The organism is Catenuloplanes atrovinosus, assembly GCF_031458235.1.
GTDB lineage: Bacteria > Actinomycetota > Actinomycetes > Mycobacteriales > Micromonosporaceae > Catenuloplanes > Catenuloplanes atrovinosus.
Map to the genome: position 1 here is coordinate 1,385,001 of NZ_JAVDYB010000001.1, position 56,842 is coordinate 1,441,842.

The following is a 56,842-nucleotide window of genomic DNA, read 5'->3' on the forward strand; positions in this document are numbered from 1 at the left end:
ATTCTGGCGAATAGCACCCTGTTGAGTCCTGAAGGAACAACCGTGAGGTTGGGTCTTCGAGGAACGGAACGCCAGGCATGACCTTGCGCCAAATATCTCGGCCGGTAGGCTGGCTGATTTGGTGTGTGGTGGTTGTGGGTTGGTTGTTTGTTGAGAATTGCACAGTGGACGCGAGCATCTTGTTTACTCTGTAGGTCAAGTTGTCAAGGGCGAACGGTGGATGCCTTGGCACCAGGAGCCGATGAAGGACGTGGGAGGCCGCGATAGGCCTGGGGGAGCTGTCAACCGAGCTGTGATCCCAGGATGTCCGAATGGGGAAACCCGGCACCAGTCATGTGGTGTCACCTGCACCTGAATTCATAGGGTGTATGGAGGGAACGCGGGGAAGTGAAACATCTCAGTACCCGTAGGAAGAGAAAACAATACGTGATTCCGTGAGTAGTGGCGAGCGAAAACGGATTTAGCCTAAACCGAGTGTGCGTGATACCTGTCAGGGGTTGCACCTTCGGGGTTGTGGGATCTCCTTTAATGTGCTGACACGCATTGAGAGAGTTACAAAGCATATTGCTAGCAGAACAGTCTGGAATGTCTGGCCGTAGCGGGTGAAAGTCCCGTATGTGAAAGCTGTATGCCTCTCTTGGAGACACCCGAGTAGCAGCGGACTCCTGAAATCTGCTGTGAATCTGCCAGGACCACCTGGTAAGGCTGAATACTTCCTGGTGACCGATAGCGGACGAGTACCGTGAGGGAATGGTGAAAAGTACCCCGGGAGGGGAGTGAAATAGTACCTGAAACCGTTCGCCTACAATCCGTCGGAGCCTTGAGGGGTGACGGCGTGCCTTTTGAAGAATGAGCCTGCGAGTTAGTGGCATGTGGCGAGGTTAACCCGGGTGGGGTAGCCGTAGCGAAAGCGAGTCTGAAGAGGGCGTCTGAGTCGCATGTTCTAGACCCGAAGCGGGGTGATCTAGCCATGGGCAGGCTGAAGCGCGGGTAAGACCGTGTGGAGGGCCGAACCCACCAACGTTGAAAAGTTGGGGGATGACCTGTGGTTAGGGGTGAAAGGCCAATCAAACTCCGTGATAGCTGGTTCTCCCCGAAATGCATTTAGGTGCAGCGTTGCGTGTTTCTTGCCGGAGGTAGAGCACTGGATGGCCTAGGGGCCCTACAAGGTTACTGAAGTCAGCCAAACTCCGAATGCCGGTAAGTGAGAGCGTGGCAGTGAGACTGCGGGGGATAAGCTTCGTAGTCGAGAGGGAAACAGCCCAGATCGCCAGCTAAGGCCCCTAAGCGTGTGCTAAGTGGAAAAGGATGTGGGATCGCATTGACAACCAGGAGGTTGGCTTAGAAGCAGCCACCCTTTAAAGAGTGCGTAATAGCTCACTGGTCAAGTGGTTCCGCGCCGACAATGTAGCGGGGCTCAAGTACACCGCCGAAGCTGTGGCATTCACACCTATGGTGTGGATGGGTAGGGGAGCGTCGTTCAGCGGGTGAAGCTGCCGGGTGACCGAGTGGTGGACGCTGGACGAGTGAGAATGCAGGCATGAGTAGCGAATGAAGGGTGAGAATCCCTTCCGCCGGATGACCAAGGGTTCCAGGGCCAGGCTAATCCGCCCTGGGTGAGTCGGGACCTAAGGCGAGGCCGAGAGGCGTAGTCGATGGACAACGGGTTGATATTCCCGTACCCGCGAAAGAACGTCCCTGCCGAACCTCACTGTGCTAACCACGTGAGTTAGTGGCGACCTTCGGGTCAAAGCTAACGAGCCTGGGATCCTGGTGGGTAGTAGGCAAGCGATGGGGTGACGCAGGAAGGTAGCTGAGCCCGGTGAGTGGTTGTGCCGGGGTAAGCGTGTAGGCCGTGTCATAGGCAAATCCGTGACGCATGTAGGCTGAGACGTGATGCCGAGCCGATTCAGGTGAAGTCAGTGATCCTATGCTGCCGAGAAAAGCCTCTAGCGAGTTCTTAGCGGCCCGTACCCTAAACCGACACAGGTGGTCAGGTAGAGAATACCGAGGCGACGGGTGAACTGTGGTTAAGGAACTCGGCAAATTGCCCCCGTAACTTAGGGAGAAGGGGGGCCGGACGCGTGAAGCCCCTTTGCGGGTGGAGCGTGGTATGGCCGCAGAGAGCAGGGGGAAGCGACTGTTTACTAAAAACACAGGTCCATGCGAAGTCGTAAGACGATGTATATGGACTGACGCCTGCCCGGTGCTGGAACGTTAAGGGGACCGGTTAGCTCTTCGGGGCGAGGCTGAGAACTTAAGCGCCAGTAAACGGCGGTGGTAACTATAACCATCCTAAGGTAGCGAAATTCCTTGTCGGGTAAGTTCCGACCTGCACGAATGGCGTAACGACTTCCCCACTGTCTCAACCACAGGCCCGGCGAAATTGCAGTACGAGTAAAGATGCTCGTTACGCGCGGCAGGACGGAAAGACCCCGGGACCTTTACTATAGCTTGACATTGGTATTTGGGTTGGCTTGTGTAGGATAGGTGGGAGCCGGTGAAGCTCGGACGCCAGTTCGGGTGGAGGCAATCTTGAAATACCACTCTGGTTGATCTGGGTATCTAACTTCGGGCCCTTATCGGGTTCAGGGACAGTGTCTGGTGGGTAGTTTAACTGGGGCGGTTGCCTCCTAAAGGGTAACGGAGGCGCCCAAAGGTTCCCTCAGCCTGGTTGGCAATCAGGTGTTGAGTGTAAGTGCACAAGGGAGCTTGACTGTGAGACTGACGGGTCGAGCAGGGACGAAAGTCGGGACTAGTGATCCGGCACTTGCGTGTGGAAGCGGTGTCGCTCAACGGATAAAAGGTACCCCGGGGATAACAGGCTGATCTTCCCCAAGAGTCCATATCGACGGGATGGTTTGGCACCTCGATGTCGGCTCGTCGCATCCTGGGGCTGTAGCAGGTCCCAAGGGTTGGGCTGTTCGCCCATTAAAGCGGTACGCGAGCTGGGTTTAGAACGTCGTGAGACAGTTCGGTCCCTATCCGCCGCGCGCGTAGGATACTTGAGAAGGGCTGTCCCTAGTACGAGAGGACCGGGACGGACGAACCTCTGGTGTGCCAGTTGTCCTGCCATGGGCATGGCTGGTTGGCTACGTTCGGAAGGGATAACCGCTGAAAGCATCTAAGCGGGAAGCTCGCTTCAAGATGAGGTATCCCACCCACGTGTTGGGGTAAGGCTCCCAGTAGATGACTGGGTTGATAGGCCGGAGATGTAAGCACGGTAACGTGTTGAGTTGACCGGTACTAATAGGCCGAGGACTTGACTACAGTCCTTTAAGCGTAGATGTTTGCGTCCACTGTGTGATGTCTGAGCAAACAACCGTGATGTTTTCCGGTTGATATGTTCATAGTGTTACGGCGGTTATAGCGGAGGGGAAACGCCCGGTCACATTCCGAACCCGGAAGCTAAGCCCTCCAGCGCCGATGGTACTGCACTCGGGAGGGTGTGGGAGAGTAGGACACCGCCGGACTTCTTTACAATTGAGGGCCACCCTTCCCGGGTCGGCCCTTAGTTGTATTTCGGGCTCGCCCGGGCCGGGCGACATATCTCGACAGTAAGCCGGCGCTGCGAGCGGCAGCGCCCCCAGGAAGGATGTACCCCTGTGAACCCAGGACCGGACGGCGACAACCCGCGTTCTCGGCGGGATGACGGCCGCGACGGGCGGGGCCGCGACGACGCTCGCGGCAGCCGCGACAGTCGTGGCGGTGACCGGGACTTCCGGGGCGGCGACTCCCGCGGCGCCGGCGGCTTCCGCGACCGCGACTCTCGCGGCGGCGACTCTCGCGGCGGCGGTTTCCGTAGCGGCGGCGACCGTGACTCCCGTGGTGGCGGCTTCCGCAGCGGTGGAGATCGCGACTCCCGTGGTGGCGGCTTCCGTTCCGGCGGTGACCGTGACTCGCGTGGCGGTGGCTTCCGCAGCGGCGGCGACCGCGAGGGCGGTTTCCGCTCCGGTGGCGACCGCGACTCGCGCGGTGGTGGCTTCCGTTCCGGTGGCGACCGCGATTCGCGTGGTGGCGGCTTCCGTAGCGGTGGCGACCGTGACTCGCGTGGTGGTGGGTTCCGCTCCGGGGGTGACCGTGAGGGCGGTTTCCGCTCCGGTGGCGACCGTGATTCGCGCGGTGGTGGGTTCCGTTCCGGCGGCGACCGTGACTCCCGTGGTGGCGGCTTCCGCGACCGCGAGGGACAGGGTGGCGGCTTCCGTAGCGGTGGCGACCGTGACTCGCGTGGTGGTGGTTTCCGCTCCGGGGGTGACCGTGAGGGCGGTTTCCGCGGTGGCGACCGTGACTCGCGCGGCGGCGGTTTCCGTTCCGGCGGCGACCGTGACTCCCGTGGCGGCGGCTTCCGCGAGCGTGAGGGACAGGGCGGCGGATTCCGCGGCGGGGATCGTGACTCGCGGGGTGGCGGCTTCCGCGACCGCGAGGGCGGCTTCCGCTCCGGCGGCGACCGTGACTCCCGCGGCGGCGGTTTCCGCTCCGGCGGCGACCGTGACTCGCGTGGTGGCGGCTTCCGCTCCGGCGGCGACCGCGACTCGCGTGGTGGCGGCTTCCGGGACCGTGAGGGCCAGGGCGGCGGCTTCCGCAGCGGCGGCGACCGTGACTCCCGTGGCGGCGGCTTCCGCTCCGGCGGCGACCGTGACTCGCGCGGTGGCGGCCCTCGTGAGGGCGGCTTCCGTGGCGGCGACTCCCGTGGTGGAGACTCCCGTGGTGGCGCGCCGCGTGAGGGCGGTTTCCGCGGTGGTGACCGTGACTCGCGTGGTGGCGGGTTCCGGGACCGTGAGGGCGGGTTCCGCGGTGGCGACCGTGAGTCGCGCGGTGGTGGCTTCGGCGGTGCCCGCGAGGGTGGCTTCCGTGGCGGTGACCGGGACTCCCGTGGCGGCGGCTTCCGCGGTGGCGACCGCGAGGGCGGCTACCGGGGTGGTGACCGCGACTCGCGCGGCGGCGGTTTCCGTGGGGGCGACCGCGAGGGCGGTTTCCGTTCCGGTGGTGACCGTGACTCGCGTGGCGGCAACTTCCGGTCCGGTGGTGACCGTGACTCCCGGGGTGGTGGCTTCCGCGAGCGTGAGGGTGGCTTCCGGGGCGGCGACCGCGACTCGCGCGGTGGCGGGTTCCGCGAGCGTGAGGGTGGCTTCCGCGGCGGTGACCGTGACTCGCGCGGCGGCGGGTTCCGCGAGCGTGAGGGCGGCTCCCGCGGGGACTCGCGCGGTGGCTTCCGGGAGCGTGAGGGGGACGTCCGTAACGATCGGGGCGGGTTCCGCGAGCGCGAGGGCCAGGGGCAGGGCGGTCTCCGGGACGGTGACCGGGGCGAGGACCGTACCGGTGGCACGCAGGCCGCGCCGGTCATCCCGGACGACGTCGAGGCGACCGAGCTCGATCGGGACGTACGCGCGGAACTGCTCTCGCTGAACAAGCCGGTGCAGGAGAGCGTCGCCCGGCACCTGGTGATGACCGGCCGGCTGGTCGACGAGGAGCCGGAGGAGGCGCTGGCGCACGCGCTGGCGGCCCGGCGGCTCGCCTCCCGGATCGCGGTCGTGCGCGAGGCCGTGGGCCTGGCCGCGTACCACGCCGGCGAGTGGCAGACCGCGATCGCCGAGCTCCGTACGTACCACCGGATGAGCGGCAAGCAGACGCACGTCGCCGTGCTCGCGGACTGTGAGCGGGCGCTCGGGCGTCCGGAGCGCGCGATCGACCTGTTCCGCAACACCGACAGCGCGACGCTGCCCAAGGACGCGGCCGTGGAGCTGCTGATCGTGGCCGCCGGCGCCCGTGGCGACATGGGCCAGAACGACGCGGCCGTCTCGATGCTGCAGGTCCGCGAGCTGACCGCCGAGGGCAACGCGCCGTGGGCCGGCCGGCTGCGCTACGCCTACGCCGACGCACTCCTCTCCGCCGGCCGCCGCGAGGAGGCCCGCGAGTGGTTCGCGCGCGCCGCGGCCGCCGACGAGGACGCCGTCACCGACGCCGCCGAGCGTCTCCTCGAACTCGACGGCGTCGAGATCGAGGACGACGACCAGTCCGACGACCCCTCCTCCTCCACCACCTCCGCGGCCCCTCACGCCACCACCGGCGCGGCAGCCGACGAGGACGACGAGGCCGACCTCGACGAGGACGCCGACGAGGGCGAGGGCGATCGCGACGGCGACGATGACGATCGCGACGACGACGATCGCGACGATGACGATGACGATCGCGACGACGACGATAACGACGACGATCGCGACGACGACGATGACGACGACGATCGCGACGACGACGATGACGACGACGATCGCGACGATGACGATCGCGACGACGACGATGACGATGACGATCGCGACGACGACGACGACGATGACGATGACGATGACGATCGCGAGGGCGACGACGATCGCGATGACGAGGATGACGACGATCGCGACGGCGACGACGATGATCTCGGCGACGACGACGATGATCTCGATGAGGATGATGAAGAGGACGACGTCGAGTCGGATGAGGACGAGGAACTGACCGGCACTGCCGGTTCCGGTGCCGAGTCCGAGAGTGCCGAGTCCGGCGCGGGGGAGAAGAACGCCGCCGACGAGGATGATGAGGACGCGAAGCTGAAGGCCAAGGAGGCCGCGGAGTCCTCGGCCTCGCGCGACCTCGGCCCGAAGTTCAACGACGGCACCACCCGCTGATCCGGCTTCATCGCTGATTTACAGAAGGCCCCGGCCACTCGGCCGGGGCCTTCTGCATGCCATCGCCCCGGCGCCTGTCGACGATAAGCCGATATTTCAGGCGCGAAGCGCCCGCGGCCGCATCCGACGCACGACGCCGGCCCGGGCAAGCCGACGCGCCGGGAACAACGCGCCCGCCGCCGTCACGTGCCTGGCGGGTGCTGCCGCGAATGCCGCCCGGCGCCGGTGCCGCGCCCGGCCGCCGGCCCGCCTCCCACCTCTCCCGCGCGCCGATCTAGGGCGGATGCCAGCGCTTTGATCTCCAACTACGCGAATGTCCCCTAGATCGCGGGGGCGGCGGGGCGGCAGGGCGGAGGGCGCGGCGGGGGGCGGAGGGCGCGCCGGGGGCGGAGGGCGCGCCGGGGGCGGAGGGCGCGCCGGGGGCGGAGGGCGCGCCGGGGGCGGCGGGGGCGGAGGGCGCGGAGGGCGCGGAGGGCGCGCCGGGGAGGGGGTGGAGGGGTCAGGGGGTGGTGGCGAGGGCGGGGGTGGCCGGGTATGGGGTGTGGTGTTCGCAGGCGGAGGGGGTTTGGGAGCTGATGATGATGGCGTTGAGGCGGTCGCGGGTGGCGATGAGGTCCTGGATCTGGCGGTCGATGCGGTCGCGTTCGGCCTTGAGGAGAGCGGTGGAATGCTCACTGGGCTCGTTGGCGTCGACGCAGGGGAGGAGTTCGGCGATGTGGCGGCTGGAGAGGCCGGCGCCGTAGAGCTGCTGGATCAGGCGGACGCGCTCGACGGCCGGCTCGGGGTAGTGGCGCTGGCCGCTGGCGCTGCGGGCGGCGTGCAGCAGGCCCTGCTCCTCGTAGTAGCGCAGCGCGCGCACGCTCACGCCGGCGCGGGTGGACAGGTCGCCGATTCGCATCATCGCTGCTCCCGGGAAGGTGTTGCCTCTGACGTCAGTGTCAGGTTCTAGCGTAGCTCCCGGCAGGCGAACAACTCGCAACGGGAGGAAAGCATGCGGATCGCGAACCAGATCGCCCTGGTCACCGGCGCCAATCGAGGGTTGGGGCGGCATTTCGCGGAGCAGCTGCTGGAGCGCGGCGCGGCGAAGGTCTACGCGACGGCGCGGCGGCCGGAGGCGGTCGATCTGCCGGGCGTGGAGGTGCTGCGGCTGGACGTCACGGACCAGGCTTCGATCACGGAGGCGGCGGCCCGGGCGACGGACGTGACGCTGCTGGTCAACAACGCGGGGATCTCCACCCGGTCCAACCTGCTCACCGGTGACCCGGCGGACGTCCGGGCCGACCTGGACACCAACTTCTGGGGCACGCTGGCGGTCACCAAGGCGTTCGCGCCGATCCTGGGAGCGAACGGGGGTGGCGGCATCCTCAACGTACTGTCCGCGATGTCCTGGTTCTCCTATGACGGGTCGAACTCGTACGCGGTGGCGAAGGCGGCGGCGTGGGCGCTGACCAACGGGGTGCGGCTGGAGCTGGCGGGGCAGGGCACCCGGGTCGCCGCGTTCCACCTGGGGGTGGCGGACACGGACTTCTCGGCCTGGTACACCGCGACCCCGAAGATGGACCCGGCGGCCGTGGTACGGGCGGGGCTGGACGGGCTGGAGGCGGGGCAGATCGAGATCCTGGGCGACGAGTGGTCCGCCGCCATCAAGGCGTCGCTGGCGAGGGACCCGCGCGAGTTCTACCCCGCGGTGGCGTGAGCCGGGTACACCAGGTGGCCGCAGGTGCCCGGGGTGGCGGTGGTGCACTCGACGATCACCTCGTCGAGGCGGTCGCGGGTGGCGACGAGCTCCCGGATCTGCCGGTCGATGCGGTCGCGTTCGGTGCGCAGCAGCGTGATCGCCTCGTCCGTGGCCTCCTGCGCGTCCACGCAGGGGAGCAGCACGGAGAGCGAGCGGCTGGACAGGCCGGCGGCGAACAGGCCCTGGATCAGGCCGACGCGTTCCACCGCGGCCTCGGGGTAGGCGCGCTGCCCGCCGCCGGTGCGCGCGGCGGGCAGCAGGCCCTGCTCCTCGTAGTAGCGCAGCGCGCGCGTGCTCACGCCGGTCTTCGCGGCCAGGTCGCCGATGCGGATCACGCGGGCTCCAGGAGATCGGACTTGCAATTGACGTCAACGTCAAGTTTTAGCGTAGCTCCCGGCCACATCAGCCACTGAAGGGGAGCGACGTCATGAAACTGGAGAACTCGGTCGCGCTGGTCACCGGCGCCAACCGTGGGCTGGGCCGGGACTTCGCGGAGCAACTGCTGGAGCGCGGCGCGGCCAAGGTCTACGCGACGGCGCGCCAGCCCGAGTCCGTCGACCTGCCGGGCGCCGAGGTGCTGCGGCTGGACATCACCGATCCGGCGTCGATCGCGGACGTGGCGGCCCGGGCCACGGACCTGACCCTGCTGGTCAACAACGCGGGCAACGCGTCGTTCGCGAACCTGGTGGACGGCGACGAGACGGAGATCCGAGGCCAGCTGGACGTGTTCTTCTGGGGGCCGCTGCGGCTGGTGCGCGCGTTCGCGCCGATCCTGCGGGCGAACGGCGGCGGTGGAATCCTCAACATCAACTCCGCGATGTCCTGGGTGGCGGGCGGCCGGGCGAACGCCTACCACGTGGCCAAGGCCGCGCAGTGGGCGATGACCAACTCGGTGCGCGGCGAGCTCGACGGCCAGGGCACCCACGTCGCGGGCGCGTACTTCGGCATGACGGACACCGGTCACCAGGACTTCTGGACCGGGCCGCTGAACGACGCGGCGGAGATCGCGAGGCGCACGCTGACCGCGTGCGAGGCGGGCGAGGTCGAGATCATCCCGGACGAGCTGGGTGCGAACGCGAAGGCGATGCTGGCGGGTCCGCCGCGGGTCCACCCCACGGCGGGGTGACGCGCGAGCACGCCTGGAATGATCGGGGCGGAACAGCGACGGCCGAGGAGGCAGCGTGAGCGATCGTCTGATCGACGGGTACGACCTGGTGATCTTCGACCTGGACGGGGTGGTCTACCTGATCGACCAGCCGATCCCGGGCGCGGTCGAGGCCATCGCGCGGCTGCACGAGGCCGGGATTCCGGTCGCCTACGCCACGAACAACGCGTCCCGCCGGGCCGCCGACGTGGCCGCGCTGCTCACCGGCATGGGCATCCCGGCCACGCCGGAGGAGGTGCTGACCTCGGCGGGCGCGTCCGCGGCCGTGCTGGCGGACCGGCTGCCGGCCGGCGCGAAGGTGCTGGTCGTCGGCGCGGACGCGCTGCGCGCCGAGATCGAGGCCGCCGGGCTGACCGTGGTCGGCAAGGCGGAGGACCGGCCGGCCGCGGTCGCGCAGGGATACGGCCCGGCGGTCGGCTGGGCGGACCTGGCCGAGGCGAGCGTGGCGATCCGGGCCGGCGCGATGTGGCTGGCCACCAACACGGACAAGACGCTGCCCAGCCCGCGCGGGCCGCTGCCCGGCAACGGGTCGCTGGTCGCGGCGCTTCGCCACGCGCTCGGCCGGGACCCGGACGTGATCGTCGGCAAGCCGGCGCCCGCGCTGTTCACCACCGCGGCGGAGCGGGTCGGGGCCAGGAAGGCGCTGGTCGTCGGCGACCGGCTGGACACCGACCTGGAAGGCGCGGTCCGGGCCGGCATGGACGGGCTGCTCGTGCTCACCGGCGTGCACACGATCGAGGACCTGCGCGCGGCCCCGGCGGAACAGAAGGCCACGTTCGTCGCGGCCGACCTGGGCGGCCTCTTCGCGCCGGCGGTCAAGGCGGACGACTACAAGGCCTAGAGACCCGTTCGAGGGGTACGGAGTCCGGCCCCGTACCCCTCGAACGGGTTCTCAGAGAAGCTTGCGGAGCTTGAGCAGGTCGAACGGGTTGGCGCCGATCTTCACCTGGCCGGCGCCGACCGCCTTCATCACGTCGAGCCGGCCGTTGACCAGCTCGATCAGGTCGTCGCTGTTCGCGGTGAGGGAGATCTTCGCCTTCGGGTCGTCGCCGTCGGCGATGTCGACCAGCCGGCCGTCCACCAGCTTGCCGTGGAACGCGGTGCCCAGGTCGGGGACGCGCGCGGCGAGCGTGCGGTTGAGGTCGATGCGCTGCTGGGCCGCCGCGTTCGCGGCGAGCCGCGCCGCGAGGGTGTTCAATGCCGCCCGAACCTCGTCTACGCTGGCCACGCCTGATCCTCTCCACGCCGGTCGCCGGTCTCCCGCACGGTACCGCACGGGTCCGGCGGCGTCGCCCGGTAGCGTGGCACGCGCGGGGACTGTGCTGAGCGGAACAGTGAGGGGAAGCCGGATGCAGAAGGAAGCGTGGCGGGCCTACCTGGACCTCGCCCTGGGACTGACCGAGAGCTCGCGCAAGCAGGCCACCAGGACCGCCATGCGGCTGGTCGGCAAGGGCGGCGCGACCGCGGCCCAGCTCCAGACGATGGTCGAGGAGGCGCTGGCCGCCGGCACGGCGAACCGAGCCGTGGTCGAGCGCCTGGTCCGCAACGAGGTCGACCGCGCGCTCGGCGTGGTCGGACTGGCCAAGTCGGACGACGTGGCCGCGCTGCGGCAGCGGGTCGCCGACCTGGAGGCGCGGCTGGCCGGGCCGGTGGACGTGCCCGGTGACCTGCCGGTCGACGCCACGGTGGAGGCCGCCGCGGCCGCGTCCGCGGCGACCGTCGCACCGGTGACACCGGCGCCCGGGACACCTCTGGCGAAGAAGACGGTGGCGAAGAAGGCCGTGGCCAAGAAGGCGGTGGCGAAGGCGCCGGCCGGCGGCACCGCGGTCCCGGACGCGCTCGCCGCGCCCGCGGCGCCGGCCGAGGACGAGCCGGTGGTGGAGCCGCCGTCCGCCACGCCCGCGCAGCGGATCACGCCGCCGCGCAAGGCACCGGCGAGGAAGACGCCCGCCGACCTGCCGCCCGCGGTGAAGAAGGCGCCGGCCAAGCGCGCCAAGAAGGTCGCGGCGCCGGTGCTGGACGAGGGGACCGGCAGCTGATGAGCACGCCGTTCCCGGTGCCGCGCCCGCCGGCCGTGCCCCGGCCGCCGACGAGCGCGCCGCCGGTCCCGCTCACCGAGCCCGGCGACGGGACCACCGGGCACCCGGCCGTGGACGCGATGCTCGCCTCGCTGGCGAACGCGGCGTCGCTGTCCCCGGCCGACCAGATCGCCGAGTACGAGGCCGCGCACCAGATCCTGCGCGAGACGCTCGCCACGATCGACCAGGCCTGACCGCTCCTCCCGGAAGACACGTGAAGAACACCGCATGGCACGCCGCATCCGTCTAGACGCCGAACTCGTCCGCCGCGGCCTGGCCCGCTCCCGTGAGCAGGCCGCCGCGCTCATCGAGGCCGGCCGCGTCGAGGTCCGGGGCGTGGTCGCCCGCAAGGCCGCCGCGCAGCTCGACCCCGCCGAGCCGATCGTGGTCACCGGCGCGGACCCGGTCGACGAGTACGTGTCCCGCGGCGGGCACAAGCTGGCCGGCGCGCTCGCCGCGTTCGGGCCGCGCGGGCTGGCCGTGGCCGGCCGGCGGTGCCTGGACGCGGGCGCGTCCACCGGCGGCTTCACCGACGTGCTGCTGCGCGCGGGCGCGGCCGAGGTGGTCGCCGTGGACGTCGGCTACGGCCAGCTCGCCTGGCGGCTGCGTACCGATGAGCGGGTGCGGGTCTTCGAGCGCACGAACGTGCGCTCGCTCACGCCGGAGCTGATCGGTGGCCCGGTCGACCTGGTCGTGTCGGACCTGTCGTTCATCTCACTGCGCCTGGTGCTGCCCGCGCTGGCCGACTGCGCGCTGCCGGGCGCCGACCTGGCGCTGATGGTGAAGCCGCAGTTCGAGGTCGGCAGGGAGCGCGTCGGCGAGGGCGGCGTGGTGCGCGATCCCGCGCTGCGCGCCGACGCGGTGCTCGACGTCTGCGCCGCCGCGCTCACGCTGGGGCTGGGGCTGGCCGGCGTGGCCGCGAGCCCGCTGCCCGGGCCGAGCGGCAACGTGGAGTTCTTCGTGTGGCTGCGCCGGGGTGCGCCGGCCGCGGATCCGGGCCATGTGCGCGCGGTCGTCGAGGCCGGACCCACGGGTACGGTGGCGGAGCACGCGCCGGACTCCGGCGCGGAATCGCTTGTTGACAGGGGAGTGACGAGTGACGAGCACCGCTAACCGGTCGGCGCTGCTGGTGACCCACACCGGGCGCCGGCACAGCACGGAGCACGCGGCGTCGATAGCGAACGACCTCGTGCGCGCGGGCTTCGAGGTGCGGGTGGTGGCCTCCGAGATCGGCGACCTGGACCTGCCGCCGGGCGTGACGCCGGTGTTCGGCCCGGCCGCGGCCGAGGGCGTCGAGATCGTGTTCGCGCTCGGCGGTGACGGCACGTTCCTGCGCGCGGCGGAGCTGGCCCGGCCGAACAAGGCGCCGCTGCTCGGCATCAACCTCGGCAAGGTCGGCTTCCTGGCCGAGGCGGAGATCAGCGACATCGACCAGGCCGTGGCGGACGTGGTGCGCGGGGCGTACACGGTGGACGAGCGGCTCACCCTGGACGTCAAGGCCGAGCTGGACGGCGAGCTGATCGCGGAGAGCTGGGCGCTCAACGAGGTCACGGTGGAGAAGGGCCAGCGCGCGCAGATGCTGGAGCTGCGCGTGGACGTGGACGGCCGGCCGCTGTCCCGGTACGGCTGTGACGGCGTGGTCTGCGCGACGCCGACCGGGTCCACGGCGTACGCGTTCTCGGCCGGCGGCCCGGTGGTCTGGCCCGAGGTGGAGGCGCTGCTGCTGGTGCCGGTCGCGGCGCACGCGCTGTTCAGCAAGCCGCTGGTGACCGCGCCCACGTCCACGTTCGTGATCACCGTGGACCCGTACACGTCGGTGGCCACGCTCTGCGCGGACGGCCACCGCGTCTTCGACCTGCCGCCCGGCGCGAAGGTCACGGTCCGGCGTGGCGCGCAGCCGGTGCGTGTCGTGCAGCTCGCGCCGCGCCCGTTCACCGATCGGCTGGTGGCGAAATTCGACCTCCCGGTCCTCGGCTGGAGGGGTACGAAGCGGCGCTAATCACCGCGCTCGCCGCAATTGGCGTGCCCCTCGGCTGGAAAAGTGTCGGAGGACGCGGCTACTGTCTTTGCCTGTGCTGGAAGAGCTGCGCATCACCGGCCTGGGCGTCATCGAGGACACCACGCTGCCGCTGACCGGCGGCATGAACGTGATAACCGGTGAGACCGGCGCCGGGAAGACCATGGTCGTGACCGGCCTCGGCCTGCTGTTCGGCGGGCGGGCCGACGCCGGCCGCGTCCGGTCCGACCCGGGCCGCGCGGTCGTCGAGGGACGGCTGCGCCTCAAGGGCGCGATCGCGGACGCCGTGCTGGCCCGCATCACGGACGCGGGCGCCGAGCCGGACGACGACGGCGCGGTGATGCTGTCGCGCACCGTCACGATCGAGGGCCGGTCCCGCGCGCACGTCGGCGGGCGCTCCGCGCCGGTCGCGGTGCTCACCGACGTCGGCGAGCGGGTGCTGGCCGTGCACGGCCAGTCCGACCAACTGCGCCTGCTGCGCCCGGCGGAGCAGCGCGCCGCGCTCGACCGGTTCGCCGGCCCCGAGCACGAGAAGCTGCTGGAGACGTTCCGCGAGACGTTCGCCAAGTGGCGGCGCACCGCGGACGACCTGGCCGACCGACGCCGCAACGCGCGCGACCGCAACCAGGAGGCCGACCTGCTCAAGCTCGGCCTGGACGAGATCACCCGGGTCGACCCGCAGCCGGGTGAGGACGACGAGCTGAAGGCGGAGGCGCAGCGCCTGGAGCACGCGGAGGGGCTGCGCACCGCGGCCGCGCTGGCGTACCAGTCGGTCGCCGGCGGGGCCGAGGCCGGCGACGAGACGCCGGACGCGACCAGCCTGCTCGGCGTGGCCCGGCGGACGCTGGAGGGACAGGCCACGGTCGACTCCAAGCTCGCCGACCTGGCGGCCCGGCTGGAGGAGGCGGCGACGCTGATCGGTGACGTGTCCGCGGAGCTGTCGTCCTACCTGGACGCGCTGGACGCGGACCCGAACCGGCTGGCCGCCATCTACGAGCGGCGTGCGCTGCTGCGCGGCCTGACCCGGAAGTACGCGGACGACATCGACGGCGTGATCGCCTGGGCCGAGACCGCGCGCACCCGGCTCGGTGAGCTGGACACCTCGGACGAGCTGCTGGAGGAGCTGGAGAAGGAGCGCCAGCGCCTGGAGGCCGAGGTCGCGGAGCAGGCGGCGCGGCTGACCGCCGCCCGCACCGAGGCGGCCGGCCGCTTCGCGGAGGAGGTCAGCGTCGAGCTGGCCGGCCTGGCGATGCCGCACGCGCGCGTCGAGGTGGCCGTGCTGCCGCGCACGGCCGGCCGGAGCGAGCCCTCGGTGACGGTGGACGGCACCGAGGTCGGCGTCACCGCGGACGGCGCGGACGAGGTGGAGCTGCGGCTGCTGGCCCACCCGGGCGCGCCCGCGCTGCCGCTGCAGCGTGGCGCCTCCGGCGGTGAGCTGTCCCGCGTGATGCTCGCGATCGAGGTGGTCTTCGCCGGCGCCGGCGGCCCGCCCACGCTGGTCTTCGACGAGGTCGACTCCGGCGTCGGCGGCACCGCCGCGGTGGAGATCGGGCGGCGGCTGGCCCGGCTGGCGCGCAGCCATCAGGTCCTGGTGGTGACGCACCTGCCGCAGGTCGCGGCGTTCGCGGACCGCCACCTGGTGGTGGCGAAGGACACCGGCGGCGCGGTCACCACCAGCGGCGTGCGGGTGGTCGAGGACACGGACCGGGCACGGGAGCTGTCCCGCATGCTCGCCGGCCTGCCCGATTCCGACCTCGGCATCGCGCACGCGGAGGAGCTGCTGGCCGTCGCCGACCGGGAGAAGCGCCGCTGACGCCGGGCGCCCGCTCGTTCCTGAGCGGGCCACCGCGGGACCGGCAGGGAGGAGCCCTGGCGACGACCGGTGCCCGCGGGAGCGTGCGGGCCGCGGCCACGCCGGGAGTGGGAGAGAATGAACGCATCGTGACGTGAGTGCGGACACAGGTCCCCGCGGATTGAGCGGAATTCGCCTGGTCAGAGGCATTTTGTCGGCATGTCGCGTGAACGGCGGGCCGAGTTCTCGTGTCACGATGATGGCGATGCGTCTACCCACTCTGCGCCGCACCCGGCCCGCCGAACCGGGGATCGTTGCCGGCACCGCTCGGCTGGACCGCCGCACGAAGCGGCTGGCCGGACGGCTGCGTCCGGGCGAGATCGCCGTGATCGACCACGTGGACCTGGACCGGGTCGCGGCCGACTCGCTGGTGGCCGTGGGCGTGGCCGCGGTGCTCAACGCGAAGCCGTCGATCTCCGGGCGGTACCCGAACCTGGGGCCGGAGGTGCTGGTCAAGGCCGGCATCCCGCTGCTGGACGACCTGGGCGAGGGGGTGTTCCAGCAGATCCGCGAGGGCGACACCGTGCGGATCGAGGGGAACACCGTGTTCGCCGGCGACGAGGCGCTGGTGCACGGCACCCGCCAGGACGCGGAGTCCGTGGCCAAGGCGATGGCCGACGCGCGCGAGGGGCTGTCGGTGCAGCTCGAGGCGTTCGCGGCGAACACCATGGACTACCTCAAGCAGGAACGTGACCTGCTGCTCGACGGCGTCGGCGTGCCGGAGATCGAGACGCGGATCAACGGCCGGCACGTGCTGATCGTGGTGCGGGGGTACGACTACCGCGCCGACCTGGACGTGCTGCGGCCGTACATCCGGGAGTACCGGCCGGTGCTGATCGGTGTGGACGGCGGCGCGGACGCGCTGGTCGAGGCCGGGTACACGCCCGACATGATCATCGGGGACATGGACTCGGTGAGCGACGACGTGCTCCGCTGCGGCGCGGAGGTCGTGGTGCACGCGTACCCGGACGGGCGCGCACCGGGACTGCCGCGCGTCCACCAGCTCGGTGTCCCGGCGATCACCTTCCCGGCCGCGGCGACCAGCGAGGACATCGCGCTGCTGCTGGCGGACGAGAAGGGCGCCGAACTGATCGTGGCGGTGGGCACCCACTACACGCTGGTCGAGTTCCTGGACAAGGGACGCGGCGGCATGGCGTCGACGTTCCTGACCCGGCTGCGGGTCGGCGGCAAGCTGGTCGACGCGAAGGGCGTGAGCCGGCTCTACAAGCAGACCATCCCGGGATCGTCGCTGCTGCTGCTCGCGGGCTCCGCGATCGCGGCGATGACGGCGGCCGTGACGGTCTCCACCGTGGGTAAGGCGTACCTCGGTGTGGCCTCCGAGTGGTGGGACAATCTGGTGTTCCAGCTCGGCCAGCTGTTCTAGATCAGAAAGCGCTACCCGTGATCAATTTCCGGTACCACGTCGTGTCGCTCACCGCGGTGTTCCTCGCGCTGGCGATCGGGCTGGTGGTCGGCACCGCCGCGCTGAACGGGCCGGCCGTCGACGCGCTGGACGGCCAGGTGCAGAAGCTCAGCAAGGACAACAGCCAGCTGCGGGAGAGCGTCGGCCAGTTGCAGGACGAGGTGAACTCGCAGGAGGACTTCGCGGTCGGCGCGGCCCCGATCCTGCTGGACGGCAAGCTCACCGGCCGGCGCGTGACGATGGTGGTGCTGCCGGGCGGCGGCGACTACGCGGAGCAGTTGCGCACCATGCTGACCACGGCCGGCGCGAAGCTGACCGGGCGCGTCGACATCCGGGAGAGCTTCCTGGACTCCGCGGAGAACAGCGTGAACCTGCTGGACCTGGCGCACCGCGCGGTGCAGACCACGCTGCCGGCGGCCGGGCTGCCGAGAAACGCCAACGGCGTGGAGACCTCGGCCGCGCTGCTGGCCACCGCGCTCTACGACCGGACGCCGCCGGCCACCGACCCGGACCGCAACGCGGTGCTGGCCGCGTACGCCGCCGCGAAGTACATCACGGTGGAGAACGACAAGGTCGCCGGCCCGGCCGAGGCCGTGGTGATCGTGGGCGGGCTGCCGCCGACCGACGAGAAGGCGGACGACAAGAACGAGTCGGCCGTGACGCTGGTGGCGCAGTTCGACGCGGCCGGGAAGCTGGTGGTGGGCGGCAACGGCGTCGGCGACGGCAACGTGGTCGCGGGCATCCGCGGCGACGCGGCGCTGTCCAAGACGATCGCGACCGTGGACAACGTGAACACCGCACAGGGCGCGATCGTCACCTGCCTGGCGCTGTCCGACGTGGTCGGCGCGAACAAGGTCGGCCACTACGGCCTCGGCGCGGGCGCGACGTCGATACTGCCCACCCGGGCTCAGTGATCGCGCCGTTCCTAGACTGAGACGCATGGCCGTCCCCCGAATCCTGGCGCTCGCCGCGGGCGCGCTCGCCGCGCGCGCCGCACTGACCGCGGTCCGGCGCAGCCCGGTCAACCCGTCGCTTGCGCGCGCCAACTTCCGCGGCCGTACGGTGACGCTGGCCGGCGGGCCCGCGCTCGCGGCCGGTGCGTCCGTCGCCGCCGCGGCCGGCGCGCCGACCGGCCCGGCCGCCGCGGCCGCGCTCACCGCCGGGCTCGTCTCCGGTGCGGTCGGCCTCTACGACGACGTGGCCGGCAACCGGCCGGAGCAGAGGGCGGCCAAGGGCTTCGCCGGCCACCTGCGCGCGCTCCGGCACGGCCGGGTCACCAGCGGCCTCGTCAAGATCGCCGGGGTGGGCGCGGCCGGGCTGGCCGCGTCCGCGCTGCTGTCGCTGGATCGCCCGGCGCGCCGGACGGCGTGGGGCACGGTGGCGGACGTGGCGCTCGGCGCGGGCGTCATCGCCGGTACGGCGAACCTGGTCAACCTGCTCGACCTGCGGCCCGGCCGCGCGATCAAGGCGAGCGCGCTGATCGCCGTGCCGCTGCTGCCCACCCGCGCGGGCGGACCGGCGGCCGGCGCGCTCGGCGCCGCGGCCGGGCTGCTGCCGGAGGACCTGGACGAGCAGATCATGCTCGGCGACTCCGGCGCGAACGCGCTCGGCGCGCTGCTCGGCGTGGCGATCGCGGCCCAGGCCGGCCCGGCCGGCCGCGCGGTGATCCTGGCGGGCCTGGCCGGGTTGACCGCGGCCAGCGAGCGGGTCAGCTTCACCGCGGTCATCCAGCGCACGCCCGGCCTGCGCGACCTGGACGAGCTCGGGCGGCGGCAGAGCTGACGTGGCGCCCGGCGTGAGGTCGCGGACCGTCGTCGGCGCCGCCGCGCTGATCGCGGTGCTCACCGTGGTCAGCCGCCTGGCCGGTTTCGGGCGGACCACGGTGTTCGCCTGGACGGTCGGCGCGACCGACCTGGGCGACACCTACCTGGCCGCGAACACGCTGCCGAACATCGTCTTCGAGCTGGTCGCGGGCGGCGCGCTGGCCGGCCTGGTGGTCCCGCTGCTGGCCGGGCCGGTGGAGCGCGGCGACCGGGAGCGGGCCGGGCGGATCACCTCAGCGCTGCTCGGCTGGGTGCTGGTGCTGCTGATCCCGGTCGCGGTCGTGGTCGCGGTGGCGGCCGGCCCGCTGACCCGGACGATCATGCCGGCGGCCACGCCCGCGGAGCTGGAGACCGGCGCGCGCATGCTGTGCGTGTTCGCGCCGCAGTTGCCGCTCTACGGCGTCGGCGTGGTGCTCACCGGCGTGCTCCAGGCGCACCGCCGGTTCGCCTGGCCGGTGATCGCGCCGCTGCTGTCCAGCGTCACCGTGATCGGCGTCTACCTGGCCTTCGGCGGCGTCGAGGGCGCGGGGACCGGAATCGCGGACGTCTCGCGTACCGGCGAGCTGATCCTGTCCGTGGGCACCACCTGCGGCGTGGTGGTGCTCTCCGGCTGCCTGCTGTTCCCGGTGGCCGCGCTGCGCCTGCCGCTGCGGCCGACGCTGCGCCTGCCGGAGGACGCGCGGGCCCGGGTGCTGAGGCTCGGCTGGGCCGGGCTGGTCACGGTCGGCGCGCAACAGCTGGCGCTGCTGGTCGTGATCGGTCAGGCCAGCGGCGGGCCGGCCGGCACGACCGTGCTGTTCAACCTGGCGCAGACCGTGTTCCTGCTGCCCTGGGCCGTGCTCGCGGTGCCGCTGGCCACCGCGGCGTACCCGGGGCTTTCCACCGCGGACGACGCCGGCTACCGATCGCTGCTGGCCCGGACCGCGCGGCAGACCGCGCTGGCGAGCTGTCTCGGCGCGGCCGGGATCACCGCGGTGGCCATCCCGGCCGCCGCGCTGCTCACCGGCGGCGGGGCACTGGCCGGCGGCATCGTGGCGTTCGCGCCCGGACTGATCGGATACGGACTGTTCGCGCTGCTGTCCCGCGCGCTGTACGCCCGCGGCCGCACCGCCGCCGCGGCCGGCGCGACCGCGGCGGCCTGGGCGCTGGTGGCCGTGCTCGCGCTCGGCCTCTCCGCCGCCACCGCGCCCGCGCACCGCGTGCTGGTGCTCGGGCTCGCCCACTCCGCGGGCATGCTGGTCCTGGGCGTGCTGATGCTGGCCGCGGTACGGCGCACGGCCGGCCCGGACGCGCTGGCCGGACTGGGCCGCACGCTCCCGGCCGGGCTGCTCGCCGCGGTCGCCGCCGGTGCCGCCGGGTACGCCGTCGCCGCGCTGACCGATCCGACCCCGGCGCCCGCGTTCGCGGTGCTGCAGGGCATGCTGTGCGGGTTCGCCGGGCTCGCGGTGTTCCTGGGTGTCGCGCTGGTGCTCGACCGGGACCAGCTCGTGAGGCTCGCCCGGCGTGGCGGCGCGCGGACCGGATCGCCCGCGTCGGGTACCTTGCCGGACGGTGAGGACGACGCGCGGGCGCCCGCGCGGGACGGAGGGGACCGCAGGTGACCGCAGGCGACTGGGCCGGTGGGGTGGCGCTCGTGCTCGCGACCAGCACCGGCGGCGTGGGGCAGCACGTGGCCTCGCTGGTCCGCGGGCTGACCGCGGCCGGCATCACGGTCACGGTCTGCGGGCCGGACGCGACCGAGCGCCTGTTCCACTTCTCCGAGCTGGGCGCGCGGTTCGTGGCGGTGGAGATCCCGGCCAACCCGGCGCCGTCGGACGCGCGCGCGGTCAGCGCGCTGCGCACCGCGCTCGCCGCCCCGGACGTCGACGTGGTGCACGCGCACGGCCTGCGCGCCGGGTTCGTCGCCACGCTCGCCCGCCCCCGCCAGCCGCTCGTGGTCACCTGGCACAACGCCATGCTCGCCGGCGGCCTGCGCGGGCGCGTCGCCCAGTTGCTGGAGCGCGCGGTCGCGGCCGCGGCCCGGATCACGCTCGGCGCCTCCGAGGACCTGGTCGAGCGCGCCCGCGCGGTCGGCGCGCGGGACGCCCGGCTCGGCCCGGTGGCCGCGCCCTCGCTCGGCCCGGCCAGGCGCACCCGCGCGGCCGTGCGCGCCGAGTTCGGCGTCGGGCCGGAGACGCCGGTGATCCTCTCCGTCGGCCGGCTGCACCCGCAGAAGCGGTACGACATCCTGGTCGCCGCGGCCGGACGCTGGCGCGAGCGCCGCCCCACGCCGGTCGTGCTGATCGCCGGCACCGGCCCCAGCTACCTGCCGCTGGCCGCCAGCATCTCCGCCGCGCACGCGCCGGTCACGCTGCTCGGCCACCGCACCGACGTCGCCGACCTGCTGGCCGGCGCGGACCTCGCGGTCGTCACCAGCGACTGGGAGGCGCGCCAGCTCTTCGCGCAGGAGGCGCTGCAGGCCGGCCTGCCGCTGGTCGCGACCGCGGTCGGCGGCCTGCCCGGCCTGGTCGGCGACGCCGCGGTGCTGGTCCCGGCCGGTGACGTGGACGCGGTCGACGCCGCGGTCCGCCGCCTGCTGGACGACCCGGAGCTGCGCGCCGACCTGAGCACCCGGGCCCGCACGCACGCCGCGGCGTGGCCCACCGAGGCGGACACCGTCGCGGCGGTGCGCGCGGTCTACGCGGAGCTGGTCCCGGAGCCGGCGCGGGGAGACCGCGAGGATCACGGCTGATGCCGCGCCGCGTCACACCGTGGCTGGTCGTGCTGGCCGTGGTGATCGGCAGCATGGTCGCGCTCAGCGTGCGGCCGGTCGCCGCCACCGTGGACACCGACGCCGACTACGTGATCGTGGTGGGCGTGCCCGGTCTGCGCTGGGACGATCTGGACCCGGCCGGCACGCCCGCGCTGTGGGCACTGGCGGAGCGCGGCGCGATCGGCGCGCTGTCGGTCCGGTCGGTCGCGGAGCCGACCTGCCCGGCCGACGGCTGGCTCACGCTCGGCGCCGGCAACTACGCGGCCTGGGGCGAGCCGCCGGCGGACCCGCGGTCGTGCGCGCCGGTGGACGTGACGATAGAGGAGCCGGACGGCATCGGGGCGAATCTGCCGGGCCAGCCGGCCGCGGTCGAGTACAACGCGCGCCAGCCGTGGGGCACGGTGCCGGGCGCGCTCGCCGAGTCGGTGCGCTGCACCACCGCGGTCGGCCCGGGCGCGGCGATCGCGGCGGCCCGCCCGTTCGGCCGGGTCGACCGCTACGAGGCGACGCTGCCGGCCGACCCGGCGACCGCGCTGTCCCGGTGCGTGCTCAGCATCGTGGACGCGGGCACGGTGCAGGGCGCCGGCGCGCGGCGCGCCGCGGCGGTGCGGGCCGCGGACGACGTCCTCGGCCGGGTGCTCGCGGCCCGGCCGGACCGGTCGCTGGTGCTGGTCGCGGGCCTGTCCGACACCGGGGCGGAGCAGCGGCTGCACGTGGCGATCGCGGACGGCCCCGGCTGGGACCGGTCCTGGATGACCTCGGCCAGCACCGCCCGGGACGGGTACGTGGCACTGGTCGACCTGGCACCCACCGCGCTGACCGCGCTCGGCCGGGAGCTGCCGGCCGGGCGGTTCGACGGGCACGCGGCCACCGCCGCGGGCGGCCGTCCCGCCGCGCTGGCGGAGGCGATCACGCGGCCGTCGGACGCGGACCGGGAGGCGCGCGCCCAGGGGCGTACCTCCGCGTGGTTCTTCGGCATCCTGACCGCCGCGCAACTCGCGCTGTACGCGCTGCTGGTGCCGGTGCTGCGCCGCACGTACGCGCACAGCGGGCCGCCCGGGCCGCCGCTGCCGCCGCGCTGGCTGACCGACGGCGCGGAACTGGCGCTGATCGCGGCCGCGCTGGCCACCCCGGCCGCGCTGGTCGCGGACCTGGCGCCGTGGTGGCGGGCGAGCCACCCGACGATGGTGTTCGCGGCCGTGACGATCGTGCTGACGCTGGCCGGCACGCTGGCGGTACGGCTGGCCCGCCGCTACCGATCCACGCTGTTCCCGCTCGGCACCGTGGCCGCCGCGTCCGCCGTGGTCGTGGTCGCGGACGTGCTCTCCGGCTCGACGTTGCAGCTCAACGGCGTCGCCGGCTACTCCACACTGGCCGGTGGCCGGTACGCCGGGATCGGCACGGCCGGGCTCGGCGTACTGACCGCGGGCGTGCTGCTCGCCGCCGCCGCGCTCGGCCAGCTGATGCGCCCGCTCCGCCCGCTGCTCATGGTGGTGCTCGGCGGCGCGGCCGTGATGGTGGTCGGCAGCCCGTTCCTCGGTGCGCACGCGATCGGCGCGGTGGCGCTCACCGCCGGCGTCTGCGTGGCGACCGCGCTCTGCACCGGCGGCTGGATCGGCTTCGGCCGGGTCGCCGCCACGACCGCGGCCGGCGTGGTGGTCACGCTCGGCTTCGCGCTGCTGGACGTGCGGCGGCCCGAGGCGGAGCGCGGCAGCCTTGGCCGGATTCTCGCGTCGCTGGCGGACGGCACCAGCGGCATCGCGGTGCAGCGCGCCACCGGGTCGAACGTGGCGGCGCTGGTCAGTCCGCTCACCGTGCTGACGCTGGCGGTGGCCGCGCTGGCCTGGTTCGTGCTGCTGCGGCCGTGGGGCGGGCTGAAGCGGCTGTTCGGGCTCACTCCCGCGGTCCGCGCCGCGCTGGCCGGCACCTCGGTGACCACGATCGCGGCCGGCGTGCTGGGCGGGTCCGCGCTGCACGTGGCCGGCGCGGCGGCGGCGGTGGCGGGCCCGCTGGCGGCGCTGACCGCGCTGCGCGTGCTCGGCCACGCGGCGGACCGCACGCGCCCGCCGGTCGCGCCGCTGATCGAGGCGCCGCCGGAGGATGTGAGTCGCGGCACGCATGCCACGGCCACGCGCAGTGACCACCCGGGCGAGTGAAAGTACGTACCGCCGGATGGTTGTGATCTTCCGGGTTCGGCCGGCCCGGCCGGGGATCGAGGGGACGCGGTCGGGGGCGAGCGGCCGGGGCGCTGCGCGCTGCGGCGCGGGCGGATGGTGTTACCGTGGAATCCCGTGGATCGCGTGATCACGACAGCCGTGTTAACTTCCGCTGACGTTTCGGTCAGTCGGGGCGAGATCGGGCTCGAGGGCGTCGCGCCGGTTCGTATTGGCAGCCAGACGACCACGGGAGCAGGCCTTGAGCCCTTCGACGCAGACCAGGCACATCTTTGTCACGGGGGGCGTCGCCTCCTCACTCGGTAAGGGGCTCACCGCCGCCAGCCTGGGCAATCTGCTGACCGCGCGCGGCCTGCGGGTCGTCATGCAGAAACTGGACCCCTACCTCAACGTCGACCCCGGCACGATGAACCCGTTCCAGCACGGCGAGGTCTTCGTGACCGAGGACGGCGCGGAGACGGACCTGGACGTCGGCCACTACGAGCGGTTCCTGGACCGGCCGCTGTCCGCGAAGGCGAACGTCACCACCGGCCAGGTCTACTCCGCGGTGATCGCCAAGGAGCGGCGCGGCGAGTACCTCGGCGACACCGTGCAGGTCATCCCGCACGTGACGAACGAGATCAAGGAGCGCATCTTCGCGATGGCCGACCCGGACGAGGACGGCCGCGTCCCGGACGTGGTCATCACCGAGGTCGGCGGCACGGTCGGTGACATGGAGTCGCTGCCGTTCCTGGAGGCGATCCGGCAGGTCCGGCACGAGGTCGGCCGCGATCGCTGTTTCTACCTGCACGTCTCGCTGGTGCCGTACCTGGCGCCGTCCGGCGAGCTGAAGACCAAGCCGACCCAGCACTCGGTGGCCGCGCTGCGCAACATCGGCATCCAGCCGGACGCGCTGGTCTGCCGGTCCGACCGGGAGATCCCGGAGAAGCTGAAGGTCAAGCTGTCGCTCTACTGCGACGTCGACCGTGAGGCCGTGGTGGCCTGCCCGGACGCGCCGAGCATCTACGACATCCCGAAGGTGCTGCACTCCGAGGGCCTGGACGCGTACGTGGTGCGCCGGCTCGGGCTGTCCTTCCGGGACGTGCACTGGAGCGCCTGGGACGACCTGCTCGGCCGCGTGCACCAGCCGTCCGGTGAGATCACCATCGCGCTGGTCGGCAAGTACGTGGACCTGCCGGACGCGTACCTGTCGGTGACCGAGGCGATCCGCGCTGCCGCGTTCGGCCACCGGGTCAAGGCGAACCTCCGCTGGGTGCCGAGCGACTCCTGCGAGACCCCGGCCGGCGCCGCCGCCGCGCTCGCCGGCGTGGACGGCATCGTGATCCCGGGCGGCTTCGGCGTCCGCGGTATCGAGGGCAAGATCGGCACGGCCACGTTCGCCCGGGAGAACCGGATTCCGGTGCTCGGGCTCTGCCTCGGCCTGCAGTGCATGACCATCGAGGTGGCGCGCAATCTGGCCGGGCTGGACGGGGCGAACTCACTGGAGTTCGAGGAGACCGTGACCCACCCGGTGATCTCCACGATGGCGGACCAGCAGGACATCGTGGCCGGCAAGGGCGACCTGGGCGGCACCATGCGGCTGGGTGCGTACCCGGCCGCGCTGACGCCGGGCTCGATCGTCGAGGAGGCGTACGGCGCGCCGGAGATTTCCGAGCGGCACCGCCACCGGTACGAGGTCAACAACGACTACCGGGACCGGCTCTCCGCCGCCGGCCTGCGCTTCTCCGGCACCTCGCCGGACGGCCGGCTGGTCGAGTTCATCGAGCTGGACCGCGAGGTGCATCCGTTCTTCGTGGCCACCCAGGCGCACCCGGAGCTGAAGAGCCGGCCGACCCGGCCGCATCCGCTGTTCGCCGCGTTCGTCGGTGCGGCCGTGCGGTTCCACAAGGCGGACGAGCTGCCGCTGGAGATCCCGGCCCCGGCCGCCCCGGGCGAGACCGCCGAGGACGGGACGCCGGCGCCGCGCGGTGGCAAGCGCCGGGTCGGGGCCGCGAAGTGACCGGCTTCGCGCACTCGGTGATCAGCCGCACCGAGCGGTACAGCGGGCGGGTGTTCACCGTGGTCACCGACCGGGTCACCATGCCCGGCGGTGGCGCGGCGGACCGCGACTACCTGCGGCACGTCGGCGCGGTCGGCGTGGTCGCGCTGGACGACGAGGGCCGGATCGTGCTGATCGGGCAGTACCGGCACGCGGTCGGCCGCCGGCTCTGGGAGCTGCCGGCCGGACTGCGCGACGTGCAGGGCGAGGAACTGGCCACGGGCGCGCTGCGCGAGCTGGCCGAGGAGGCGGACCTGCGGGCCGGCCGGATCGACGTGCTGATCGACCTGCACACGTCGCCCGGCTTCACCAACGAGCAGATCCGGATCTTCCTGGCCCGCGACCTGTCGCCGGTGCCCGAGCCCGAGCGGCACGACCGTACGGACGAGGAGGCCGACATCGAGCTGCGCCGGGTGCCGCTGGACGAGGCGGTGGCGATGGTCTTCGCCGGCGACATCACCAACGCGGCCGCGGTCGCCGGCGTGCTGGCCGCGGCCCGGGCCCGCGACCTGGACTGGGCGCCGCTGCGACCGAGCGACGCTCCGACACCTGCCTGAAACAAGATATGCCGATGGCCGACGTTTCCGTGGAAACGTCGGCCATGGCGTGTTATGGCTTCATGATCTAAGGTGCGCACAGTGGGGCGCGCGTTTCGCCCTACACTGCGGTCAACGCGTGAAAGGGTCATCGACGTGAAGGTCGGCATTCCCCGCGAGGTCAAGAACAACGAGTTCCGGGTCGCGATCACACCGGCCGGCGTACACGAGCTCACCCGCCACGGCCACGAGGTGTTCGTCGAGGCCGGCGCCGGTCTCGGCTCGTCCATCACCGACGAGGAGTACACGTCCGCCGGCGGCACCATCCTGTCCTCCGCGGACGAGGTCTGGGGCGCGGCGGAGCTGGTGCTCAAGGTCAAGGAGCCGATCGCGGAGGAGTACCACCGCATGCGCGAGGGGCAGGTGCTCTTCACCTACCTGCACCTGGCCGCGTCCAAGGAGTGCACGGACGCGCTGATCGAGCGGAAGGTCACCGGCATCGCGTACGAGACCGTGGAGACGCCGGACCGGCAGCTGCCGCTGCTCGCGCCGATGTCCGAGGTGGCCGGCCGGCTCGCCCCGCAGGTCGGCGCGTACCACCTGATGCGTTCCGGCGGCGGGCGCGGCGTGCTGATGGGCGGCGTCTCCGGCGTGTACGCGGCGAAGACCGTGGTGATCGGCGCCGGCGTCTCCGGCATGAACGCGGCCGCGATCGCGCTCGGCCTGCAGTCCGAGGTGCTGATCCTGGACATGAACATCAACCGGCTGCGGGCCGCGGACGCGATCTACCGCGGGCACCTGCAGACCGTGACGTCCAACGCGTTCGAGGTGGAGCGCGCCGTGCTGGACGCGGACCTGGTGATCGGCGCGGTGCTGGTGCCCGGCGCGAAGGCCCCGACGCTGATCTCCAACGAGCTGGTCTCCCGGATGAAGCCGGGCAGCGTGCTGGTCGACATCTCCATCGACCAGGGCGGCTGCTTCGAGGACTCGCGGCCGACCACGCACGCGGACCCGGTCTACAAGGTCCACGAGTCCATCTTCTACTGCGTGGCGAACATGCCCGGCGCGGTGCCGCACACCAGCACGTACGCGCTGACCAACGTCACGCTGCCGTACGCGGTGGCGCTGGCCGACCACGGCTGGCGGGACGCGCTGCGCGCCGACGCGTCGCTGGCCAAGGGGCTGAACACGCACGCGGGCGCGGTCACCTACGGCCCGGTCGCGGAGGCGCACGGGATGAACGTGCTGCCGCTGGCCGAGGTGCTCGCCTGAAAGAGTGTCGTACGGGTCGATTATGGTCAGCGGCGTGCTCCCGACGGACCGGGCCGTGCGCGGCTACCTCGACCACCTGACGGTCGAGCGCGCGCTCTCGGCGAACACGCTGGTGTCGTACCGGCGAGATCTCGATCGTTATCTGGAGTTCCTGGCCGGTGCCGAGATCCATGATCTCGGCACCGTCACCGCGGGCGACCTCACCCGCCACCTGAGCGCGCTGCGCACCGGCGACGACGACCACCCGCCGCTGTCCGCCTCGTCCGCCGCCCGGGCCATGTCCGCGGTCCGCGGCCTGCACCGCTTCGCCGTGCGCGAGGGCCTGGCGGCCGACGACCCGTCCCGCGAGGTCAAGCCGCCGGTCCCGCCGCGCCGGCTGCCCAAGGCACTGGAGGTCGACGAGGTCGAGCGGCTGCTCGCGGTGCCGCGGACCGACTCGCCGCGCGGGCTGCGCGACCGGGCGCTGCTGGAGTTCCTGTACGGCACCGGTGCGCGCATCTCCGAGGCGGTCGGCGCGGCCGTCGACGACGTCGACCTGGACGACGCGACCGTGCTGCTGCGCGGCAAGGGCGGCCGGTCCCGGCTGGTCCCGATCGGCGGCTACGCCCGGGACGCGCTCGCGGCCTACCTGGTGCGGGGCCGTCCCACGCTGGTGCGGGCCGGCCGGGGCACCCCGGCGGTGTTCTGCAACGCGCGCGGCGGGCCGCTGTCCCGGCAGAGCGCCTGGACCATCCTGCACCGCGCCGCCGAAGCGGCCGGCCTCCCGGTCGACGGCCCGCGCGCGGTCTCCCCGCACACGCTGCGGCACTCCTTCGCCACCCACCTGCTGGACGGCGGCGCGGACGTGCGCGTCGTGCAGGAACTGCTCGGTCACGCCTCGGTCACCACCACGCAGATCTACACGCTGGTCACCGTGGACCGCCTCCGCGAGATCTACGCGACCGCCCACCCTCGCGCGCTGGCCTGAGCGCGCGTATACACCCTCGCCGAACCCGACACGCCGGGAAGGGTGGTCACCGTGTGGTCGTGTCGTGTCGTAGAGTCGGGATTCGGCGTGGATCTCATGGAGGGCGCCGGTCGGCTGGGACGCTCACCAGGGTGTAGCGTCGGGCAGTCGTGGGAGGGGGCGCAGGGATGACGGGCAACGGTGACCGTGCCGAATCGTGGACCTCGGTCCTCCGCGAGCAGCAGAACTCCCTCGACATCGGCGCCGAGCTGGGCCCCAGCGACCCAGCGGCGTATACGATGCGCAAGCCGATCCCGGAGCCGATGCCGACCGACCGGCACGGACCGGCGCGGATCATCGCGATGGCGAACCAGAAGGGTGGCGTGGGCAAGACCACGACCACCATCAACCTGGGCGCCGCGCTCGCCGAGTACGGCCGCCGCGTCCTGGTCGTCGACTTCGACCCGCAGGGCGCGCTCTCCGTCGGCCTCGGGGTGAACCCGCACAACCTGGACCTGACCGTCTACAACCTGCTCATGCAGGACGACGTGACGGCCGAGGACGTGCTGATCAAGACGGACATCGCCGGCCTGCACCTGCTCCCGGCGAACATCGACCTCTCCGCGGCCGAGATCCAGCTGGTCAACGAGGTGGCGCGGGAGATGGCGCTGGCCCGGGTGCTGCGCTCGGTCCGCAAGGAGTACGACTACATCCTGATCGACTGCCAGCCCTCGCTCGGCCTGCTCGCGATAAACGCCCTCACCGTCGCGCACGGTGTGCTGATCCCGCTGGAGTGCGAGTTCTTCAGCCTGCGCGGCGTCGCGCTGCTGCTGGACACGATCGACAAGGTGCGCGAGCGGCTGAACTTCGATCTGGAGCTGGAGGGCATCCTCGCCACCATGTACGACTCCCGCACCACGCACTGCCGCCAGGTGCTGCAGCGCGTCGTGGAGGCGTTCGGCGACAAGGTGTACCAGACCGTGATCACCAAGACCGTGAAGTTCCCGGAGTCGACCGTGGCCGGCGCGCCGATCACGTCGCTCGACCCGGCGTCCTCCGGCGCCCGCAACTACCGTCAGCTGGCACGCGAGGTCATCGCGGCGCAGGCCGAGCGCGGATAGGCGCCGGTGCTCTTCGCTCTCGCGTCGCCGGTCGCGTTCGTCGGCTTCGTCCTCTCGTTCCTGCTGGCCGTCGTGGTCCGCGCGGTGGCGATCCGGCTGGCGACGCGCGCCGCCGGGCTGGAGCAGCGCCGGACCCGGATCGGCTTCTCGCCGCGCCACGACTTCGACGTGTTCGGCGTGGTCGCCTGCCTGATCGGCGGCATGGGCTGGGGCCGCGGCATCGAGGTCGACGACCTGCCCTCGTGGCGGGGGCGCGGGCGCAAGGCCATGGTGTACGCGGCCGGCCCGCTCTCCGTCCTCGTGCTGTCGCAGCTCGTGCTGCTCGCGTTCGTGCTCGGCTTCCCCGGCTACCGCCCGCTGCTCGCCGTGGCCCGGCCGCTGAACGTGAAGACCGGCCTGCTGATCACGGCGAACGGCGACGTGGCCGGCATCGCCGCCGAGATCATCGCCGCGATCGGCGTCGGCCTGTTCACGTTCGCGCTGTTCGACCTGATCCCGCTGCCGCCGCTGGACGGCTGGGGCCTGCTCTGGTGCAGCCTGCGCAACCCCGGCTCGGCCGCGCAGAGCGCCCGGCTGTGGCTGGTGGAGAAGAACCTCGGCGTGGTGCTGCTCTTCGTGCTGCAGCTGTTCCCGTTCGGCGGGCTGGCCTGGGTGCTGCTCGACCCGATCGGCGCGCCGCTGCTGAGGATCTGGGCCTGGTGAGCGTCGACCACGTCACCGGGCCGGAGTCCGCGCCGCCGGGGGATGACGGGGTCGGCTACGGTCGGCCGATGGCGGACACGCCGGTCGACGACCACAACGCAGCCGCCGCCGAGGGTACGGGCACCGGCTTCCGGGTCCGCCTGCACAACTTCGAGGGCCCGTTCGACCTGCTCCTCCAGCTGATCGGCAAGCACAAGCTGGACGTCACCGAGGTGGCGCTGCACACGGTCACGGACGAGTTCATCGCGTACATCCGCGCGATGGGCGACGACTGGGACCTGGACGAGGCCAGCGAGTTCCTGATCATCGCGGCCACGCTGCTGGACCTGAAGGCGGCCCGGCTGCTGCCCGCGGCCGAGGTGGAGAACGAGGAGGACCTGGCCCTGCTGGAGGCCCGGGACCTGCTCTTCGCGCGGCTGCTGCAGTACAAGGCGTACAAGGAGGCGTCCGCGGTCATCGCGGACCTGGAGCGCGACGGCGCCCGCCGCTACCCGCGCGCGGTCAGCCTGGAGCCGCGGTTCGCGGAGGCGCTGCCCGACCTGGTCTTCGGCTTCGGCCCGGACCGGCTGCTCAAGATAGCGATCCGGGCGTTCACGCCGAAGGTGCCGCCGACCGTGGCCGTGCACCACATCCACCAGGTGCGGGTCAGCGTGCGCGAGCACGCGGACATCGTGCAGGACCGGCTGCGCCGCGCCGGGATCGCCACGTTCGACGTGCTGTGCGCCGACTGCGAGTCGACGCTGGAGATGGTGGCCCGGTTCCTGGCACTGCTGGAGCTGTACCGCGAGGGTCTGGTCGCGTTCACCCAGCCGGAGGCGCTGGGCGAGCTGACCGTGCGCTGGACCGGCGGGGAGACCGCGGCCGAGCTGCGGGTCGACGACTACGAGGGCACCACGGAGAAGGACACGGCCAAGGACGATCCGGCCGAGGCGCAGGGGGAGGGCGAGGCGTGACCACGGACGACAACCGCGAGTCACTGGCGGACGCGGCGGCCGCGTGGGTCCCGCCCTGGGAGCGCCCCAGGCCGGCTCAGCCGGAGACGTCCGAGCCCGGCCCGGTGGCCGAAGATCGAGAAACCGGAGCCGCCGAGGGTACGGACCCGGTGCCGGCATCCGGCCCCGAACCCGGCGAGCGCGGATCGGAGCCGGCCGGTGCTCCGTCCGTACCGGTGCAGAAGGGGAAGCCGGAGCCGGCGGAACCGGAGGCGGCCGGCGCGGACCGGCCCGCGCCGAAGCGGCGCCGGGCGAAGCCCAAGCCGGCCGAGCCGGAGCCGGAGCCGGTGTCGCTGATCGACGACGCGGAGCTGCGCGGCGCGCTGGAGGCGATCCTGCTGGTCGTGGACGAGCCGGTCGCCGAGGTGATGCTCTCCCAGGTGCTGGAGCAGCCCACCGAGCGGGTCACGCAGATGCTGTACGTGCTGTCCGGCGAGTACACCGAGCGCGGGCACGGCTTCGACCTGCGGCGGGTGGCCGGTGGCTGGCGGCTGTACACCCGTCCGGAGTACGCGGCGTACGTGGAGCGGTTCGTGCTGGACGGGCAGACCGCGCGGCTGACCCAGGCCGCGCTGGAGACGCTCGCCGTGGTCGCCTACAAGCAGCCGTGCAGCAGGTCACAGGTCTCCGCCATCCGAGGTGTGAACTGTGACGGTGTGATGCGTACGCTTGTCACCCGGGGGCTCGTGGAGGAGTGCGGCGCGGACGTGTCGGGCGCGCACCTCTACCGGACCACCACCCTGTTCCTGGAGAAACTCGGCATCGACTCGGTCGCGCAGCTTCCGCCGCTCGCGCCGTTCCTGCCGGACAACGTGGAAGAGATCGTCACCGATGCCTGAGAACGACGGCGCCGAACGGCTGCAGAAGGTCATGGCCGTGGCCGGTGTCGGGTCCCGCCGCGCCTGCGAGACGCTGATCGCGCGCGGCAAGGTCACCGTGGACGGGCGCCTCGCCCGGCTCGGCGACCGCGCGAACCCGGCCACCTCCGTGATCATGGTGAACGGCGAGCGGCTCGCCGCCGACCAGACTTTGGTCTACCTCGCGATGAACAAGCCCCGCGGCGTGGTCTCGACCATGGCGGACGAGAAGGGGCGCTCCGCGATCTCCGACTTCCTCGGCCGGGTCGAGCAGCGCGTCTACCACGTGGGCCGGCTCGACCAGGACTCCGAGGGCCTGCTGCTGCTCACCAACGACGGCACGCTCGCGCACAAGCTGACCCACCCGTCGTACGGCGTGGCCAAGACCTATCTCTGCGAGGTCGCCGGCCCGTTGCCGCGCGCGGTCGGCCGGCGGCTGCTCGCGGGCGTGGAGCTGGAGGACGGCCCGGCCAAGGCGGACGCGTTCCGCCTGGTCGACACGCTCGGCAAGACCGCGCAGATCGAGATCACGCTGCACGAGGGCCGCAAGCACATCGTCCGCCGCCTGATGGACGAGGTCGGCCACCCGGTGTCCCGGCTGATCCGCACCTCGATCGGCCCGATCAAGCTGGGCGATCTCCGCTCCGGCCGCACCCGCCGCCTCAACAACGGCGAGATCGCCGCGCTGTTCGCGGCGGTGGAGGACTAGCCCGATTCCTGCGTGTGCCGGGTCACCGGGCATGATTGGAGAGTTGTCCGGGGCATGGCGAGTGGAGGAACGGTGGAAGAAAACGGGCGATGTGTGGTGGCCGTGGACGGGCCGTCCGGGTCCGGCAAGTCCACCGTGTCGCGGCGGCTGGCGACGGCGCTCGGCGCGCGCTACCTCGACACCGGCGCCATGTACCGGGCCGTGACCTGGGCTGTTCTGCAGTCCGGCGTCGCCGTCGCGGACGCGGAGGCCGTCGCCAAGGTCGCGTCGTCGGTGTCGCTGGAGATCGGTACGGACCCGGCCGCGCCGTTCGTCCGGGTGGACGGCGTCGCGGTCGACGGCCCGATCCGTGGCGCCGAGGTGACCGCGGCCGTGTCCGCCGTGGCCTCGGTCGCGGCCGTGCGGCAGCTCCTCGTCGCGCAGCAGCGCGCGATCATCGCGGACGCCGGCCGGATCGTGGTCGAGGGGCGGGACATCGGCACGGTCGTCGCGCCGGACGCGTCGCTGAAGGTCTACCTGACCGCGTCCGCGGAGGCGCGCGCCCAGCGCCGCAGCCTGGAGAACGCCACGGACGTCGCGGCCACCCAGGCCGACCTGGCCCGCCGGGACCGGATCGACTCCAGCCGTACGGTGGACCCGCTGACCCAGGCCGAGGACGCGGTCGTGCTGGACACCACCGCGATGGGCATCGACGAGGCCGTGGCACGACTCCGGGAACTACTCGATGCGCGGGTGACCGCATGACTGCTGAGGTTGTAGAGGAAATGTCGGACACTACGGTCGTTAACCCCGTCGTCGCGGTGGTCGGCCGTCCCAACGTCGGCAAGTCGACGCTGGTCAACCGCATCATCGGCCGTCGCCAGGCGGTCGTGCAGGACGTGCCGGGCGTGACCCGCGACCGCGTCCCGTACGACGCCGAGTGGCTGGGCCGTCAGTTCACCGTGGTCGACACCGGCGGCTGGGAGCCGGACGCGAAGGACCGCGCCGCCGCCATCGCCGCCCAGGCCGAGGCCGCCATCGCCACCGCGGACGTGGTGCTGTTCGTGGTCGACGCGGTCGTCGGCAGCACGAACGTGGACGAGGCCGCGGTCAAGATGCTGCGCCGCAGCCACAAGCCGGTGATCCTGGTGGCGAACAAGGTCGACAACCAGAACCTGGAGATCGAGGCGACCAGCCTCTGGTCGCTCGGGCTCGGCCAGCCGTACCCGGTCTCCGCGCTGCACGGCCGCGGCTCCGGCGAACTGCTGGACGCGCTGCTCGACGCCATGCCGGACGCGCCGCGCCTGGTCGAGGAGGGCGAGCGCGGCCCCCGCCGCATCGCGCTGGTCGGCCGGCCGAACGTGGGCAAGTCCAGCCTGCTCAACCGGCTGGCCAAGGAGGAGCGCGCGGTCGTCGACTCGGTCGCCGGCACCACGGTCGACCCGGTCGACAGCCTGGTCGAGCTGGGCGGCGAGGTGTGGCAGTTCGTCGACACCGCCGGGCTGCGCAAGCGCGTCGGCCAGGCCAGCGGCACGGAGTACTACGCGTCGCTGCGCACCAACGCCGCGATCGAGGCCGCCGAGGTCGCGGTCGTGCTGCTGGACGCGTCCGAGGTGATCAGCGAGCAGGACCAGCGGATTCTCAGCATGGTCGTCGAGTCCGGGCGCGCGCTGGTCATCGCGTTCAACAAGTGGGACCTGGTCGACGACGACCGCCGCCACTACCTGGAGAAGGAGATCGAGCGCGAGCTGCGCCGCATCCCCTGGGCGGTCCGGGTGAACATCTCCGCGAAGTCCGGCCGCGCGGTCGACAAGCTGGCCCCGGCGATCCGCAAGGCGCTGGCCAGCTGGGAGATGCGGGTGCCGACCGGCCACCTCAACCAGTGGCTGACCGCGCTGACCCAGGCGACGCCGCACCCGGTCCGCGGCGGACGCGCGCCGCGCATCCTGTTCGCGACCCAGCCGGGCGTGGCGCCGCCGCGGTTCGTGCTGTTCACCACGGGACCGCTGGACGCCGGGTACCAGCGGTTCGTGGAGCGGAAGCTGCGCGAGGAGTTCGGCTTCGAGGGCTCGCCGATCGAGATCGCGGTCAAGCCGCGCAAGCAGATCGGCCCCGGCGGGCGCGGCAAGGCGCACGGCTGAGTCGCCGTGCGGCGGCTCAGCCGATCTCGATGGTGAGCCTGCCGTGCGGGTGGCCGCGCTCGCTCTCCGCGTGCGCGGCCGCGGCCTCGGCCAGCGGATATCCGCGGCGGTGCAGAATCCGCACGCCGCGGTCGGTCACCCACCGCGCGAGCTCCTCCAGCATCTCGCGGGTCTGGTCGCCACCGGTGGAGAACGGGACGCCGAACTCGGCGGCGCCCAGGTCCGCGATCGTGATGATCCGGTCGGTGGTGCCGCGCAGCGCGATCGAGCCGGGCAGCATGCCGTACCCGGAGGCGTCGTAGACCGCGTCCACGCCGGCCGGGGTGACCGCGCGGACCCGGTCGATCCAACCGTCGCCGTACTCGACCGGCACCACGCCGAGCGCGCGCAGCTCGTCGTGGTGCCGCGCACCGGCGGTGCCGACCACGGTCACGCCGCGCGCGAGCGCGACCTGGGCCGCGAACCGGCCGGTGGTGCCGCCGGCGCCGTGGATGAGCAGCGTCTCGCCGGGCGCCACCCGCAGCAGCGGGAGGTCGCGGAGCGCGGCCGCGGCCGCGATCGACAGCGAGGCGGCGTCGGCCCAGGACAGTGCGGCCGGCTTGCGCGCGACCGGGCCGGCCAGCGCGTACTCCGCGTACGCGCCGGTGGCCGCCCAGCCGAAGACCTCGTCGCCCGGGCGCAGATCCACGTCCGGGCCGGTCGCGTCGACCACGCCGGCCAGTTCCAGGCCGGGAACGTGCGGGAAGGTGAGCGGCACCAGGTCGCGCAGCATGCCGCTGCGGAACTTCCAGTCGCTCGGGTTCACGCCGGCCGCGCGGACGGCCACCCGCACCTGGCCGGGGCCGGGCTCCGGGACGGGCATCTCGGACAGGGTCAGCACCTCGGGGCCGCCGTACTCGCTGAATGTGATCGCCCGCATGTTGTTCTCCTTCGGTGAGGGCCGTCCGGGCCAGTGAACCCGTCCGATGATCACGGTGACCCCGCTCGAACGAGCGGTACCGGCCAGCCGGACGAGCAGGGCTCTAGCCTTGGGCCATGAACGCGCGCTATCTGCTCGACGTCGTGGAACGGTTGCTGACGGCGCCCAGGACGGAGCTGTATCCGCTGTTCACCGCGGAGCTGGCCACGCTCGTCCCGCATCGGGCCTCGGTCGTCCACACCGGCGACTGCGCCCGTACGCCGCTCGCGACGGCCGGCGACCCGGCGATCACCGAGGCGGTGACCACGGCGGAGGTGCTGCGGCTGCGGACGGCCGGCCCGTCGCCCGCGCTGGTCGACGGCGTGCTGGGCGGTGCCGTACGCCGGCTCGTGCTGCTGTCCGCGGGCGCGTCGCTGCTGGTGGTGGTGCCGGAGCGGGCGGAGCCGCCGGCGGAGGCGCTCGACGTGGCGGCCCGGCTGTGGCGCGTGCTGAGCGTGGACCAGCACCGGCGGGCGACCGAGCAGGCGCCGGGCATGCTGGCCGGGAGCCTGGCCGCGGCGGCGGCGCGCTCGCAGGCGATCGCGGACCTCGGCCAGACCTTCGAGACCACGCTCACGTCGCTGCTGACCGTGCTGCGGTCCGGCCGCCTCCCGGACGCGGTGGCGCGCCGCACCGCGATCGACGTGGCCGCCGAGGCGCTGCTCGACCTGCGTGCCGTGGCCGGCCGGGACCGGGAGGTGTCGTCCGCGCCGGTGAGCGCCGCGTTCGCGGTCCTGGAGGAGCAACTCGCCCACCTGGTGCGGCACACGGAGGTGGAGATCTCGCTGGCCGGGCCGGGTGCGGAGGACCCGGTGCCGCAGGACCTCGCGCATGCGGCCCGCGCGGTGACGCGCGGCCTGGTGCTCGCCGCGATCGCCCGGCCGGGGACCACGCGCGTGCGGGCATCCTGGCGGATCGACGGCCCGGCCCTGCGGATCACGGTCCGCGACGACGACCCGCACGCGGGCGGCGCCGACGGCCCGGCCGCCGAGGTGGCGCGGCGGCTGGCCGCGCTCGGCGGCGGCTGGGAGGCCGACGCGGTGCCCGGGTGGGGGACCACGGTCATCGCGACGCTGCCGCGCACGGCCGTCGCGCCGGCCGACCCCGGCCCGCTCGGCCGGCTGCACCCGCGCGAGCTGGAGGTGCTGGACGGTATCGCGCGCGGGCTCCGCAATCGGGCGATCGCGGACGAACTGCGGCTGAGCGAGCACACGGTCAAGTTCCACGTGCGCAACGTCCTGGAGAAGCTGGGCGTGCGCTCCCGCGGCGAGGCCGCCGCCCTCGCGCATGTCAACCAAGGTTGACGAATGCCGCGCTGTCAACTACGGTTGACAGCATGAGCGAGGGAACGGATCTCGCCACCGCGGCGGCCGGGCCCGACGTACGGGTCGGGCTGCGCGCCACGGTGGCACTGCGAAAACTGGCCGAGCGCCTGGAGGCGCTCCAGGTGGCGAACGCGCGACGGCAGGGCTGGTCGTGGCAGGAGATCGCCGACGCACTGGAGGTCTCCCGGCAGGCCGTGCACAAGAAGCACGCCGGACGGACGAGGGGGAACGGGGATGTTTGAGCGATTCACCGCCGAGGCGCGGGCCATGGTCGTCCAGGCCCAGGTCGAGGCGCGCGAGCTGGGGCACACCGAGATCGGCACCGAGCACGTGCTGCTCGCGCTGCTCGGCGCGGACTCCGGCGAGGCCGGCTACGTGCTGCGCGGCGCCGGCCTCGACCGCGACGGCGTCCGCGCGCGCATCCAGGCGCTGATCGACCAGCCGCCGCTCGGCCCGGAGGACGCGGCCGCGCTGCGCGCCATCGGCATCGACCTGGACGCGGTGCTGGCCCGGATGGACGAGACCTTCGGCAGCCCGCCGGTGCGGCCGGACCCGCGCCCGGAGCCGGGCCGGAAGTGGTGGCAGCTGCCGAAGGGCGGGCACATCCCGTTCGGCGCGCACGCGAAGAAGACGCTCGAGCTGTCGCTGCGCGAGGCACTGGCGCTGCACTCCCGCGAGCTGCGGCCGGAACACATCCTGCTCGGCCTGCTCCGCACGCGCGAAAGCCTGGGCGTGCGCGTGCTGACCGACGCGGGCCTCGACCCCGACGCACTCCGGCAGGACGTGCTCGCCACGCTCCGCAAGGCGGCCTGAGCGGGCCTGGGGCCGGTGCACCGGCCCCACCCGGCTCGCGGCGGCGGCGTCCGGCCGACCGCACCGCTCACGTTCTCGTGCCGCGGGTCCGCGCCGCCGTCGATGCCGACGGTGTCCCGGACCCGCGCGGTGAGCGTGGCGGTGACGTAGGGCGCTCACCGGTTCCCCACGTGTCCCAGCGGCCCACGACATGCGGATTCGGGTCGGCGGGCACGATGCGCTTGCTGATGGACGCGCGCCGGTGTAAGCAGCGCGGCTGAATCCGTTCAGGGCCGTCGCGGCGGGGCGGTGCGCCGCGCGGTCCCTCGCTACGCCTCGGTCAGATCGTCGGGCGCCAGCTCGCGCGTCACCAGCCACGCACCCAACTCGGGAAGGCCGCGCAGCGTCCGCCCGTGCGCCGCCACACTGCCGCCCAGCAGCTCGAACACCCGAATCCGCCGCTCCTCGATCTGAATCCGCCACCGCCGCCCGTCACAATCCAGCGACGTGATCAACACCCGCACCGCGGCAGCGTAACCCGTCCAAAACCCCAAAATCACAATATTTCATCGGTACGCAGCTGCCACTGCCGCCGCCCGGCGGATGCACCCGCCGCCCAGCTCACCCCCGCTCGCCCCACCTCCGCCGGGCGCGGCCCTCAGCCGAAACCGGCCGCGTTCCGGCATGCTCGCCCGGCTCCAGCGCCGGCCGGCGCTGCTGATGCCGCCGGCGGCGGCGCTGCTGTTGCGGCTGGCTGGCGCTGCTGGTGTGGCCGGCGCTGGTGGGCTGGCTGGCGCTGCTGGTGCGGCTGGCTGGCGTTGCTTGCGTTGCTGGTGTGGCCGGCGGCGGCGTTGCTGGTGGGGCTGTGGCGTTGCTGCTGTGGCTGGTCGGCGTTGCTGGTGCGGTCGGCGGCGTTGCTGGTGCGGCCGGCGGCGTTGCTGGTGTGGCCGGCGGCGTTGCTGGTGTGGCTGGCTGTGGTTGCTGGTGCGGTCGGCGGCGGCGTTGCTGGTGTGGCTGGCTGGCGTTGCTGGTGCGCTCGGCGGCGGCGTTGCTGGTGCGGCTGGCGGCGTTGCTGGTGTGGCTGGCTGTGGTTGCTGGGTCGGTCGGCGGCGGCGTTGCTGGTGCGGCTGGCGGCGTTGCTGGTGTGGCTGGCTGTGGTTGCTGGGTCGGTCGGCGGCGGCGTTGCTGGTGCGGCTGGCGGCGTTGCTGGTGTGGCTGGCTGTGGTTGCTGGTGTGGCCGGCGGTGGCGCTGCTGGTGCGGCTGGCTGGGGTTGCGGTGTGGCCGGCGGTGGCGTTGCTGGTGTGGCCGGCTGGCGTTGCTGGTGTGGCCGGTCGGCGACAAGGCGGACGAGTTCGGTGCGCCGGGTAGCTGCCCGGCTGCTCGACCGGCGCCGGGCGGGCCGTCGTCCATTCCCGCCGTGCGGTCGTCGAGCTGCGATGTCGCGGTGCCTGGCCCGCACGTGCGGCCTCGCCCCGCTCCCGCCCGCCCGCCCGAATCTTGCCGTTTGTCCCCACTTACGGATCACCCGCGGGTGTCGGCCGGACCGACCCGATCCGGGTGAATTCTCGGCGGATTCGATCCGGTGCCCGGCAGGCTTTTGGTCAGCTAGGCACGGGTTCGCGCGATGCCTGGCTCGTCGTCGATGTGGTGGATCGTGGCGTTTGTGGCGTGCCGATCCGGGCGTATCGGTCTAGGGTTGACGGCACGGGAAGCAGTCGAGGAGGCGAGCGGGAGGGCTCACGTGGCGATTCGGCCGTGGCATCTGTTCGGCGTTATCGTCGCCTTCGGCGTCGGTCCCGCGGTGTGGATCGGCGGCAGCCTGGTCTCCGAACCGGCCTCCGGCACCACTCCCGCCCCATCGACGTCCTCGACGTCCGCGTCACCGACCCCGTCGGCGAGTTCCACGACCCCGTCCGCCGGTGACACCGCCGCGCCCGCCCCCGGCGCCCCCGCCACCTGGCTCCCGACCGCGGCCCCGCCCCCCAGCGTCGCCCCGACGGCCACGCCCCCCGCGACCCGGCCACCCACCACCGCGCCGAACGGCACCCCCGCCACCCGCACCCCCACGGCCAGCGTCCCGCGCCCGTCCTGGTCGATCATCCTGCCCCCGATCTTCCCCGCCCCCACCACTCCACCCGCCGGCAACACCCCCTGACCCGCGGCGCATCCTGATCACGGCGCGGGCCGGCAACGTCGGACAGCGCCGGCCCGCCTTCGCTCGCCGCGGCCACCTGACGGCGCGGCCGATGCCGTCCCGCTCGCCCGCGGACCGCCTCCCTCGCCGACGCCACTCGGCACCACTCGCGATTCCCCACCTCCCGTCCGCCGACATCGCGGCGGTTGTCGCGCCCTCGTCTGCCGACACCAGGATGATCGCCACGTCCTCGTTCGCCGGTGTCGTGGCGGTTGTCGTGCTGTCGTCTGCTGGGTCGCGGCGATCACCGCACTCCCGTTCGTCGGTGTCGGGGTAATCGCCGTGCTCTCGTTCGTCGGTGTCGGGGTGATTGCCGTGCTCTCGTTTGTCGGTGTCGGGATGATTGCCGTGCTCTCGTTTGTCGGTGTCGGGGTGATTGCCGTGCTCTCGTTTGTCGGTGTCGGGATGATTGCCGTGCTCTCGTTCGTCGGTGTCGGGGTGATTGCCGTGCTCTCGTTTGTCGGTGTCGGGATGATTGCCGTGCTCTCGTTCGTCGGTGTCGCGGTGATTGCCGTGCCCCCGTTCGCCGGTGTCGTGGCGGTTGTCGTGCTGTCGTCTGCCGGTGTCGCGGTGATTGCCGTGCCCCCGTTTGTCGGTGTCGCGGTGATTGCCGCGCCCCCGTTCATCGGTGTCGCCACGATCGCCGCGCCCCCGTTCGTCGGTGTCACGACGATCACCGCACCTCTCGTTCGCTGGCATCAGGAGGCGGTTCCGAACTCGGCCTTGTGAGCGCCCGAAATGTCGGCATCAAGCGTCGAGTGTCGATGCGTAGTGTGACTATGTGAGGCTCAGGCACGTAATTCGGCCCGAATAACGTGCCTGAGCCTCACAAGGTGAGCGATCAAGCGAGATCGCGCGAAAGGTCACCCGCGAGCCGCTCAGCCACGTCGATCGCGGCGGCAACGTGCTTTTCCGCGTCGCGCTCGCCGTCTTTCGTGGTGGCGTGGCCGGACCGGCGGGGGTGTTTCCGCAGGGTGGAGCGCAAGAACTCGACCGGAGCGGAGCGACGCCAACGGAGTCGCAGCCCACGGCGACGCTTGCCCGCGGGAGCATGCGGACCTCGGACCGCGGATGCCGAAGGCTCGTGCCGCAGCGACCACCGGGTCTGGGTCCGGGGCCGTGCCCGAAGCCGGCGCAGTGTCCGCAGGAGCATGTGGACTGCGGCCGACGCCGGAAGCGAGAAGACCGGGGTCCGGGGCTGTCCCCGGAGCCCGGCGCATTGCCCGCGGGCACATAGGGAAGCCGGCCACGCCGGTGCGGAAGCCGGAGCCGTGGACTCCGCAGCCCTCCCCGGAGCCCGGCGCATTGCCCGCGGGGGGATGTGGAATTCGGCCGCGCCGGTCGCCGTGGGTTCGGGGTCCGTTCGGGAGCCCGGTGCGTTGCCCGCGGGGGCATGCGGAACTCGTCCACGCTGGACGCCGTGGGTTCCGGGGCCGTTCGGGAGTCCGGCGCATTGCCCGCGGGGGCATGCGGAACTCGTCCACGCTGGACGCCGTGGGTTCCGGGGCCGTCGGGGAGCCCGGCGCATTGCCCGCGAGGGCATACGCAACCCGGCCAGGCCGGGAGCCGTGGACTCCCGACCGTCCCCAGAGCCCGGTGCATCGCCCGCGGGCACCTGCGGAACCCGGCCACGCCGGAAGCGAGAAAGCCGATGTCCGAAGTGGGCACAGCCGCGGGAAGAGCGCCCTGGGGCCGCCCCGCCGGAACCGGACGATGTGGCTGGGGGCCGGTGGCGTCGGATGCTACGACATCAGGGCCGCGATCAGGACCAATGCGACCGTGAGGGTCGTTGCCACGGTGCGGAGGGCGTGCCAGCGGGCCCAGGGCTGCTCGAACCAGCGGCGGACCGTGCCGGCCTCCGCGTCCGTGGTGGTGGCCAGGTCGACGGCGTCGAGGCGGTTGTTGAGGGGGATGTTGGCGCCGACCGTGATGCCGAAGCCGCCCACGATGTAGAGCAGGGACGCGGCCAGCAGCAGGGAGCCGACGGTGGACCAGCCGTCCTGGAGGCGCAGGATCAGCGCGAGCGGCAGCAGCACCAGCGGGCCGAGGAACGCGACCAGGAACACCGGGTTCACGATCGCCACGTTGATCGACTGCATGGCGCGCAGGTAGCCGGTGTCGCCGAGGCGGCCCAGGCCACGGTTGGTCACGAAGGAGAAGGAGAAGAAGAGGCCGGCGATGAGGGCGGTCAACGTTCCGGCCAGCACCAGGGACACGTCGGCGAGCAGATCCATGACCGAGACGGTACGCGGAGAGCGCGCTCCCGGCGTACCCGCGAAGCGGCTTCGACCGCTATCCGAACGTACCGCTGGATCGATCGACAAGCTTGTCTCCGTCACCGGGGGATAGCAGAATCGGCGGATGGGCGACCGCCGCGAGCCGAGCATCCACCAGCTGCGCCTGCTCCTCGGCCTCGCCACGCACCTCCACTTCGGACGCGCGGCCGAGGCGCTGAAGATCAGCCAGTCCGCGCTCAGCATGCAGATTCGCGCGCTGGAGGACCGGCTCGGCGTCCGGCTGATCGAGCGGACCAGCCGCACCGCGGAGCTGACGACGGCCGGCCGCGCGCTGCTGCCGGTGATCGAGGAGGCGGTGGCCGCGATCGACCGGCTGCTGGCGGCGGCCGCGGCGCGCAGTGCCGACCTCGACCGGGAGCTGATCGTCGGCGCGGTCGACACCGAGGCCGCGATGCCGCACACCGCCGCGATCCTGCGCCGCGTGCAGACCGGCGACCCGCCGATCCGGGTGAGCGTGCGCAGCATCGGGTTCGTCGACCAGATCAGGGCGCTGACCAGCGGCAAGGTAGACGTGGCGTTTCTCCGGCCGCCGCTGCCGCCGGGCATCGAGTCGCTGCACCTGGCCACCGAGCCGCGCGTCGCCTGCCTGTCCGCGGCCGACCCGCTGGCCCGCGCCGGCCGGCCGGTCCCGCTGTCCCGCCTGGCCCGGCACGTGTTCCTGGACGTGCCGGCCGGCGTACCGCGCGACTGGTGGTCGTTCTGGGCGGTCGATCCGCGGCCGGACGGCACGCCGGTCACCTACGGTCCGGTCGTCGGCGACCTGGAGGCGCTGCTCACGGCGGTGGCGGACGGGCGCGGCATCGCGTTCCTGCCCGCGGCCGCGCGCACCGTGTTCGCCCGGCCGGGTGTGGCCTATCTGGACGTCGTCGACCTGCCGCCGGCCACGTCCGCGCTGGCCTGGCTGGCGGAGAATTCGCAGGCGCCGGCGGTCGCGGCGATCCGGGCCGCCGCGTGGAGTCTGCTGAAGGCGTGACCCGCGCCCCGCCACCGCCCGGCGATCCGGACGGTGGCGAGCACCGCTGTCGCGGCCACCGGTTCTCAGATCGCCGCGCTGATTCTGGAGAGCAGTTCGGCCAGCAGGTCCGGGCTGGTGGCGAAGTTGATCCGGATGTGGCCGCGGGTGCCCGGCGAGTACTCCGCGCCGACGCCCAGCTTTACGGCCGCGTGGCGCAGCAGGTGGTCGGCCGGGTCGGGGCCGAACGGGGAGCCGGTGCAGTCCAGCCAGGCCAGGTAGGTGGCCTGCGGCTCGCGGTAGCGGGTGTCCCAGGGCAGGGTCGCGGCCCACTCGGTGATCATGGCGCGGTTCGCGGTGAGCACGGTCATCAGCTCCTCCAGCCATGGGCCGGCCTCGCGCCAGGCGCTGACGGTGGCGACGCGGCCGTGGATGCCGGGCTGGCCGAGGTAGTCCGGCGGCAGCGCCTCCAGTTCCTGCCGCAGCGCGCCGTCCCCGAGGTGGGCGACCGCGCAGCGTACCCCCGCGATGTTGAATGCCTTGGTCGCCGACGTCGCGGTGACCGTGCGGGACGCGGCGTCGGGGGAGAGCGACGCGAACGGGATGTGCCGGTGCGGCGCGAAGACCACGTCGGCGTGGATCTCGTCGGAGAAGACGGTCAGGCCGAGCCGCGCGGCGGCGTCCGCGAGCGCGTCCAACTCGGCACGCGTGAACACGTGGCCGGTCGGGTTGTGCGGGTTGACCAGGACCAGCATGGCGCAGTCGCGCAGGTGTTCCACCGCGTCGAAGTCCGGCGGCGGGGGCACCGGCAGCGGCACGATGTGCCGGCCGGCCCGGGTGATCGAGGCCAGGAACGGCGGGTAGTTCGGCACGTGCACGGCGATGCGGTCGCCGGGCCGGGTCGCGTGCTCGATCGTCACCTGGAGCGTCTGGATGAGATCGGTGAAGACGCGGGTACGGCCGGGCGCGGGCGTCCAGCCGTGCCGCGCCGCCATCCGCTCCTCGAACGCGGCGATCACCGGGTCGCCGGCCGGCCAGTGCGGATAGCCGAGGTCGGTGAGCTCCGCCAGCCGGCGCAGGATCACCGGCGCGGGGGTGAAGTCCATGTCCGCGACCCACGCGCCGAGCACGCCCTCCGGCAGCGAGCCCCACTTGACGCCGTGGCCGGCCCGCAGCCGCGCCTGATCGACGGAGAAGCTCATGCCGTCTCCCCTTCCCGGACGAGGACGAGCGCGTCACGGAGGATCTCCATCTGGCCGTGGTGCTGCGCCAGCTCCTCCAGCACGTGCAGCAGCGCGCCGCCGCGGGTGAGCGTGCGCGGCGGCCCGGCGTACGAGGCCGGGGGAGTGTCCCGCAGCGGCGCGGCCCCGTCCAGCCCGGACGCGTCGGACGCGAGCCGGTCGCGCAGCGCGCGCACCTCCGCCAGCAGCGGCGCGACCGGCCCGGACGCGGTGAACTCCGCGTCCCGGTCCCGGCTCACCGGCCGGCCGGCGACCAGCGCGCCGGACCAGTAGTCGGCGACGCCCACACAGTGCGTGAGCAGCGCGTACGGCGTGTTGGCGCCGGGCAGTGGCGCGCGGTTGGCCAGCTCGTCGCCGAGCTGGGCCACGATCGCGGCCATGCCGTCCAGCGCCCGCCCGGCGAAATACAGATAGTCGTCCCCGGATATCAACGCGACCTCCTTCGTCGTCACCTGCTGAGGGGGTGACGGCAAGAACCATTGCGCGGGTCTGCGTCACCTGTCAAGGTGGTGACGTGGAGTTCGTGTTCATCGGCGGCAACCTGGCGCTCGACCTGCTCGGCACGCTCAAATGGCGCCGCACCGCCCCGGAGGAGTTCCTGCGCACCCCGGCGGACGCGGCCCGCTGGGCGGTCGAGTCCGGCGTGGTCACCGTCGCCCCGCGGGTCACCGAGGCCGAGCTGGAGTCGCTCCGCGCGCTGCGCGAGACCATCTACCGCCTGGTCACCGGCCCTTCGGCGGCGCGCGCCGACGTGGCCGCGCTCAACGCCGCCGCGGCCGGCCCGCGCGTCGAGACCACGCTCACCGCCGCGGGCGCCCGGCGCACCGGCGGCGTCGCCGCGGTCGCGGCCGACGTGGCCACCGCCGCGATCACGCTGCTCGGCGACGTGCGCACCGGGCGGGAGACGCGGTTGCGCGAGTGCGAGCGCCCGGACTGCACGCGCCTCTTCCTGGACCGGTCCCGGGGGCGTACCCGCTCCTGGTGCGGGATGGCCGAGTGCGGCAACCGGGTCAAGGCCGCGGAGTACCGCGCGCGCAAGGCCGCGGTCCGGACGTCCCGACGGACCGCGAGTCCGTCGGCACCGGGAGACCGCGTGGCGTGATAGGGAATCCCCCGACCGATCGAGGAGCAGCGCCGTGAGCACTTCCGTCGCCGGTGTCGACGCGCGGCTGGCCGCCGTCTACCGCTACGAGATCCTGGACACCCCACGGGACGGTACGTTCGAGGGCTTCGCCCGCATCGCGGCGCGGCAGTTCCGGGTGCCGATCGCGACCGTGACCATCGTGGACGCCGATCGCGTCTGGTTCGCCGCCGCCGAGGGCCTGCCCGGCGTCACCCAGATCGGCACCGAGCCGGGCCTGTGCGCGTCCGCCGTGCTGCGCGCCGGACCGTACGTGGTGAACGACGCGCTGGTCGACCCGCGCACCATGGAGCACCCGCTGGTTCGCGGCGAGCTCGGGCTGCGCTTCTACGCCGCCGCGCCGATCACCACCCGGGACGGCCACCGCCTCGGCACGGTCAACGTGATCGACTCCGCCGCCCGGGACGTGTCCGACGACGAGACCGCGCTGCTCACCGAGCTGGCCGGCCTGGTCGCCCAGCACCTCGAACTGCGCCTGGCCACGCTGCTCGCGGTCCGGGCCGAGCAGGAACTGCGCCGGGACGCGGACGCGCGCGCCGCCGCCTCCGCCGAACTGGTGCAGCGCATGCGCACGGCCGGCGCGGTGCAGCGCGTCGCCGGCACGCCCCCGGACACCTGCCAGCTCGGCGGCCCCGCCGGCTGCACCGCGCCGGCCGAGCTGAAGGTCGCCGACACGTGGGGCGACCACGCCTGGGGCTGCCAGCGCCACGTCGAGGAGATCCTCACCCACGCCTCCTCGGTCTTCCTGGCCAGCCAGGAGCTGAACGGGCTGGCGGGCTATCGCGGCCGTTAGGCACGATGGACCGCATGGGCATCAGGTACCCCGCGCCGCTGCGGCCCGGCGACCGGATCGGCGTCACGGCCCCGTCCAGCGGCGTCCCGGCCGACCTCGCCGGCCGCCTCACCCACGCGATCCGCACGGTCGAGCGGCGCGGCTACGAGGTGGTCGTCGGCGACTGCATGGACGGCACCCGGCACGTCAGCGCGCCCGCCGCCGACCGCGCCCGCGAGCTGATGGCGATGCTGACCGACCCGTCGATCAAGGCCGTCGCCCCGCCCTGGGGCGGCGAGACCGCGATCGACCTGCTGCCCCTGCTCGACTGGGACACGCTCGCCGACGCCGCCCCCACCTGGTTCGTCGGCTACTCCGACCTCTCCACGATCATGACCCCGTTGACGCTGCTCACCGGCGTCGCGACCGTCCACGGCAACAACCTGATGGACACGCCCTACCGTCCCCCCGCGGGCCTGCTCTCCTGGCTCGACGTGGTCACGATGACCCCCGGCACCACCTTCACCCAGACCCCGCCCGGCCGGTACCGCACCGCCGGCCAGGACGACTGGGAGACGGACCCCGAGGCCGACACACTGACGCTGGACGGCACCGGCCGCTGGACCCGCCTCGACGCCGGCACCGGTGACCTCAAGGTCTCCGGCCGGCTGATCGGCGGCTGCATCGAAACGCTGTGCAACCTGACCGGCACCGTCTACGGCGACATCGCCGGCTTCGCCCGCGCCTACGCCCCCGACGGCCTGCTCATCTACCTGGAAGCCGCGGAGGGCGAGGCCGGCACCATCTGCCGCGCACTGCACGGCATGCGCCTCGCCGGCTTCTTCACCGGCGCCAACGCCGTCCTCATCGGCCGCACCGCCGCCCCACCCTCCCCCTGGCTCACCCAGCACGACGCCGTCCGCGACGCCCTCGGCGGTCTCGACATCCCCATCATCGCGGACGTCGAATGCGGCCACGTCCCGCCGTACCTCCCGCTGATCAACGGCGCCCAGGCCACGGTCCGCCTCACCGACTCGGTCCAGGAGATCACCCAAACCCTGTAGATCTACCCGCTTCCGGCGTGGCCGCTGCCCGCATGCTCGGAGCGGGCACCGGTCGTCGCTGGCGCTCCTCCCTGCCGGTCCCGTCGCCGGTCCCGCCAGCCGCCAGCGGGCCGCCGAGCGCGGTCGGCGCATCTGGGACGCCGGTATCGGTCGCGCGCCGAACTACGGGAGCCAGGCGGTGGCGAAGATGACGAAATCGGAGGCGGCGACCGCGTCGGAGAGGATGAAGGTGAGGCTGAGCAGCGTGAGGGCGATCAGGCCGGCGCGGGTGCGGCGGGTGGCCGTGGCCGGGTCCTGCATCGCCTGGACGCGGCCGAGGGCGTGACCGCGGCCTCCGCCGTGCATGCCGGTCACGGTCGGCTTGCCGGCCGCGGTGGGGGAGGAGAGCGCGGTGGGGTGGTCGAGCGTGGCGAGCGCGGCCTTGGCGACGCTGCGGGCGGTCAGGTGGCGGTCGCCGACCTCGGCGGCGGCGTCCTCGTCGGCCCAGCGTTCGACCAGGTAGGAGACCGAATCCCGGACCGGCGTCAGGATGGGGTTGAGCGCGGCGGCGGTGGACGCGGCGGCGGCGATCCGGTGGTGGCGCCGGGACAGGTGCGAGCGCTCGTGGGCCAGGACCACGCGGCGCTCGTCCGGCGTGAGCAGGCGGATCATGCCGGTGGTGAGCAGCACGTGGCCGGGGCGGCCGGGGACCGCGACGGCGAACGGGGCGGACCAGTCGGCGATCACCACGCCGTCGTCGCCGGGGTGGCCGGTCTCGCGCAGCCGGCGGTGGACGGCCTCGCGGCGGCGGACGTCGAGCCCGTACCGGATCAGCGCGACCATCAGCAGCACGATCGCGGTGATCGCGACGGCGTCCGGGACCGGCTCGGGCAGGCGGGGACGGCCCGGCTCGTTGTGCGCGACCAGCGGCGGCGGAAGGTCGTCGAGCAGCGTGGCGACCAGCAGCACCAGCGACGCGGTGGACGTCAGGCCCGCGGTCAGCGCCGCGCCGGCCAGCGCGCGTGCCGTGGCCGCGGGCGCGGAGCCGGCCGCGATCGGGCGGGCCAGCAGCGCGAGCGCGGCGGACAACACGATCGGGACGTAGACCCACACGGTCACGGCCGGTCCGCCTCCAGGAACGCGCGCAGCGCCGCCGCGTCCGCGTCGTCGAGCGTGGCCGCGAACTGTTGCAGCACCCGCTCGCGGTCCGGGCGCCCGGTCAGCGTGGCGCGCATCGTCTCGGCCGCGAACGCGGCCTCGTCCTTGGCCGGCCAGTACACGTGGCCGCGGCCGGCCGGCCGCCGCACCAGGCGGCCCTTGTCGTGCAGCCGGCCCAGGATCGTGAGCACCGTGTTGTACGCCAGCGTGCTCCCCAGCGCGGCCTGCACCTCCGCCGGCGTCAGCGCGCGCTCGGCCGCCCAGAGCGCGGCCATCACCTCCGCCTCCAGCGCGCCCGGCGCCCGTCGTCCCTCACTCACGATGTCTACCTCCCCAGGTTCCGCTCACTCTAGCGCTGCCACCGCGTCCCGCTGCCGGTGCAGGAACGCCCGGGCCGGACCGTTCTCGGTGCGGGAGATCGCCTCGTCGTACGCCGCGACCGCCTCCCCGTTCCGCCCGAGCCGGCGCAGCAGGTCCGCCCGTACCGCGTGAAAGAGCTGATAATCGGCGAGCGGCAGGGCGTCGACCAGCGCCAGCGCCGCCTCCGGCCCGTCGACCTCGGCCACCGCGACCGCCCGGTTGAGCTCCGCCACCGGGCCCGGCGCGACCACCAGCAGCTGGTCGTAGAGCGCCACCACCTGCGCCCAGTCCGTCTCCGCCGCGGTGTGCACCGCGTTGATCGCGGCCTGGATCTGGTACGTACCCGGCCGACCCGCCCGCAGGCAGGCCCGCACGAGGTGCTTACCCTCCGCCACCAGCGCCCGATCCCACAGACTCCGGTCCTGGTCGCGCAGCAGCACCACCTCGCCGTCCGGGCCGACCCGGGCCGGGCGGCGCGCCTCGGCGAGCAGCATCAGTGCGAGCAGCCCCGCCGCCTCGGGCTCGTGCGGGAGCAGCGTGACCAGCAGCCGCCCCAGCCGGATCGCCTCCGCGCACAGGTCGTCGCGGGTGAGCGCGTCGCCGGCGGTCGCGGCGTACCCCTCGTTGAATATGAGATAGATCGTCGCCAGTACGGCGTCGAGGCGCTCCGGCAGCTCGCCGCCCTCCGGAATCCGGTACGGGATGCGGGCGTCCCGGATCTTCGCCTTCGCGCGGGCGAGGCGCTGCGCCATCGTGGCCTCGGAGGTGAGGAACGCGCGCGCGATCTCGGCGGTGGTCAGGCCGCCGATCAGGCGCAACGTGAGCGCGACGCGGGCGGGCAGGTTGAGCGCGGGGTGGCAGCAGGTGAAGATCAGGCGGAGGCGGTCGTCGCCGTACTCGTCGTCGGCGAGCGAGTCGGTGTCGGCCATCGCCGGGGGCTCGTGCAGCCGGGCCAGCTTCTCCCGGCCCACCGCCTCCCGGCGAAGCCGGTCGATGGCCCGGTTGCGCGCGGCCGTGATGATCCAGCCGGCCGGGCTGGGCGGCGGACCGTGCTCCGCCCATCGGCGGGCGGCGGCGAGGAACGCGTCCTGGACGACGTCCTCGGCGAGGTCCAGATCGCCGTAGGCGCGGGCGAGCACGGAAACGGCGCGTCCGTACTCGGCGCGGTAGATCGCGTCGAGCTCCTTCTTGCTCACGAAGGCGACTTTTCCAGGGCCGGACTGAGAGGTAGCTGCGAGGGGCCCGTTCCGTAGGGAGAGCGCGGCGACCCACCGGGCGAGATCTCGGCATGGGGCGAACCGCGATTCGTGCTTCGGCTCCGTACGGCGGATGCGGTACCCGGCCCGTTCCCGTACGTGAGCGAGCTGACCTGCCATTTGACGTATCAGGCAGACGATTTTCCGCCCCGTCTCGCGGACTCTGGGTGAGCAGCACGGCAATTCTGCCGGGTGCGGCTCAACAGAAGGAGAGACACCCCATGGAAGACCTCATCGCAATGGTGGTCGCGCCGGTCGTGGGATTCGCGACACGGGCGGCCGTCAAGAAGGGCATCGCCGTCCTCAAGGCGCGGGGGGTGGCGGTCCAGCCCTGGGTGGAGACGATAGCGCCGTCGATCGCCGGCGGGTTGGCCAGCCTCGGAGCCGCCGCCGGTTCCGCCCCGCCGGTCGACTACGGGCGGTGAGCCGGCATGCCTGTGGTCGGACCCGATGTCTTCACCACCGTCCCGCTGATCTACGACAGTGACGATCGCGGTTTCGCCGGTCCTGCCGACATGGACGGACCGGTCGTCGGCACCCTGCGCTTCCGGCTGCGCCCGGGCGGCGAGCTCGACCTCGAGTTCGCCCTCGAGTACGGGCATCCGAACATCCGCTACGACGTGGCGCTGACCGCCGGCGCGTCGCATGACCTCGGCTCGGGGTGGGTTCAGGTCGGCATTCTGACCACCGGCCCGGACGGCCGGGGGTCGGCGGCGATCAGCGTCCCGCCGGGAGTGCTGAGGCAGCCGCCGTTCGGCCCCGGCTCGCGCACCGACCACGTCGACATCATCGAGTTCGGCAAGCTCTTCACCGCCGGTGCGTTCGCGGCCGGCGCCGTCAACTACGTCGTCTGCCCCGGTGACGTGCGGCCGCGCGACGCCGCGATCGAGCACCGCGGCACGGGCGACCCCACCATCACCTCACGAGAGGAGACCGACCATGCCTCCGACTGACCTGACCACCCCGATCGCCGCGGAGAACCTGGCCCTCTTCGGCCCCGGCACCCCGGGCAAGGCCGCCCGGCTGAATTACGACGTACCGCTGCCCGGCGTCTACTCCTGGGACCGGATCTCGGAGATCGAGATGCCTGCCGAGTGGTTCACCGCGAGCGCCGCCGAGGCCGGCACCTCGCTGGTCGAGATGGGCGTGGTGAAGGGCAGCGAGGGCAGGCTGACCGCCGTCGACCGCGGCCTGCTGGCCAAGTATTTCCGGGCGATGATGCCGCCGGCGGCCCGGCCGTCGTTGCGGCTGGTCGCCGAGGTCGGCGGCGAGGTGGCCCCGCAGGTGCAGAAACCGCCGGGGAGGACCGCCGTCACGGCGACCGGCGATCTGCGGGGCATGCAGGAGCGGGCCCTCACGCTGAACGTGCCGGTCGACGTGGACATCGAACGGATCCGCGTCGACTCGTACATCGGCAAGCTGGCCGACAAGGAGGCCGCGCTGGACGCCGCGCAGAAGCGGACGATCGTCCTCCCGGCCCCGGGGATCGGCGCCAGTGTCCGGCCGATCGAGGCCGACCCGCTCGCGCCGGCCACGCCGCGGTTCGCGCTGGTGGAGACGTGGGAACTGCGGTCCTTCCTCGGCGACTACGGCCTGGGCCGGACGCTGCAGACCTTCTCGCTGCTGCCCGGTGAGCGGACCACGGTAACCACGCAGACGTGGCGGACCGACTCGGCGACCCGCGAGGACGCCACCTCGATCTTCGACTCGTCCGACTCGTCGGCGCAGACGCGGTTCACCTCGGCCCTGAGCAACGAGACCGGGGCCGCGTTCCAGGACCAGGGCGGCTGGGCGATGTCAGTGTCCACCTCTGCGGCGGCCGGCTTCAACGTCGGCGTCGTGCACGGCAAGTTCGACCTGCAGACCGGGTTCGCCGCCAACCACCAGGAAGCCAGCCAACGCTGGAGCAACCAGGTCGCCACGGCGACGGCCGAGCACGCCGCCCAGGTCAACAACTCCCGGCGGCAGAGCGTCGAGTCGGTGGCGGCGGAGTCGTCCGCGGCCGGCTCGTCCACCACCACGGTGCGGGAGATCGCCAACACCAACCTGCGCCGGGTGCTCAACTTCGTCTTCCGCGAGCTCAACCAGACGTACGAGACGTACGTGGTGCTGCGCGACATCAAGGTGGCCTTCTTCAACGGGCGGCCCGGCTCCGCCGAGATCGTGCCGCTGGCCGACCTGGGCCGGTTGCTGCGCCGGCAGCTGCGTGACGACGCGCAACTGCGGGACCGGGTAGCCCGATGGATCTTGTCGGCCTGCGCGCAGCGGATCGACTACGCCACCGAGACCAAGACGACGCTGCAGGTCGGCACCAACCCGACCGGTGTCGAGTACGACTGGAACCCGGCCACCGTCGACGCCCAGGGTGAGCTGGTGTTCCCCGGCGACGTGCTGCAGTCGACGGTCCGGTGGCGGTTCATGCCCGGCGTCCGGTCCAAGGCGCCGCACGCCGTCGACGGGGTGATCATGAGCCGGACCAGCATCGTCCTGCGCACCGACAACCTGGTCGTCGAGGCGCTGCTCGGGCAGGCGGACGCCCTGGACCCGTACGCGTCGGCGCTGCAGGCGATCGACCTGGCCGACCGGCAGTCGCAGATCAAGGCCCGGGACGTGGAGACCCGGCGGACCGTCGACGCGCTGGAACTGGTGGCCGCGCAGGCCGCCACCGAGCGGATCGCGGCTTGGCAGAAGCTGTTCCCGGACGAGCCGGAGATTCAGGTGGTCCCGGTCGCCTCGGTGGAGACCAACGGCAAGGTCGACCCCTGACAGGAGGCCCGTCATGGGTGCGGAGACAGCAGTCACCGCCACGCCCACCAGCGGTCCGTACCAGCGGGTCATCGTCTTCGACGAGAGCGAGGCCGAGCCGATCGTGGCCGACGTCGTGGTCTTCGACGACGCTGAGGTCGCCCCGATCGTCGGCGGCATCCGGCCCAGCCCGTACGACGCGGTCGTCGCGTTCAGCGACGCCGAAGGGCTGACCATCGGGGCGGCCCCGGACGCGGCAGCACTCGCCCGCCAGATGGACCGGGCCACCTCCGACCCGGTGGTCGTGACCACCGGGCCGGAAGACCGGCCGGACTGGTGGCCAGGCGCCACCAACGGCATCTCGTTCGAGCTGCACGACGCCTGGCAGCTACCGCCGCCGGACGGCGTCCGGGCCGAGTTGCCACTGCCCCAGACGCAGGTGCTGAGCTGGCTGCAGCATCACCGCTCGGAAATCCGCGGAGCCGCTCGCGAGTTCCGGGTCGACCCACGGGCGATCGCCGGTGCGATCGCCTGGGAGGCGCTGCAGAACGCGCGCACGGTGTCGCTGCGCTCGGTCGGCCCGGGCAAGGTGCACGTGGACGCCGACGTAGTGACACAGACCGAGCAGACAGGCCTGCTGCCCGTCCGGACGTCGGCGCAGCGGCGCGAGCTGCTGCGCCGCCCCGGCCAGGCGATCCGCTACATCGCCGCGATCATGTCGGCGAAGGCGGCGATCGCGGAGGCGTTCGGCTACTCGATGCGCGACCGCCCGGACCTGCTGACCAACGAGTACGTGGCACGCAGCCTGACCGAGTGGACCGACCACCTGACCGAGCGCCCGGCCGGTGACCTGGTCGCCGCCGAGGACATGGCCTTGTGGACCCGGGCACACCTGCGGTATCTCGAAAGAGGCGTCGGCACCCGATAGCCGCCGGACCGAGGCGGGGAGGACACCGTGACCAGGATCCGCGTGCTCGTGGTGGACGACGAGCCCTTGGTCCGCGCCGGCCTGGTGATGCTGCTCGACGCCGAGGAGAGCATCTCGGTGGTCGGCCAGGCCGGCGACGGCGCCGAGGCCGTCGACCTCGCCGTCCGGCTTCGCCCGGACGTGGTCGTCATGGACCTGCGCATGCCGGGCGTGGACGGCGTCGAGGCGACCCGGCGGCTGGTCTCGGACGAGTTCGCCGACCTGGTCGGCGGCACGGTGCCGGTACTGATGCTGACCACGTTCCACGACGACACCGCGGTCCACACCGCGCTGCGTGCGGGCGCGTCCGGTTTCGTGCTGAAGAGCGCCGCACCGTCCGACCTGGCCGCGGCGATCCGGGCGGTGGTGGCCGGTAACGCCTGGCTGGACCCGGTGGTGGCACGCAAGCTGCTGCGCGACTTCACCGCGCACCCCGAGCTGGGCATGCCTACCCCGGCCGAACTGGGTCAGCTGACCCGGCGGGAGACCGAGGTGCTGACCCTGGTCGCACACGGCATGAACAACGCGGCCGTCGCCGCGCACTTCGTGGTCAGCGAGGCCACGGTGCGCACTCACGTGAGCCGGATCCTGGTGAAGCTGGGGCTGCACGACCGGTCACAGGCGGTGGCCGCCGCGTACCAGACCGGCCTCGTCAAACCCGGTGACCGGCCCCCGCTCCGGGACAGGCGCTGACGGTCAGGCCGCCGGGGTGGGCAGCATGGCCACCACCTCGAATCCGCCCTCGGCGGTGCGCCCGGCGATCAGGTCCCCGCCGGCGACCTCCACCCGCTCGCGCAGGCCGACCAGGCCGTGCCCGGTGCCGGCGTGCCCGTCCGGCGGCGCGGACCCCGGCCCGTTCCGCACCTGAATCCGCAGGTTGTGCGACCAGTCCAGGCGCACCGTGGTGTCGGCGCCCAAGCCCGCGTGCCGGCTGACGTTGGTCAGCGCCTCCTGGACCACCCGGAACGCGGTCAGCGCGATGCTGGGGTCGACCGGCCGGGGTTCGCCCCACGTCTCCAGCCGGACCGGCAGGCCGGCGCGGCGCATGCCGGCCAGCAACTCCTCCAGCCGGTCGGCGTCCACCGGTTCGGTGACCGGGCCGGGCGTGGTCTCCTCCTCCGCCGGCTGGGTGCGGCGGAGTACGACCAGCATCCGTCGCAGCTCGTTCATCGCCTGCGCGCCCGCGTCCCGGACGTGCGCCAACGCCTCCTCCGCCCGGTCCGGGTCGCGGCGCAGCAGCCGGTGCGCGCCGCCGGCCTGCAGCACCATCACGGTGACCGCGTGCGAGATGATGTCGTGCAGTTCGCGGGCCACCCGCAGGCGTTCGGCGGCGACCGCCTCCCGGGCTGCGGCCAGCCGCTGCCTTTCAGCCAGCACCGCGCGCCGGCGACTGCGGTACGACCAGTGCCCGACTGCCCAGGCGGTGCCGTAGGCGATGCCGTAGACCAGCATGCCGGCCAGTAGGACGCCCACCTGGTCCGCGGGCGCGGCGGCGGTGACCTCCTGGGCGATGCCGCCGCCGAGCGGCACCACCACGAGCAGCAGAGCCGGTGTCGCGTAGCGGGACGGCAGCCGAGCGGACACCGTGAACAGCGCGACGACCAGCGGCATGATCGCCTGATATCCCGGCACGAACAGGGCGCCGGTGGTGACCAGCCACACCAGGGCGTAGACCAGCGCCGGCGCCGCCCGGCGCCACACCAGCGGCAGGCAGCCGAGCGCGGCGTAACCGGCGATGACATGGGCTGGCGCGCCGATCGGGGCACGCCCGGCAAGCGTGACCGCGGCGTCCGAGAAGAGTGCGACGTCGACGAACCACACCGCCACCGCCAGCGCGATGTCGGCCGGATAACGGGCCGCGGTGCCCGGCATGATCAGTACGGCTCGTCCGGGACGCACAGGCAGATCAGCGGCCAGAGGCACGGCCACCCGCTGAACAACTCGTCGAGCGTCGGGGCGGTCAACTCCTGGTGCCGCGGCTCGCGCTGCCGGCGCTCCAGCACGCCGGCCTCGCTGAGCATGCCGACCGGCAGCTCGAACTGTTCCGGCCGGGCGATGCGCAGCTCCACGAACGCGGTACGGATGTCGCCGCCGGCGGCCAGCAGCGCCGCCCGCAGCCGTTCCGGCGGCACGTGGCCGACCTGCGCGCGGTAGCGGGAGTGACCGCCCAGCGTCAGGATCGCCGCCAGCGGGGCGTCGGCACCGACCCGCATCGGCACGATCTTGCGGGGGCCCAGCCGTTCGATCGGCGTCTCCAGGCGGGTGGGGAACGGGATGATCACAGCCTGCACGTCGGAGCCCGCGGTCCAGACCTCCGGCGGCGGCGCGGGCACCAGCACGGCGTCGGAGTCCATCAGCAGCCCGACCGCCCGGTGGCCGGTGGTCAGGTCGGACGCGCCGTGCGACTGGATCGATACACGCAGATCGGTGGCGAGCGCGGTAACGGAGCACACGAGGCTCATCGTCCTCTCCGCCGCGCCAACGTCACCAGAGCGCGCTCCGTCGCATTGCCGATACGCGACCGTGGACTGCCCGCCGGTCCACGAGGCTCGTGACGGCAATCTCCAGCGCGATCTCGTCGGCACGAGGCGTAACCGGCGTCCGCGCTGGTCGCACAGAACGTGACGGCTGCGCCGGCCACGGCGCACGACGGGCGGTGGTTGAGC

Annotated in this window: 54 protein-coding genes, 2 rRNA genes and 1 pseudogene; 43 read left to right on the top strand and 14 right to left on the bottom strand. The window is 72.7% G+C overall.

From position 1 onward, the window contains the following. Positions 1-193: 193 nt before the first annotated feature. The 3 genes from J2S41_RS05780 to J2S41_RS40000 all read left to right on the top strand — a co-directional run bounded on the left by J2S41_RS05780 (position 194) and on the right by J2S41_RS40000 (position 6,659). Positions 194-3,270, top strand: a 23S ribosomal RNA gene (locus J2S41_RS05780). An 86-nt stretch (positions 3,271-3,356) separates the two neighbouring features. After that, positions 3,357-3,473, top strand: a 5S ribosomal RNA gene (gene rrf / locus J2S41_RS05785). Positions 3,474-3,515: 42 nt separating this feature from the next. After that, on the top strand, positions 3,516-6,659 hold the full coding sequence (locus J2S41_RS40000) for a tetratricopeptide repeat protein (RefSeq protein WP_445343918.1): 3,144 nt from the start codon (positions 3,516-3,518) through the stop codon (positions 6,657-6,659). 499 nt (positions 6,660-7,158) lie between these two features. Here J2S41_RS40000 and J2S41_RS05795 read toward each other — a convergent pair whose 3' ends face one another. After that, entirely contained in the window at positions 7,159-7,557 is a 399-nt protein-coding gene (locus J2S41_RS05795; protein WP_310376299.1) for a MerR family transcriptional regulator, read from the bottom strand. A gap of 93 nt (positions 7,558-7,650) precedes the next feature. On the opposite strand from J2S41_RS05795, the gene J2S41_RS05800 reads away from it, so the two are divergent. Beyond that, a complete protein-coding gene (locus J2S41_RS05800; protein WP_310363994.1) occupies positions 7,651-8,355 on the top strand; it encodes an SDR family oxidoreductase in 705 nt (234 codons plus the stop codon). Here the strand turns inward: J2S41_RS05800 and J2S41_RS05805 are convergent. Further along, the gene (locus tag J2S41_RS05805) at positions 8,337-8,729 is read right to left on the bottom strand and encodes a MerR family transcriptional regulator (RefSeq protein ID WP_310376301.1); all 393 of its coding nucleotides are present in this window, start codon (positions 8,727-8,729) and stop codon (positions 8,337-8,339) included. The two genes, J2S41_RS05800 and J2S41_RS05805, sit on opposite strands and share 19 nt — an antisense overlap. 95 nt (positions 8,730-8,824) lie before the next feature. Between J2S41_RS05805 and J2S41_RS05810 the strand changes: the two genes are divergently transcribed. Next, positions 8,825-9,523 (top strand): SDR family oxidoreductase, encoded by a 699-nt coding sequence (locus J2S41_RS05810; protein ID WP_310363997.1) that lies wholly within the window; start codon positions 8,825-8,827, stop codon positions 9,521-9,523. A gap of 55 nt (positions 9,524-9,578) precedes the next feature. After that, a pseudogene (locus J2S41_RS05815) lies at positions 9,579-10,376 on the top strand (HAD-IIA family hydrolase); the annotation flags it as partial. A gap of 78 nt (positions 10,377-10,454) precedes the next feature. Here J2S41_RS05815 and J2S41_RS05820 read toward each other — a convergent pair. After that, complete coding sequence (locus tag J2S41_RS05820) at positions 10,455-10,790, bottom strand: alkyl sulfatase C-terminal domain-containing protein (protein ID WP_310364000.1); 336 nt, start codon at positions 10,788-10,790, stop codon at positions 10,455-10,457. 121 nt (positions 10,791-10,911) lie between these two features. Between J2S41_RS05820 and J2S41_RS05825 the strand changes: the two genes are divergently transcribed. From J2S41_RS05825 to der, 22 genes are all read left to right on the top strand, one after another. Then, entirely contained in the window at positions 10,912-11,601 is a 690-nt protein-coding gene (locus J2S41_RS05825; RefSeq protein WP_310364003.1) for a phasin family protein, read from the top strand. Next, on the top strand, positions 11,601-11,834 hold the full coding sequence (locus tag J2S41_RS05830; protein ID WP_310364006.1) for a hypothetical protein: 234 nt from the start codon (positions 11,601-11,603) through the stop codon (positions 11,832-11,834). Before J2S41_RS05825 ends, J2S41_RS05830 begins: the two co-directional genes overlap by 1 nt. 34 nt (positions 11,835-11,868) lie before the next feature. Next, entirely contained in the window at positions 11,869-12,753 is an 885-nt protein-coding gene (locus J2S41_RS05835; RefSeq protein ID WP_310364008.1) for a TlyA family RNA methyltransferase, read from the top strand. After that, entirely contained in the window at positions 12,737-13,639 is a 903-nt protein-coding gene (locus J2S41_RS05840) for an NAD kinase (RefSeq protein ID WP_310364010.1), read from the top strand. The genes J2S41_RS05835 and J2S41_RS05840 overlap by 17 nt, the downstream gene beginning before the upstream one ends. A gap of 73 nt (positions 13,640-13,712) precedes the next feature. Then, on the top strand, positions 13,713-15,470 hold the full coding sequence (recN, locus tag J2S41_RS05845) for a DNA repair protein RecN (RefSeq protein WP_310364014.1): 1,758 nt from the start codon (positions 13,713-13,715) through the stop codon (positions 15,468-15,470). A gap of 244 nt (positions 15,471-15,714) precedes the next feature. Next, complete coding sequence (gene steA, locus J2S41_RS05850; RefSeq protein ID WP_310364017.1) at positions 15,715-16,893, top strand: putative cytokinetic ring protein SteA; 1,179 nt, start codon at positions 15,715-15,717, stop codon at positions 16,891-16,893. A gap of 17 nt (positions 16,894-16,910) precedes the next feature. Continuing rightward, a complete protein-coding gene (locus J2S41_RS05855; RefSeq protein ID WP_310364020.1) occupies positions 16,911-17,846 on the top strand; it encodes a copper transporter in 936 nt (311 codons plus the stop codon). 25 nt (positions 17,847-17,871) lie between these two features. Then, positions 17,872-18,714, top strand: coding sequence for a hypothetical protein (locus J2S41_RS05860; protein WP_310364023.1), 843 nt, complete (start codon positions 17,872-17,874; stop codon positions 18,712-18,714). 13 nt (positions 18,715-18,727) lie between these two features. Beyond that, entirely contained in the window at positions 18,728-20,356 is a 1,629-nt protein-coding gene (gene murJ, locus J2S41_RS05865) for a murein biosynthesis integral membrane protein MurJ (protein ID WP_310364026.1), read from the top strand. Next, positions 20,353-21,486, top strand: coding sequence for a glycosyltransferase family 4 protein (locus J2S41_RS05870; protein WP_310364029.1), 1,134 nt, complete (start codon positions 20,353-20,355; stop codon positions 21,484-21,486). The genes murJ and J2S41_RS05870 overlap by 4 nt, the downstream gene beginning before the upstream one ends. Next, the gene (locus J2S41_RS05875) at positions 21,486-23,663 is read left to right on the top strand and encodes a hypothetical protein (RefSeq protein ID WP_310364031.1); all 2,178 of its coding nucleotides are present in this window, start codon (positions 21,486-21,488) and stop codon (positions 23,661-23,663) included. Before J2S41_RS05870 ends, J2S41_RS05875 begins: the two co-directional genes overlap by 1 nt. Positions 23,664-23,922: 259 nt before the next feature. Continuing rightward, on the top strand, positions 23,923-25,680 hold the full coding sequence (gene pyrG / locus J2S41_RS05880) for a CTP synthase (RefSeq protein ID WP_310364034.1): 1,758 nt from the start codon (positions 23,923-23,925) through the stop codon (positions 25,678-25,680). Next, complete coding sequence (locus J2S41_RS05885) at positions 25,677-26,276, top strand: NUDIX domain-containing protein (RefSeq protein WP_310364036.1); 600 nt, start codon at positions 25,677-25,679, stop codon at positions 26,274-26,276. The genes pyrG and J2S41_RS05885 overlap by 4 nt, the downstream gene beginning before the upstream one ends. Before the next feature lie 135 nt (positions 26,277-26,411). Continuing rightward, complete coding sequence (gene ald / locus J2S41_RS05890) at positions 26,412-27,527, top strand: alanine dehydrogenase (RefSeq protein ID WP_310364038.1); 1,116 nt, start codon at positions 26,412-26,414, stop codon at positions 27,525-27,527. 34 nt (positions 27,528-27,561) lie between these two features. After that, positions 27,562-28,494, top strand: coding sequence for a site-specific tyrosine recombinase XerD (gene xerD / locus J2S41_RS05895; RefSeq protein ID WP_310364040.1), 933 nt, complete (start codon positions 27,562-27,564; stop codon positions 28,492-28,494). 167 nt (positions 28,495-28,661) lie between these two features. After that, positions 28,662-29,594 carry a ParA family protein gene (locus tag J2S41_RS05900; RefSeq protein ID WP_310364043.1) on the top strand — a complete coding sequence of 311 codons (933 nt, stop codon included), beginning with the start codon at positions 28,662-28,664 and terminating at the stop codon, positions 29,592-29,594. A 6-nt stretch (positions 29,595-29,600) separates the two neighbouring features. Then, complete coding sequence (locus J2S41_RS05905; protein ID WP_310364046.1) at positions 29,601-30,296, top strand: hypothetical protein; 696 nt, start codon at positions 29,601-29,603, stop codon at positions 30,294-30,296. 68 nt (positions 30,297-30,364) lie between these two features. Continuing rightward, on the top strand, positions 30,365-31,249 hold the full coding sequence (locus J2S41_RS05910) for a segregation and condensation protein A (protein WP_310376303.1): 885 nt from the start codon (positions 30,365-30,367) through the stop codon (positions 31,247-31,249). Continuing rightward, complete coding sequence (scpB, locus tag J2S41_RS05915; protein ID WP_310364049.1) at positions 31,246-32,127, top strand: SMC-Scp complex subunit ScpB; 882 nt, start codon at positions 31,246-31,248, stop codon at positions 32,125-32,127. The genes J2S41_RS05910 and scpB overlap by 4 nt, the downstream gene beginning before the upstream one ends. After that, complete coding sequence (locus tag J2S41_RS05920) at positions 32,120-32,854, top strand: pseudouridine synthase (protein ID WP_310364051.1); 735 nt, start codon at positions 32,120-32,122, stop codon at positions 32,852-32,854. Before scpB ends, J2S41_RS05920 begins: the two co-directional genes overlap by 8 nt. Positions 32,855-32,926: 72 nt before the next feature. Beyond that, positions 32,927-33,598 carry a (d)CMP kinase gene (gene cmk, locus J2S41_RS05925; protein ID WP_310364054.1) on the top strand — a complete coding sequence of 224 codons (672 nt, stop codon included), beginning with the start codon at positions 32,927-32,929 and terminating at the stop codon, positions 33,596-33,598. Beyond that, entirely contained in the window at positions 33,595-34,974 is a 1,380-nt protein-coding gene (gene der, locus J2S41_RS05930) for a ribosome biogenesis GTPase Der (RefSeq protein ID WP_310364057.1), read from the top strand. Before cmk ends, der begins: the two co-directional genes overlap by 4 nt. Before the next feature lie 16 nt (positions 34,975-34,990). On the opposite strand, the gene J2S41_RS05935 is transcribed toward der, so the two are convergent. Then, on the bottom strand, positions 34,991-35,893 hold the full coding sequence (locus J2S41_RS05935) for an NADP-dependent oxidoreductase (protein WP_310364060.1): 903 nt from the start codon (positions 35,891-35,893) through the stop codon (positions 34,991-34,993). 116 nt (positions 35,894-36,009) lie between these two features. On the opposite strand from J2S41_RS05935, the gene J2S41_RS05940 reads away from it, so the two are divergent. Genes J2S41_RS05940 through J2S41_RS05950 form a run of 3 tightly spaced genes read left to right on the top strand, consistent with a single transcriptional unit; the run spans position 36,010 to position 38,070 of the window. After that, a complete protein-coding gene (locus J2S41_RS05940; protein WP_310364062.1) occupies positions 36,010-37,236 on the top strand; it encodes a LuxR C-terminal-related transcriptional regulator in 1,227 nt (408 codons plus the stop codon). 32 nt (positions 37,237-37,268) lie between these two features. Next, the gene (locus tag J2S41_RS05945) at positions 37,269-37,499 is read left to right on the top strand and encodes a helix-turn-helix domain-containing protein (RefSeq protein ID WP_310364064.1); all 231 of its coding nucleotides are present in this window, start codon (positions 37,269-37,271) and stop codon (positions 37,497-37,499) included. Next, positions 37,492-38,070, top strand: coding sequence for a Clp protease N-terminal domain-containing protein (locus J2S41_RS05950; protein ID WP_310364066.1), 579 nt, complete (start codon positions 37,492-37,494; stop codon positions 38,068-38,070). Before J2S41_RS05945 ends, J2S41_RS05950 begins: the two co-directional genes overlap by 8 nt. 308 nt (positions 38,071-38,378) lie before the next feature. Here the strand turns inward: J2S41_RS05950 and J2S41_RS05955 are convergent, their stop codons facing one another. Then, entirely contained in the window at positions 38,379-38,573 is a 195-nt protein-coding gene (locus tag J2S41_RS05955) for a hypothetical protein (RefSeq protein WP_310364069.1), read from the bottom strand. A 341-nt stretch (positions 38,574-38,914) separates the two neighbouring features. Here J2S41_RS05955 and J2S41_RS05960 point away from each other — a divergent pair, with 341 nt between their 5' ends. The 3 genes from J2S41_RS05960 to J2S41_RS05970 all read left to right on the top strand — a co-directional run bounded on the left by J2S41_RS05960 (position 38,915) and on the right by J2S41_RS05970 (position 40,973). Further along, complete coding sequence (locus tag J2S41_RS05960) at positions 38,915-39,418, top strand: hypothetical protein (protein WP_310364072.1); 504 nt, start codon at positions 38,915-38,917, stop codon at positions 39,416-39,418. Positions 39,419-39,791: 373 nt separating this feature from the next. Continuing rightward, positions 39,792-40,205: a hypothetical protein gene (locus tag J2S41_RS05965; RefSeq protein ID WP_310364074.1), complete on the top strand. Its 414-nt coding sequence runs from the start codon at positions 39,792-39,794 to the stop codon at positions 40,203-40,205. 321 nt (positions 40,206-40,526) lie between these two features. Continuing rightward, on the top strand, positions 40,527-40,973 hold the full coding sequence (locus J2S41_RS05970) for a hypothetical protein (RefSeq protein ID WP_310364077.1): 447 nt from the start codon (positions 40,527-40,529) through the stop codon (positions 40,971-40,973). Between the two features lie 112 nt (positions 40,974-41,085). Here the strand turns inward: J2S41_RS05970 and J2S41_RS05975 are convergent, their stop codons facing one another. Next, positions 41,086-41,229 (bottom strand): hypothetical protein, encoded by a 144-nt coding sequence (locus J2S41_RS05975; protein ID WP_310364082.1) that lies wholly within the window; start codon positions 41,227-41,229, stop codon positions 41,086-41,088. A gap of 757 nt (positions 41,230-41,986) precedes the next feature. Next, the gene (locus tag J2S41_RS05980) at positions 41,987-42,478 is read right to left on the bottom strand and encodes an anthrone oxygenase family protein (RefSeq protein WP_310364084.1); all 492 of its coding nucleotides are present in this window, start codon (positions 42,476-42,478) and stop codon (positions 41,987-41,989) included. A 127-nt stretch (positions 42,479-42,605) separates the two neighbouring features. Here J2S41_RS05980 and J2S41_RS05985 point away from each other — a divergent pair, with 127 nt between their 5' ends. Then, positions 42,606-43,514: a LysR family transcriptional regulator gene (locus tag J2S41_RS05985; protein WP_310364087.1), complete on the top strand. Its 909-nt coding sequence runs from the start codon at positions 42,606-42,608 to the stop codon at positions 43,512-43,514. Between the two features lie 65 nt (positions 43,515-43,579). On the opposite strand, the gene J2S41_RS05990 is transcribed toward J2S41_RS05985, so the two are convergent. After that, complete coding sequence (locus J2S41_RS05990; protein WP_310364089.1) at positions 43,580-44,695, bottom strand: MalY/PatB family protein; 1,116 nt, start codon at positions 44,693-44,695, stop codon at positions 43,580-43,582. Then, positions 44,692-45,186 (bottom strand): DinB family protein, encoded by a 495-nt coding sequence (locus J2S41_RS05995; protein WP_310364093.1) that lies wholly within the window; start codon positions 45,184-45,186, stop codon positions 44,692-44,694. The genes J2S41_RS05990 and J2S41_RS05995 overlap by 4 nt, the downstream gene beginning before the upstream one ends. Positions 45,187-45,248: 62 nt before the next feature. On the opposite strand from J2S41_RS05995, the gene J2S41_RS06000 reads away from it, so the two are divergent. The 3 genes from J2S41_RS06000 to J2S41_RS06010 are packed head-to-tail and all read left to right on the top strand — an operon-like array spanning position 45,249 to position 47,711. Continuing rightward, a complete protein-coding gene (locus tag J2S41_RS06000) occupies positions 45,249-45,836 on the top strand; it encodes a CGNR zinc finger domain-containing protein (RefSeq protein WP_310364096.1) in 588 nt (195 codons plus the stop codon). Positions 45,837-45,870: 34 nt separating this feature from the next. Continuing rightward, positions 45,871-46,668, top strand: a complete 798-nt coding sequence (locus J2S41_RS06005) for a GAF domain-containing protein (protein ID WP_310364099.1) — start codon at positions 45,871-45,873, stop codon at positions 46,666-46,668. Positions 46,669-46,682: 14 nt separating this feature from the next. Continuing rightward, on the top strand, positions 46,683-47,711 hold the full coding sequence (locus J2S41_RS06010) for a S66 family peptidase (protein ID WP_310364101.1): 1,029 nt from the start codon (positions 46,683-46,685) through the stop codon (positions 47,709-47,711). 162 nt (positions 47,712-47,873) lie between these two features. Here the strand turns inward: J2S41_RS06010 and J2S41_RS06015 are convergent, their stop codons facing one another. Genes J2S41_RS06015 through J2S41_RS06025 form a run of 3 tightly spaced genes read right to left on the bottom strand, consistent with a single transcriptional unit; the run spans position 47,874 to position 50,404 of the window. After that, positions 47,874-48,809, bottom strand: a complete 936-nt coding sequence (locus J2S41_RS06015; RefSeq protein WP_310364104.1) for a M56 family metallopeptidase — start codon at positions 48,807-48,809, stop codon at positions 47,874-47,876. Further along, a complete protein-coding gene (locus J2S41_RS06020) occupies positions 48,806-49,168 on the bottom strand; it encodes a BlaI/MecI/CopY family transcriptional regulator (protein ID WP_310364105.1) in 363 nt (120 codons plus the stop codon). Before J2S41_RS06020 ends, J2S41_RS06015 begins: the two co-directional genes overlap by 4 nt. Before the next feature lie 24 nt (positions 49,169-49,192). Continuing rightward, a complete protein-coding gene (locus J2S41_RS06025; RefSeq protein WP_310364108.1) occupies positions 49,193-50,404 on the bottom strand; it encodes an RNA polymerase sigma factor in 1,212 nt (403 codons plus the stop codon). Positions 50,405-50,685: 281 nt separating this feature from the next. Between J2S41_RS06025 and J2S41_RS06030 the strand changes: the two genes are divergently transcribed. The 5 genes from J2S41_RS06030 to J2S41_RS06050 are packed head-to-tail and all read left to right on the top strand — an operon-like array spanning position 50,686 to position 54,869. Next, positions 50,686-50,889 carry a hypothetical protein gene (locus J2S41_RS06030; protein ID WP_310364111.1) on the top strand — a complete coding sequence of 68 codons (204 nt, stop codon included), beginning with the start codon at positions 50,686-50,688 and terminating at the stop codon, positions 50,887-50,889. 6 nt (positions 50,890-50,895) lie between these two features. Then, a complete protein-coding gene (locus tag J2S41_RS06035) occupies positions 50,896-51,417 on the top strand; it encodes a hypothetical protein (protein ID WP_310364113.1) in 522 nt (173 codons plus the stop codon). Beyond that, positions 51,404-53,230 (top strand): hypothetical protein, encoded by a 1,827-nt coding sequence (locus tag J2S41_RS06040; RefSeq protein ID WP_310364115.1) that lies wholly within the window; start codon positions 51,404-51,406, stop codon positions 53,228-53,230. The genes J2S41_RS06035 and J2S41_RS06040 overlap by 14 nt, the downstream gene beginning before the upstream one ends. Positions 53,231-53,243: 13 nt before the next feature. After that, positions 53,244-54,137, top strand: coding sequence for a hypothetical protein (locus tag J2S41_RS06045; RefSeq protein ID WP_310364118.1), 894 nt, complete (start codon positions 53,244-53,246; stop codon positions 54,135-54,137). 27 nt (positions 54,138-54,164) lie between these two features. Next, complete coding sequence (locus tag J2S41_RS06050; RefSeq protein ID WP_310364121.1) at positions 54,165-54,869, top strand: response regulator transcription factor; 705 nt, start codon at positions 54,165-54,167, stop codon at positions 54,867-54,869. A 3-nt stretch (positions 54,870-54,872) separates the two neighbouring features. Here J2S41_RS06050 and J2S41_RS06055 read toward each other — a convergent pair whose 3' ends face one another. After that, complete coding sequence (locus tag J2S41_RS06055; RefSeq protein ID WP_310364123.1) at positions 54,873-56,075, bottom strand: sensor histidine kinase; 1,203 nt, start codon at positions 56,073-56,075, stop codon at positions 54,873-54,875. Beyond that, the gene (locus J2S41_RS06060) at positions 56,051-56,638 is read right to left on the bottom strand and encodes a hypothetical protein (RefSeq protein WP_310364128.1); all 588 of its coding nucleotides are present in this window, start codon (positions 56,636-56,638) and stop codon (positions 56,051-56,053) included. Before J2S41_RS06060 ends, J2S41_RS06055 begins: the two co-directional genes overlap by 25 nt. Positions 56,639-56,842: the final 204 nt, after the last annotated feature.

Bases quoted from the DNA above. Each gene is read 5' to 3' on its own strand.
- J2S41_RS05935 (WP_310364060.1), bottom strand. From the start codon at position 35,893: ATGCGGGCGATCACATTCAGCGAGTACGGCGGCCCCGAGGTGCTGACC.
- J2S41_RS05835 (WP_310364008.1), top strand. From the start codon at position 11,869: ATGGCACGCCGCATCCGTCTAGACGCCGAACTCGTCCGCCGCGGCCTG.
- J2S41_RS05830 (WP_310364006.1), top strand. From the start codon at position 11,601: ATGAGCACGCCGTTCCCGGTGCCGCGCCCGCCGGCCGTGCCCCGGCCG.
- J2S41_RS05945 (WP_310364064.1), top strand. From the start codon at position 37,269: ATGAGCGAGGGAACGGATCTCGCCACCGCGGCGGCCGGGCCCGACGTA.
- J2S41_RS05940 (WP_310364062.1), top strand. From the start codon at position 36,010: ATGAACGCGCGCTATCTGCTCGACGTCGTGGAACGGTTGCTGACGGCG.
- J2S41_RS05825 (WP_310364003.1), top strand. From the start codon at position 10,912: ATGCAGAAGGAAGCGTGGCGGGCCTACCTGGACCTCGCCCTGGGACTG.
- J2S41_RS05900 (WP_310364043.1), top strand. From the start codon at position 28,662: ATGACGGGCAACGGTGACCGTGCCGAATCGTGGACCTCGGTCCTCCGC.
- J2S41_RS06035 (WP_310364113.1), top strand. From the start codon at position 50,896: ATGCCTGTGGTCGGACCCGATGTCTTCACCACCGTCCCGCTGATCTAC.
- J2S41_RS05985 (WP_310364087.1), top strand. From the start codon at position 42,606: ATGGGCGACCGCCGCGAGCCGAGCATCCACCAGCTGCGCCTGCTCCTC.
- J2S41_RS06040 (WP_310364115.1), top strand. From the start codon at position 51,404: ATGCCTCCGACTGACCTGACCACCCCGATCGCCGCGGAGAACCTGGCC.
- J2S41_RS06030 (WP_310364111.1), top strand. From the start codon at position 50,686: ATGGAAGACCTCATCGCAATGGTGGTCGCGCCGGTCGTGGGATTCGCG.
- J2S41_RS05990 (WP_310364089.1), bottom strand. From the start codon at position 44,695: ATGAGCTTCTCCGTCGATCAGGCGCGGCTGCGGGCCGGCCACGGCGTC.
- J2S41_RS05795 (WP_310376299.1), bottom strand. From the start codon at position 7,557: ATGCGAATCGGCGACCTGTCCACCCGCGCCGGCGTGAGCGTGCGCGCG.
- J2S41_RS05810 (WP_310363997.1), top strand. From the start codon at position 8,825: ATGAAACTGGAGAACTCGGTCGCGCTGGTCACCGGCGCCAACCGTGGG.
- der (WP_310364057.1), top strand. From the start codon at position 33,595: ATGACTGCTGAGGTTGTAGAGGAAATGTCGGACACTACGGTCGTTAAC.
- J2S41_RS05910 (WP_310376303.1), top strand. From the start codon at position 30,365: ATGGCGGACACGCCGGTCGACGACCACAACGCAGCCGCCGCCGAGGGT.
- J2S41_RS05950 (WP_310364066.1), top strand. From the start codon at position 37,492: ATGTTTGAGCGATTCACCGCCGAGGCGCGGGCCATGGTCGTCCAGGCC.
- J2S41_RS05800 (WP_310363994.1), top strand. From the start codon at position 7,651: ATGCGGATCGCGAACCAGATCGCCCTGGTCACCGGCGCCAATCGAGGG.
- J2S41_RS06060 (WP_310364128.1), bottom strand. From the start codon at position 56,638: ATGAGCCTCGTGTGCTCCGTTACCGCGCTCGCCACCGATCTGCGTGTA.
- steA (WP_310364017.1), top strand. From the start codon at position 15,715: ATGCGTCTACCCACTCTGCGCCGCACCCGGCCCGCCGAACCGGGGATC.
- J2S41_RS05860 (WP_310364023.1), top strand. From the start codon at position 17,872: ATGGCCGTCCCCCGAATCCTGGCGCTCGCCGCGGGCGCGCTCGCCGCG.
- J2S41_RS06045 (WP_310364118.1), top strand. From the start codon at position 53,244: ATGGGTGCGGAGACAGCAGTCACCGCCACGCCCACCAGCGGTCCGTAC.
- J2S41_RS05875 (WP_310364031.1), top strand. From the start codon at position 21,486: ATGCCGCGCCGCGTCACACCGTGGCTGGTCGTGCTGGCCGTGGTGATC.
- J2S41_RS05920 (WP_310364051.1), top strand. From the start codon at position 32,120: ATGCCTGAGAACGACGGCGCCGAACGGCTGCAGAAGGTCATGGCCGTG.
- J2S41_RS06010 (WP_310364101.1), top strand. From the start codon at position 46,683: ATGGGCATCAGGTACCCCGCGCCGCTGCGGCCCGGCGACCGGATCGGC.
- J2S41_RS05980 (WP_310364084.1), bottom strand. From the start codon at position 42,478: ATGGATCTGCTCGCCGACGTGTCCCTGGTGCTGGCCGGAACGTTGACC.